At 43.7% G+C, this 57,671-nt stretch carries 50 protein-coding genes (2 of these 50 only partly in view); 37 read left to right on the top strand and 13 right to left on the bottom strand.

The window, feature by feature from the left end; translation table 11 throughout:
* Positions 1-1,189: the start of a glycoside hydrolase family 2 TIM barrel-domain containing protein gene (locus tag MHB56_RS25190; RefSeq protein ID WP_341144145.1), read on the bottom strand. Its footprint begins 1,922 nt before the window's first position; 1,189 of the gene's 3,111 nt are visible here — the first part of the coding sequence; its start codon is at positions 1,187-1,189; its stop codon lies beyond the left edge, outside the window.
* 120 nt (positions 1,190-1,309) lie between these two features.
* Here MHB56_RS25190 and MHB56_RS25195 point away from each other — a divergent pair, with 120 nt between their 5' ends.
* Together MHB56_RS25195 and MHB56_RS25200 are read left to right on the top strand one after the other, a co-directional pair.
* Positions 1,310-2,134: an AraC family transcriptional regulator gene (locus MHB56_RS25195; protein WP_076143215.1), complete on the top strand. Its 825-nt coding sequence runs from the start codon at positions 1,310-1,312 to the stop codon at positions 2,132-2,134.
* 167 nt (positions 2,135-2,301) lie between these two features.
* Positions 2,302-3,207, top strand: a complete 906-nt coding sequence (locus MHB56_RS25200; protein WP_076133480.1) for a hypothetical protein — start codon at positions 2,302-2,304, stop codon at positions 3,205-3,207.
* A gap of 47 nt (positions 3,208-3,254) precedes the next feature.
* Here MHB56_RS25200 and MHB56_RS25205 read toward each other — a convergent pair whose 3' ends face one another.
* Positions 3,255-4,124 carry an AraC family transcriptional regulator gene (locus MHB56_RS25205; protein WP_341144146.1) on the bottom strand — a complete coding sequence of 290 codons (870 nt, stop codon included), beginning with the start codon at positions 4,122-4,124 and terminating at the stop codon, positions 3,255-3,257.
* A gap of 137 nt (positions 4,125-4,261) precedes the next feature.
* Between MHB56_RS25205 and MHB56_RS25210 the strand changes: the two genes are divergently transcribed.
* A complete protein-coding gene (locus tag MHB56_RS25210) occupies positions 4,262-6,928 on the top strand; it encodes a family 78 glycoside hydrolase catalytic domain (protein WP_341144147.1) in 2,667 nt (888 codons plus the stop codon).
* A 172-nt stretch (positions 6,929-7,100) separates the two neighbouring features.
* Entirely contained in the window at positions 7,101-9,482 is a 2,382-nt protein-coding gene (locus tag MHB56_RS25215) for an alpha-L-arabinofuranosidase C-terminal domain-containing protein (protein WP_341144148.1), read from the top strand.
* A gap of 72 nt (positions 9,483-9,554) precedes the next feature.
* Here MHB56_RS25215 and arfA read toward each other — a convergent pair whose 3' ends face one another.
* The gene (arfA, locus tag MHB56_RS25220; RefSeq protein WP_339173253.1) at positions 9,555-11,060 is read right to left on the bottom strand and encodes an arabinosylfuranosidase ArfA; all 1,506 of its coding nucleotides are present in this window, start codon (positions 11,058-11,060) and stop codon (positions 9,555-9,557) included.
* A 150-nt stretch (positions 11,061-11,210) separates the two neighbouring features.
* Here arfA and MHB56_RS25225 point away from each other — a divergent pair, with 150 nt between their 5' ends.
* The 6 genes from MHB56_RS25225 to MHB56_RS25250 all read left to right on the top strand — a co-directional run bounded on the left by MHB56_RS25225 (position 11,211) and on the right by MHB56_RS25250 (position 18,414).
* The gene (locus MHB56_RS25225; protein WP_248547998.1) at positions 11,211-12,113 is read left to right on the top strand and encodes an ArsR/SmtB family transcription factor; all 903 of its coding nucleotides are present in this window, start codon (positions 11,211-11,213) and stop codon (positions 12,111-12,113) included.
* Between the two features lie 171 nt (positions 12,114-12,284).
* On the top strand, positions 12,285-13,292 hold the full coding sequence (locus MHB56_RS25230; protein ID WP_036689737.1) for a LacI family DNA-binding transcriptional regulator: 1,008 nt from the start codon (positions 12,285-12,287) through the stop codon (positions 13,290-13,292).
* A gap of 178 nt (positions 13,293-13,470) precedes the next feature.
* A complete protein-coding gene (locus MHB56_RS25235; protein WP_341144390.1) occupies positions 13,471-14,412 on the top strand; it encodes an ABC transporter permease in 942 nt (313 codons plus the stop codon).
* A 14-nt stretch (positions 14,413-14,426) separates the two neighbouring features.
* Positions 14,427-15,314 (top strand): carbohydrate ABC transporter permease, encoded by an 888-nt coding sequence (locus tag MHB56_RS25240; protein ID WP_036689738.1) that lies wholly within the window; start codon positions 14,427-14,429, stop codon positions 15,312-15,314.
* A gap of 55 nt (positions 15,315-15,369) precedes the next feature.
* Positions 15,370-17,007: a sugar ABC transporter substrate-binding protein gene (locus MHB56_RS25245; protein WP_038569996.1), complete on the top strand. Its 1,638-nt coding sequence runs from the start codon at positions 15,370-15,372 to the stop codon at positions 17,005-17,007.
* A 63-nt stretch (positions 17,008-17,070) separates the two neighbouring features.
* Positions 17,071-18,414 (top strand): glycoside hydrolase family 30 protein, encoded by a 1,344-nt coding sequence (locus MHB56_RS25250; protein WP_036689741.1) that lies wholly within the window; start codon positions 17,071-17,073, stop codon positions 18,412-18,414.
* A gap of 200 nt (positions 18,415-18,614) precedes the next feature.
* Here the strand turns inward: MHB56_RS25250 and thiD are convergent, their stop codons facing one another.
* Positions 18,615-19,427, bottom strand: a complete 813-nt coding sequence (gene thiD, locus MHB56_RS25255; protein WP_038570000.1) for a bifunctional hydroxymethylpyrimidine kinase/phosphomethylpyrimidine kinase — start codon at positions 19,425-19,427, stop codon at positions 18,615-18,617.
* A 131-nt stretch (positions 19,428-19,558) separates the two neighbouring features.
* The gene (locus tag MHB56_RS25260) at positions 19,559-20,440 is read right to left on the bottom strand and encodes a DUF4850 domain-containing protein (protein ID WP_341144149.1); all 882 of its coding nucleotides are present in this window, start codon (positions 20,438-20,440) and stop codon (positions 19,559-19,561) included.
* Between the two features lie 181 nt (positions 20,441-20,621).
* On the opposite strand from MHB56_RS25260, the gene MHB56_RS25265 reads away from it, so the two are divergent.
* Positions 20,622-21,716 carry a glycosyltransferase family 2 protein gene (locus MHB56_RS25265; RefSeq protein ID WP_341144150.1) on the top strand — a complete coding sequence of 365 codons (1,095 nt, stop codon included), beginning with the start codon at positions 20,622-20,624 and terminating at the stop codon, positions 21,714-21,716.
* A 1,537-nt stretch (positions 21,717-23,253) separates the two neighbouring features.
* On the opposite strand, the gene MHB56_RS25270 is transcribed toward MHB56_RS25265, so the two are convergent.
* Entirely contained in the window at positions 23,254-24,864 is a 1,611-nt protein-coding gene (locus MHB56_RS25270) for a response regulator transcription factor (protein ID WP_341144151.1), read from the bottom strand.
* A gap of 14 nt (positions 24,865-24,878) precedes the next feature.
* Positions 24,879-26,603, bottom strand: coding sequence for a cache domain-containing sensor histidine kinase (locus MHB56_RS25275; RefSeq protein ID WP_340394004.1), 1,725 nt, complete (start codon positions 26,601-26,603; stop codon positions 24,879-24,881).
* 256 nt (positions 26,604-26,859) lie between these two features.
* Between MHB56_RS25275 and MHB56_RS25280 the strand changes: the two genes are divergently transcribed.
* From MHB56_RS25280 to MHB56_RS25300, 5 genes are all read left to right on the top strand, one after another.
* A complete protein-coding gene (locus tag MHB56_RS25280; RefSeq protein WP_076130367.1) occupies positions 26,860-28,464 on the top strand; it encodes an extracellular solute-binding protein in 1,605 nt (534 codons plus the stop codon).
* A gap of 82 nt (positions 28,465-28,546) precedes the next feature.
* Positions 28,547-29,470, top strand: coding sequence for an ABC transporter permease (locus tag MHB56_RS25285; protein WP_076130366.1), 924 nt, complete (start codon positions 28,547-28,549; stop codon positions 29,468-29,470).
* A gap of 17 nt (positions 29,471-29,487) precedes the next feature.
* Entirely contained in the window at positions 29,488-30,411 is a 924-nt protein-coding gene (locus tag MHB56_RS25290; RefSeq protein WP_076130365.1) for a carbohydrate ABC transporter permease, read from the top strand.
* A gap of 48 nt (positions 30,412-30,459) precedes the next feature.
* On the top strand, positions 30,460-32,064 hold the full coding sequence (locus tag MHB56_RS25295; RefSeq protein ID WP_076303044.1) for an extracellular solute-binding protein: 1,605 nt from the start codon (positions 30,460-30,462) through the stop codon (positions 32,062-32,064).
* A 22-nt stretch (positions 32,065-32,086) separates the two neighbouring features.
* Positions 32,087-34,504: a glycoside hydrolase family 31 protein gene (locus tag MHB56_RS25300; protein ID WP_256717237.1), complete on the top strand. Its 2,418-nt coding sequence runs from the start codon at positions 32,087-32,089 to the stop codon at positions 34,502-34,504.
* 89 nt (positions 34,505-34,593) lie between these two features.
* On the opposite strand, the gene MHB56_RS25305 is transcribed toward MHB56_RS25300, so the two are convergent.
* Positions 34,594-35,937, bottom strand: coding sequence for a glycoside hydrolase family 30 protein (locus MHB56_RS25305; RefSeq protein ID WP_076130363.1), 1,344 nt, complete (start codon positions 35,935-35,937; stop codon positions 34,594-34,596).
* A 133-nt stretch (positions 35,938-36,070) separates the two neighbouring features.
* Here MHB56_RS25305 and MHB56_RS25310 point away from each other — a divergent pair, with 133 nt between their 5' ends.
* Positions 36,071-36,865 carry an AraC family transcriptional regulator gene (locus MHB56_RS25310; protein ID WP_076130362.1) on the top strand — a complete coding sequence of 265 codons (795 nt, stop codon included), beginning with the start codon at positions 36,071-36,073 and terminating at the stop codon, positions 36,863-36,865.
* 73 nt (positions 36,866-36,938) lie between these two features.
* Here MHB56_RS25310 and MHB56_RS25315 read toward each other — a convergent pair whose 3' ends face one another.
* Both MHB56_RS25315 and MHB56_RS25320 read right to left on the bottom strand, forming a co-directional pair.
* A complete protein-coding gene (locus MHB56_RS25315) occupies positions 36,939-37,907 on the bottom strand; it encodes a glycoside hydrolase family 43 protein (protein ID WP_076130361.1) in 969 nt (322 codons plus the stop codon).
* Positions 37,908-38,064: 157 nt separating this feature from the next.
* Positions 38,065-39,093, bottom strand: coding sequence for a glycosyltransferase family 4 protein (locus MHB56_RS25320; protein ID WP_076280900.1), 1,029 nt, complete (start codon positions 39,091-39,093; stop codon positions 38,065-38,067).
* 141 nt (positions 39,094-39,234) lie between these two features.
* Between MHB56_RS25320 and MHB56_RS25325 the strand changes: the two genes are divergently transcribed.
* Positions 39,235-39,471, top strand: a complete 237-nt coding sequence (locus MHB56_RS25325) for a DUF1572 family protein (protein ID WP_076303043.1) — start codon at positions 39,235-39,237, stop codon at positions 39,469-39,471.
* 63 nt (positions 39,472-39,534) lie between these two features.
* On the opposite strand, the gene MHB56_RS25330 is transcribed toward MHB56_RS25325, so the two are convergent.
* Both MHB56_RS25330 and MHB56_RS25335 read right to left on the bottom strand, forming a co-directional pair.
* Complete coding sequence (locus tag MHB56_RS25330; protein ID WP_076280898.1) at positions 39,535-40,398, bottom strand: sugar phosphate isomerase/epimerase family protein; 864 nt, start codon at positions 40,396-40,398, stop codon at positions 39,535-39,537.
* Between the two features lie 29 nt (positions 40,399-40,427).
* A complete protein-coding gene (locus tag MHB56_RS25335; RefSeq protein ID WP_076309909.1) occupies positions 40,428-41,336 on the bottom strand; it encodes an alpha/beta fold hydrolase in 909 nt (302 codons plus the stop codon).
* A 381-nt stretch (positions 41,337-41,717) separates the two neighbouring features.
* Between MHB56_RS25335 and MHB56_RS25340 the strand changes: the two genes are divergently transcribed.
* The 10 genes from MHB56_RS25340 (at position 41,718) to MHB56_RS25385 (ending at position 52,652) form a co-directional block, all read left to right on the top strand.
* The gene (locus MHB56_RS25340; RefSeq protein ID WP_076130357.1) at positions 41,718-42,218 is read left to right on the top strand and encodes a GNAT family N-acetyltransferase; all 501 of its coding nucleotides are present in this window, start codon (positions 41,718-41,720) and stop codon (positions 42,216-42,218) included.
* 216 nt (positions 42,219-42,434) lie between these two features.
* Positions 42,435-44,504: a bifunctional aldolase/short-chain dehydrogenase gene (locus MHB56_RS25345; protein WP_280752757.1), complete on the top strand. Its 2,070-nt coding sequence runs from the start codon at positions 42,435-42,437 to the stop codon at positions 44,502-44,504.
* A gap of 40 nt (positions 44,505-44,544) precedes the next feature.
* Positions 44,545-45,303 carry a DeoR/GlpR family DNA-binding transcription regulator gene (locus tag MHB56_RS25350; protein WP_036689767.1) on the top strand — a complete coding sequence of 253 codons (759 nt, stop codon included), beginning with the start codon at positions 44,545-44,547 and terminating at the stop codon, positions 45,301-45,303.
* A 26-nt stretch (positions 45,304-45,329) separates the two neighbouring features.
* A complete protein-coding gene (locus MHB56_RS25355; RefSeq protein WP_036689769.1) occupies positions 45,330-46,058 on the top strand; it encodes a (Fe-S)-binding protein in 729 nt (242 codons plus the stop codon).
* Positions 46,055-47,608 carry a LutB/LldF family L-lactate oxidation iron-sulfur protein gene (locus tag MHB56_RS25360; protein ID WP_341144152.1) on the top strand — a complete coding sequence of 518 codons (1,554 nt, stop codon included), beginning with the start codon at positions 46,055-46,057 and terminating at the stop codon, positions 47,606-47,608. The genes MHB56_RS25355 and MHB56_RS25360 overlap by 4 nt, the downstream gene beginning before the upstream one ends.
* On the top strand, positions 47,601-48,329 hold the full coding sequence (locus MHB56_RS25365; RefSeq protein ID WP_248548013.1) for a LutC/YkgG family protein: 729 nt from the start codon (positions 47,601-47,603) through the stop codon (positions 48,327-48,329). Before MHB56_RS25360 ends, MHB56_RS25365 begins: the two co-directional genes overlap by 8 nt.
* Before the next feature lie 26 nt (positions 48,330-48,355).
* Complete coding sequence (gene rhaB / locus MHB56_RS25370) at positions 48,356-49,846, top strand: rhamnulokinase (RefSeq protein WP_341144153.1); 1,491 nt, start codon at positions 48,356-48,358, stop codon at positions 49,844-49,846.
* A 239-nt stretch (positions 49,847-50,085) separates the two neighbouring features.
* The gene (gene rhaA / locus MHB56_RS25375; protein WP_312151373.1) at positions 50,086-51,360 is read left to right on the top strand and encodes an L-rhamnose isomerase; all 1,275 of its coding nucleotides are present in this window, start codon (positions 50,086-50,088) and stop codon (positions 51,358-51,360) included.
* A gap of 165 nt (positions 51,361-51,525) precedes the next feature.
* A complete protein-coding gene (locus MHB56_RS25380; protein ID WP_076130349.1) occupies positions 51,526-52,164 on the top strand; it encodes a Vat family streptogramin A O-acetyltransferase in 639 nt (212 codons plus the stop codon).
* Positions 52,165-52,274: 110 nt separating this feature from the next.
* On the top strand, positions 52,275-52,652 hold the full coding sequence (locus tag MHB56_RS25385; RefSeq protein WP_081383451.1) for a YkvA family protein: 378 nt from the start codon (positions 52,275-52,277) through the stop codon (positions 52,650-52,652).
* 16 nt (positions 52,653-52,668) lie between these two features.
* Here the strand turns inward: MHB56_RS25385 and MHB56_RS25390 are convergent, their stop codons facing one another.
* The gene (locus tag MHB56_RS25390; RefSeq protein ID WP_076130348.1) at positions 52,669-53,061 is read right to left on the bottom strand and encodes a winged helix-turn-helix transcriptional regulator; all 393 of its coding nucleotides are present in this window, start codon (positions 53,059-53,061) and stop codon (positions 52,669-52,671) included.
* 150 nt (positions 53,062-53,211) lie between these two features.
* On the opposite strand from MHB56_RS25390, the gene MHB56_RS25395 reads away from it, so the two are divergent.
* From MHB56_RS25395 to MHB56_RS25435, 9 genes are all read left to right on the top strand, one after another.
* The gene (locus MHB56_RS25395; protein ID WP_076130347.1) at positions 53,212-53,886 is read left to right on the top strand and encodes an NAD(P)H-dependent oxidoreductase; all 675 of its coding nucleotides are present in this window, start codon (positions 53,212-53,214) and stop codon (positions 53,884-53,886) included.
* Positions 53,887-54,073: 187 nt separating this feature from the next.
* On the top strand, positions 54,074-54,484 hold the full coding sequence (locus MHB56_RS25400; RefSeq protein ID WP_036689778.1) for a CidA/LrgA family holin-like protein: 411 nt from the start codon (positions 54,074-54,076) through the stop codon (positions 54,482-54,484).
* Complete coding sequence (locus tag MHB56_RS25405) at positions 54,484-55,170, top strand: LrgB family protein (protein ID WP_076130346.1); 687 nt, start codon at positions 54,484-54,486, stop codon at positions 55,168-55,170. Before MHB56_RS25400 ends, MHB56_RS25405 begins: the two co-directional genes overlap by 1 nt.
* 94 nt (positions 55,171-55,264) lie before the next feature.
* Entirely contained in the window at positions 55,265-55,444 is a 180-nt protein-coding gene (locus MHB56_RS25410; protein ID WP_036689781.1) for a hypothetical protein, read from the top strand.
* Between the two features lie 166 nt (positions 55,445-55,610).
* Positions 55,611-55,790 (top strand): hypothetical protein, encoded by a 180-nt coding sequence (locus tag MHB56_RS25415; protein ID WP_038570027.1) that lies wholly within the window; start codon positions 55,611-55,613, stop codon positions 55,788-55,790.
* A 164-nt stretch (positions 55,791-55,954) separates the two neighbouring features.
* Positions 55,955-56,521 (top strand): putative ABC transporter permease, encoded by a 567-nt coding sequence (locus MHB56_RS25420; protein ID WP_036689784.1) that lies wholly within the window; start codon positions 55,955-55,957, stop codon positions 56,519-56,521.
* 146 nt (positions 56,522-56,667) lie between these two features.
* Positions 56,668-57,144, top strand: a complete 477-nt coding sequence (locus tag MHB56_RS25425; RefSeq protein ID WP_341144154.1) for a DUF523 domain-containing protein — start codon at positions 56,668-56,670, stop codon at positions 57,142-57,144.
* A gap of 49 nt (positions 57,145-57,193) precedes the next feature.
* Positions 57,194-57,340, top strand: coding sequence for a hypothetical protein (locus tag MHB56_RS25430; RefSeq protein ID WP_155288116.1), 147 nt, complete (start codon positions 57,194-57,196; stop codon positions 57,338-57,340).
* 168 nt (positions 57,341-57,508) lie between these two features.
* A protein-coding gene (locus MHB56_RS25435) for a DUF4362 domain-containing protein (RefSeq protein WP_076130343.1) crosses the window boundary here: on the top strand, positions 57,509-57,671 show its beginning. 287 nt of this gene lie beyond the right edge of the window; 163 of the gene's 450 nt are visible here — the first part of the coding sequence; its start codon is at positions 57,509-57,511; the stop codon falls past the right edge of the window.

Consider the following 57,671-nt stretch of genomic DNA (forward strand, 5'->3'; position numbering starts at 1 on the left):
CATTAATATTATGTGTTTTCATTAATTGGATGTCGCGCAGCATATCTTCTTTGGCTAAAGCACGACCTGTGTCGCAAGAGAATTCGTGGCGATTGACACCTTTGAGTACGATTCTTTTGCCATTGATCTTCATAAGTCCGTCTTTAATCTCGAACTTGCGGAATCCAACCTTACAGCTGACCGTTTCTTGTGTATGCCCGTTGCTGTCATTTATAGACAGAACTAAGGTATAAAGATAAGGGGTTTCAGCACTCCATTTAAAAGGCTGCTCAACCGGGGCAGAAAGCTTGAGTTGTTGAACGCCTTCTTGCTCAAAGGAACCCGTAGCGGAGATAGGAGTCTCCCAAACAGGCTGGCCCTCTTTATTGTAAAGCTGCATTTGCAGTGTATATGGGCTTTGCTCGTTAAAATAATTTTCCACCTTGATATCTACATTTAAATCCGCATGTACGAAGTTTTCATCCAGATCTGTGTGGACGAAATAATCAGCAATATGAACGGAAGGAGCAGAATAAAGATAGACTTCCCGAAAAATACCGCTCAGGCGCCAGAAATCCTGATCCTCTAGCCAGCTGGCATCACACCAACGATAAACCTCGACAGCTAGTTTGTTGTCCCCTGCCACTAAATATGGGGTGATATCGAATTCTGATGGAGTAAATGTATCTTCACAGTACCCGACAAGTTCACCGTTTACCCAGACGTAGAAAGCGGATTCAACACCCTGAAAGCTTAGGTATACCGGTTGACCGTTCCAAGACTCAGGTACAGTAAAGGTTCGTAGATAAGAGCCTACTGGATTATATTTTGTTGGGGCAAAGGGGGCTTTAAGCTCTGGCTCGGATTCCGCCCAAGGATACCGGAGATTTGTATATTGTGGGTAGTCGTAACCTTGGAACTGCCAGTGGGACGGTACAGGAATTGTATCCCAAGTACTGCAATCAAAATCGGTTTTATAGAAATCCACAATTCGTTGATCCGGTGTTTCGGAAAAAGCGAATTTCCAAAGCCCATTGAGGGTTTGGTAGAAAGGTGAGGTTTCTTTATCGTTAGTTAGCGCTTGGGATAAGCTACGGTAAGGGATCATGGAGGCATGTGCATCCAATCGATTCAATTCAAAAGTCTCTGGGTTGTTATTCCATTCCGGATAACCGTTAGCAGGTGGCTGGTAGACAAACTTTGCTCGCATGAGTTGATCTCCTTTATAATCATTGTAATGTTATTATATTCATATTATAAGTTGAAGTAATGTTAGGATAAATAAAAGAATTTTAGTCCCAGATAACAAAATATGAAACGAGGACTTTTTATGGAGAGCAAAATTATTTTTTGCCAAACAGAAGATGTAATCATGCTGCCGCTTTATGCTACAACCCTTGGATTTTGGGAGCATCAGCCAGAAACTATACGTCCTGCAGGCTTTCCAGACTATCAAATACATCAGATTCACGAAGGTAAGGGAGAGCTTATCATTCATGAGAACCGATATCTCGTGGGTCCAGGTGATGTGTTCTTTTTGTTCCCGGATATTCCTCATTCGTATGCCCCTATCAGTGGGAAGGAATGGAAGGTATCATGGGTCTCGTTCAATGGCAGAGAGGTTGGTCAAATGCTGCTCTATGCGGGCATCCGCGAGTCTGGTCCTGCTAGATTAAAAGAAGATCAATGGCTCAATCCTCTAAAGCAAATCCTTATGCTGCCAGATAGCAATGAGCTGGAGACTAATTTGGCACGATCTAAACATCTTTACGCATTGCTTCTGGATTTAAAAAGAAAGCTAGTATCGCCTCTGAATGAGGCACATGAATTGGAGCGAATCAAACCGGTGCTGCGTTATATAGAGAGCAATCTGCATAGGACGCTTCCTTTAAAGGAGCTGGCGGAGATTATTTCTGTATCGCCACAGTATTTATGCAGGCTTTTTCAAAAAACAATTCATGATCGACCTGTAACCTATATCAATAAGCAACGTATCAATTTGAGTAAACAGCTTATGTTTAATGGACGCGATAAAAAAATGTATGAAATTGCCCAGCTAGTGGGCTTTGATAATGCTAGTTACTTTTGTTTGGTGTTTAAAAGATTGACAGGGATGAGTCCTGAGCAATTTAAGCAGCTGCATGGTTTGGATTAGATAAACGCTTACTTGTTACCGTCTAGCACAACATGATATAGTTTACTTGAGTTCCTGCGATGTTTTTTTTGCGGCTTAGCCCATACTTTTACTGCCACAAGAATTCAATACATAGAACCAAATTAACAATCTGAAATGACGAAAAGCATCAGGAAGGAGACATCATTTTGAATGAGAAGCTAAAGCAAGCCTATGAGCGTTTGAACTTGCCTGAAGACGTTACCCGGGAGGAATTGAACAAAAGGTTAGATATTCATTTGAAACGCCGTCGATCGAATTCTACTGAAGATGAGGTCGCAGCTTATGAAGAGGAATTCCGCGCTTACAAAACCATCCTAGATGGCTTGGATCAGAAGGAGATTCAGGAAGCAGAGGACAAGCGGCTGGAGAAGTGGGGAGCCATGTCCGGCGTAGCACGAAAATCGGAGAATTTCTTTCGACTCTACAAAACGCACACTATTATTTCTATTATCGTGCTGCTGGTAGTTATCTTTGGGGGGAAAGCGCTCTATGATCAATGGCAGGAAAGAAAATATGAAGCTACGCTTCCACCGGTAGATGTTCGAATCATGTTCCTAGGCAACTATGAATCTCAGGACTCGTCAGGTAAGAATGAAGAGCTAAAACAAGAAATTATCAATCGTTACCCGGCTTGGAAGAGAGTGGAGGCAGAAATCGTTTATCTACCCTCAACAGGTGGGACGGACGGTGGAGCCTTGGATATGAGCTATATGCAGCGGGCTATGGCGATGCTGGCAGCCGATCATCCGGATATCCTCATTATGGATGATGCTACTTTTGAATGGATTGGCCAGCAGTCGGGACTGCAAAATCTGGAGTCGTTTATTAAATCCGCAGGACTTCCTCTTGATGATAACCGTTTGAAACGTATGACTAACCCGGAGAGTGGTCAAGAGCTGATTACTGGCATAGATATCACAGATACGGATTTTGCTACAGAACTCCCTATCCATTCAAACCAGATGATCATCGGAACGTTAGGACAAGATGACAGTAAGACTAAATCAACTGATTTTGTTGAGTTTTTACTTAAACAGATCACTAATCAATAAATTAATAGGGCCGATGTTGTATGGATGTTCATACGACATCGGCTTTTTTATGATCTGTAGAGCTTGCGGTACGCGATGGGTGTCTGGCCGACTATTTTTTTGAATACAGCGTTAAAGGAGTCGATGTCACGGTAACCAACTAGCTCGGCAATCATATTAATTTTATGTCCAGAAGTACGCAGCAATTCACAGCTTTTATGCATTCGCAGATTCTTCAAGTAGGTCCCAAAGGACTGGCCAGTATGCTTGTGGAACATGCGCTGAAGATGCCTGCTGCTCCACTGTGAAATACGGGCTAATTCGGCAAGTGTAATCTTCTCCGACAGATTATGCTCTAGGTATTGAATTACTTGCGTGAAGTCTGCCATATCCATCGTAGATTTGTCATCTTCTCCGTATTTTTGCCTGTACACTGCTATGATTAATTGACTCAGCAGGGTGTAAAGCATTGTTTTGGAGCCCATACCGGATACCGACATTTCATGATATAAATTCAGCATTAAGCGCTCAATCGAGCCATCTCGATCTGAGACGGAAAAGTAAGATGAACTGCTACTCCCAAGAGTGGCTAGGTGCTCCCGGATAGATGGCTCTTGAAGGACGATATTTAATTGCTCCACCATTTGCATATCAAAAAGGCAATTATAGACGATCAGGCGATTCCCTAAAGTATCAGAAGATGCTGGACGGAACACATGGGGAGCACCTACAGGAATCACAAACAGCATTCCTTTTCTAACGGGAAAGATCTCATTTTCAAGGTGATGAAAACCTCTTCCTTCAGCTACATAGCAATACTCAATAAATTCATGTGCATGAAAAGGGGCATGGAAGTTCTCTGAATAGCGGTTAACCAGCAGATGCAGATCGTTTTGAAAAAAGACTTCATTTTTGAACAACTCGGTGGTTCGTTGCATATTGAATTCCCCCTTCCAGATTCATGGCATGATTGCAGGGATATGATGTCCTTATTACCGGGTGATGAAAGCGGTAACGCAGCTATAATTATAGGGCAAAGACTAATTTGTCGCTATAGAAGGAGGTTTTTATCTATATGTTCGCAATCACTAAGCTTCGTTGTGAGTACAAAGAAAATCCGCTAGGAATTGATGTGATCGTACCCAGAATCAGTTGGCAGTTAGTTTCAGATGACAGGGATTGCATGCAGTCTGCTTATCAAATTCAAGTGGCTGAGAATATGCTTTTTCAAGGCAAGCTATGGGATACAGAGGAAGTAAAGTCTTCTCAATCGATCCATGTTGAGCTTGAAGGTCTGCTGCTGGAAGCTCGCACGCGTTACTATTATCGGGTTCGGGCATGGAATCAGAATGCAACAGACTCGGGTTGGTCTGAGGTTGCATTTTTTGAAACCGGACTATTAGATGCAGGGAATTGGCAGGCGGAGTGGATCAGCGCTCCTACAGCCTCTTTTTCACAAGATTCTGAGATTTGCCCACAGCTTCGTACATTCGTGGATGTAAAAGGTCCAGTGGAAAGTGCAAGGATTTATGCTACTGCTTTGGGCTTGTATGAACTGCAGCTGAACGGAAGTCGGGTGGGAGATCATTATTTTACTCCAGGCTGGACCAGTTACAGTAAACGGCTGCAATATCAAACTTATGATGTCACAAAGCTTCTGCATGAAGGTGCGAATGCGTTAGGCGCACTGTTGGGCAATGGCTGGTACAGAGGTTTTTTGGGCTGGGATAATCAAAAGGAAATTTATGGATCAAAGACTTCACTTCTGCTGGAGCTTCATATCCGGTACGCAGACGGTTCAAATGAGCTTATTAGCTCAGATCAGAATTGGCAGGCTGCAAAAAGCGCAATTATGATGTCTGAAATTTATAATGGTGAAACCTATGATGCTCGGTTGGAGCTGGATATCACCGATCCTTCATCAGAAGGTTGGCATCCAGTGGAGATTATTAATTATTCCAAAGCGATCATCGTTGCTCAGGAAAATGTGCCAGTGACACAAGTTGAAACCTTGAAGCCGATTGCACTGCTGACTACCCCGCAGGGAGATAGAGTGCTGGACATGGGCCAGAACATGGTAGGGTGGTTAAAATTTAATTTAAAAGGTCAATCTGGTCAGGCGGTAGAACTTCAGCATGCTGAAATATTAGACCGGAACGGAAATTTCTACACGGAGAATATGCGTAAAGCGAAACAGTGCATCCGCTATACTCTGAAAGGTGGGGAGCAAGAGACGTATGAACCACACTTCACTTTCCAAGGTTTTCGGTATGTGAAGCTTAGTGGGTTCTCAGCAGATCTTCAACTAGAGGATTTCACAGGAATTGTGATGCACTCCAATATGGAACGTACGGGTGATTTTCAGTGCTCAGATCCACTTGTGAATCAACTGCATCACAATATCCTGTGGGGGCAAAAAGGGAATTTCCTCGATGTGCCCACTGATTGTCCACAGCGTGATGAGCGGCTCGGCTGGACGGGGGATGCTCAGATGTTTGTCCGCACAGCCTCTTATTTGATGAATACGGCACCATTCTTTACGAAATGGCTGCGGGATTTGAAGGCAGACCAAACCCCTGAGGGCGGCATTCCGTTTTTTATTCCAGAGCTGAGAGCAGCGCCTCCTGGCGACGGAGATACTAACCATTCTTCTGCGGCCTGGGGAGATGCAGCTACGATCTGTCCATGGACAATCTATGAAATGTATGGCGACAAAAGGCTGCTTGCAGAGCAATACGAGAGCATGAAGCAATGGATTTCTTATATTTATGCACAGGGAAGCAATCCTTATCTATGGAATACTGGGTTTCATTTCGGCGATTGGTTGGCGCTTGATTCCAAGCCAGACAGCTATGTAGGAGCTACAGATCGGGATTATGTCGCCACCGCTTTTTATGCCTATTCTGTTTCTCTGACTTTGAAAGCGGCAATAGCCTTAGAAAAATCGGAGGACGTGGACTATTATAGTGAGCTGCACGCCAAAATTATAAAAGCATTCAGTGATGAGTTCATAACACCTGCGGGAAGGTTGTCCGTCTCTACACAGACTGCACAGATATTAGCTTTACGTTTCGATCTTGTAGAAGGGGTCGCCAAAGAACGTGCAATTCAGAAGCTCACTGAGCTGCTTGCTGAAGCTAAGGATCATCTGACTACAGGATTCGTGGGCACACCTTATCTGAATCCTGTGCTCAGCGAGATTGGAAATAATGAACTCGCGTATAAGCTTCTTTTTCAAAAGGATTATCCATCCTGGCTGTATCAGGTGACGAAAGGTGCGACGACGATTTGGGAGCATTGGGATGGGATCAAGGAGGACGGCAGCTTCTGGAGTGCAGATATGAATTCTTTCAATCATTACGCCTATGGCGCAATAGGTGAATGGTTGTATCGTTACGTTGCAGGAATTGGAACAGATGAGTTGGAGCCTGGCTTCAAAATCGTTCATATCAAGCCACAGCCAGGCCCCGGTCTGGATTACGCAGAAGCTAGTCTTGAAACCATGTACGGAAAAGTGGAGTCAGCGTGGCGGCGATCAGAGGATAATGGAATGGTGATCCAAGTTACGATTCCTGCCAATACCAACGGTATTGTCGTTCTGCCTGGAGCCAATCAACTAGGGTTATTAGAAAATGGAGTCCCTGTGAAGCAGTCCAGAGGCGTGCACAGCATCAGCTTGGTCGATAACGGAGTGAGACTCGAAATAGGTTCGGGCAGCTATCAATTTACGTATTCTTTTTAACCTATACTAGGGGGCTTCCTAGTGTGAACTGACATCGAGGGTTATTCGGTGTCAGTTTTTCGTTTTCGAATTGACGAATGTAGAGAGGAGTTATTATAATGATTTATATTGATATGAACTAAGTAATATAAATATAAATTAAATTGGAATTTACAAGGAGGAAGACAAAAGAATGAAGACAGAAGGAAAATTGACGATACATACGCAGCAGCGGGGGGCGGAGTTAGGCGATCTATTCGGTATCTTCTTCGAGGATTTGAATCATGCGGCCGATGGTGGGCTTTACGCTGAGCTAGTTCAGAACCGATCTTTTGAATTCGACCCGATTGACCGGGCAGATTATCATGCGCTGATGGCTTGGGAGCCTGTAGAACGTGGAGATGGAAAGGTAAATATCTCTGTAGAAGACAGCAAGCCCTTAAATGATCGTAACCAACATTATGTTGCCATCGATATTGTGACTGAAGGTGACGGCGTAGGCCTGATGAATCTAGGCTTTAACAGTGGTATTCCGGTAAAAGAAGGCGAGAATTATAACTTCTCGGTGTATGCCCGCCGGGAGACAAGCTTTGATGTACCGCTTACCGTAAACATCGAAAGCACAGACGGCACCATTCTTGGTGAAGTGGAAATAGCCGTAAGCAGCTCTGAATGGACCCGATATGAAGCCGTTATTACAGCTAATAGCACTGACACAAGCAGTCGTCTTGTAATCGTTACCAAAGGTAACGGGAAGGTATATCTGGATATGGTTTCCCTGTTTCCTGAGAAGACCTTTAAGAATAGACCCGGAGGCATGCGTGAAGATATTTCGCTGCTGCTCGCTGATTTAAAACCTAAATTTATGCGGTTCCCAGGAGGATGTCTGGTGCATGACGGTTCCTTGGATCCAGATGACAGAGACTCCATGTACAGATGGAAGAATACGATTGGGGATGTTGCACAAAGACCGGCAAGACGCAATAACTGGTCATATAATCAGACGCTTGGGTTAGGTTATTATGAATATTTTCAGTTCTGTGAGGATATTGGAGCTAAGCCGATCCCCGTTCTTCCGGGCGGCTATGACCCGCATCATAAACGGATGGTACCGCTGGATGAATTAACGCCTTGGATTGAGGATGCTTTGGATTTAATTGAATTCGCCAAGGGGGATTCTTCCACGAAGTGGGGAGGCATTCGTGCAGAACTGGGGCACCCCGAGCCTTTTGGGCTGGAGTATGTCGGCATTGGGAATGAAGAGGTAGGTGCACCCTTTTTCGAGAGATATCCTTACTTTCATCAAGCCATCAAAGCAAAATATCCGGAAATCAAGGTCATTAATTCTAGCGGCCCGTTCTCTGCCGGTCAGGAATATGAACGGGGCTGGACGTCGGCAAAAGAAAACAAGTCGGACCTTGTAGACGAGCATTATTACTGTACACCTGAATGGTTCCTGGCTAATCATCATCGTTATGATGACTTCAAAGCGGATGAACCAAAGGTATTCCTCGGTGAATATGCTTCATGGGGCAATACCTATTACAATGCATTGGTGGAAGCAGCATTTATGACAGGTCTGCAAAATAATGCGCATGCCGTTGGCTTAGCTTGTTATGCTCCAATGCTCTGCAATGTGGATTATATCAACTGGAAGCCGGACCTGATCTGGTTCAATAATCATGAAGTGTACGGAACGGCAAACTATTATGTGCAAAAGTTATTCATGAACCATCAGGGAGATCATTTGCTGAAGATGGAAGCAGATGGCTTCACGGCACCGAAGGAAAGCAGAAAGGAAGCGATCACTGGAGCCGTCAGTTTCGGTGTGGATGCTTCCGCTGCTCGTTTCTCCGAGATCACATTAGTCAACAATCTTACGGGAGAAGTGAAGACGTATTCTGACTTATCAGAGGAGGTTTCAAATCTGCCTGACCCTGCTCAGAACAGAACGGCTAATCGGACACTAGAGCTTGGTGAGACAGAGTGGGAAAACTATACTTTGCATTTTAAGGCTACACGATCTGCAGGAAATAAAGGGTTTATCTTCTATTTTGGTAAAGCGGATGATCAGAATCATTTGTACTGGGAGCTGGGTGGCTGGCAGAATCAGGATTCGATTGTGGCCTCAATTATCAACGGAAGAAATTCTGTTCTGACGCATGCTATGTTTACGGTTGAAACAGATGTAGAATACGATCTTAAGTTAGAAGTAGTGGGCAGACAGATCCGTACTTTTATTAACGGAGAACTGGTGAATGAGACAGAAGATAAACTTCCGGTCATCGAACCGCTGTATTACACGGCAAGTGTGGAAGACTTAACGGGGGATATTATCCTCAAGACAGTAAACGTACAAGAGAATAGTGTTTCTGCTGAGGTTGCACTGGAATCTTTGGCAAAAGAAGCACTGACCATCGAAGTCTATGAAATGTCGGGATACCAGCTTGAGGACGAAAATAACTTCGAGAATAAGCAGCAGGTCTCTCCCAAACAAACCAGCTTTAAGACAGAAGGAAGCAGCTTTAGTTATGAGTTTCCGAAGCAATCCGTGACAATTTTCAGAATAAAATAACGAAGACGCCCCCATGAATCTATGGCTTATTAAAGATTCATGGGGGCATTTCTATGACTATTACAAGTTAACTTAGCCGTTCACCCGCAGACGAATCACATTCCAGGAAGCTTTTGCGAGAAGGGCTTTTACATGTCCACTCTCAACAACGGCTTTGCCTTGGCTAGGCATCACGTTATGAGGAATGGATTTGGTATTTACAGCTTTTATATCTTCATGTTCCAGTACAATATGTTCAATAATGTTTACGGAACTGAAGCTGCGCAGATCCACGTCGAGCTCTAGTCCTTCGGATAAATGGCGGTTTACAGCAAAGACGGTTACTTCATTCAGCTCTTCGTTGTATACACTAATGGCTTCCAAGTAAGGCACATCAGTGAAATCTTTGGAATCGTATTTAGGGCTGGAAATCAGTGGGTGAAGTACGGTTCCACGACCATAAAGGGAAGCATGCAGGTACGGATAATAAGTAGTCTGCAGCCAAAGCGGTCCGCCATTTTCAGTCATAATTGGGGCGATTACATTGATCAGCTGCGCTAAGCAGGCCATTTTCACACGATCAGCATGCTTCAATAATGAAATAAGACAGCAGCCCACAACAAGTGCATCTTCAAGTGTGTACACATCTTCGAATTCTGGCGGTGCGATCTGCCAATTTTGTTCGGCACGGCTGCTGCCTTGTGATTTCCATACATTCCATTCATCGAGCGACAGATTAATTTTCTTCTTGCTCTTTTTCTTCGCTTGAACATAATCACAGGTGGCAGCCACACTGCTGATGAAATGATCCAAATCCATAGAGCGGGCTAGGAAATTAGGTGTGTCGTCATTGTTGTTATTGTAGTACGTATGCAGTGATAAATAATCTACATTATCATAAGAAAGATCAAGCACAGTAGCTTCCCACTCGGCAAAAGTGTCCATGCTGCTGCCGGAGCTGCCACAAGCCACAAGCTCAAGCGTTGGATCGACCCAGCGCATAGCTTTTGCAGTTTCGTTCGCTAACCGGCCATATTCGACCGCGGTTTTAGCGCCAATCTGCCACGGACCATCCATTTCATTTCCGAGACACCAGGTCTTAAAAGCATGAGGCTCTTTATACCCATGAGAGATCCGCAGGTCACTGTAGTAGGAGCCGGAAGGATGATTGCAATACTCTACTAGATTTCTAGCTGCATCGATGCCGCGTGTTCCAAGGTTAACTGCCATCATGACTTCGCTGCCTACGAGCTTAGCCCAATCTGCAAATTCGTTGGTACCCACTTGATTGGTTTCTGTGGTCCACCAAGCTAGTTCAAGAGATTGCTTGCGTTCATGCTTGGGTCCAACCCCATCTTCCCAATTGTAACCGGATACAAAGTTTCCTCCAGGATAACGGATGATAGGAACGTTTAAGGCACGAATAGCTTCGATGGCATCGTTCCGAAAACCATTCTGATCCGCAGTAGGGTGACCCGGGTCATAAATCCCACCGTATACTGCTCTTCCTAAATGTTCGATAAATGAGCCGTAGATCCGCGGGTCTACTTCAGCTAGTCTGAAATCTTTGTCAATAATCATTGTCGATTTAATTGGCATGAGTGTACAGCTCCCTCTAGTTGAATTAATGATTTCACTAATTAAGTAATTGTTTTATGATTACATGATACTGATTTTCGCTTATAATAAGCAATGAATTAATTTAGGATTCGTTAAAATGCTAATTCAATAAGCATAGGAGACGTTGGAATGTACTTAACCACAGATTCTGAATCCTTGCAGGTGTATGAAGCGCTGGCAAGTGAAGTTAGGCTGCGAATTATTGAACTTCTGGACCGCAGAGAGATGCACATCAAAGAGCTGGCAGCGGAGCTCTATCTTAGTAGTGCAATTGTTAGTACTCATGTAGCAAAGCTGCAAAAAGCAGGCCTGATCAGTTCTAAAATGAGACGAGTAAATGGAGGAACCTATAAATATTGTTCTTTGTCTGCGAATTACCTGCAGATTAAATTATCGGGCTCCCGTGGAGTTGCCAGAAAGGTGGTTGAGGTGTCTATCCCTGTAGGGCAATATACCGATATTCAGGCTTTACCTACCTGCGGGATTGCTACTACTGAGAAGCTGATCGGCTATTATGATGATCCGCGTTATTTTCTGGACCCGGAACGGGTGAATGCCGGCATAGTATGGTTTGCGAAAGGTTCTATCGAGTACAAGATTCCAAATTATCTATTTCAAGATCAAGTGGTGCAGGAGATTGAGATTTCGCTGGAAATAGGTTCCGAAGCTCCACATGTAAATGAGAAGTGGCCGTCGGATATTGGATTTATGATGAATGGACAGGATTTAGGGAAATGGACTAGTCCGGGCGACTTTGGCCTTACTAGAGGACGATTAAATCCCATTTGGTGGCGTTCAGATGTTAACCAATATGGTTTGCTGAAGGTTCTGCGGATTAATGCAGGTGGAACCTTTGTGGATGGGCAGCAAATTTCAGATATTACCCTGAAAGATGTACGAGTAGAGCAGGATCAGTGGACCTTTCGTTTAACAGCAGAGAATAGCGGACGGAGAAGAGGCGGACTAACCATATATGGCCGTGGGTTTGGGAATTACGAGCAAGACATTATGTTTAGAGTGTATTACGAATGATTTCGAGTTTGCAGGTAAGGAGTTTTATAAGATTCTGTAGAAAATTTAAGCTTGTGTACCAATTATTACCTCTGATAAAATAAAAATAAAAAATATATTGTAATGAAAACGTTTTTATGTTAATTTAAATCTATAAAAACGTTTTTATTCGTAAAGGAAGATTGAATCATTATGGAAAAGGTAACGATCAAAGATGTTGCCAGAGAGGCTGGAGTCTCCATTTCTACGGTTTCCAACGCGTTAAATGACGTAGATGTATTGAACCCGGAGACGAAATCACATGTTCTTAAGGTTGCGAAGCGATTAAATTATGTTCCTAACCTGAACGGTAAGCTCCTTAGGAACGGGAAAACCAAAATGCTGGGTTTTTTCACAACAAGTGTGTCGGGTCCATACTTCTATAAGCTGGTTGAGTCCATGTCGCGTGAATGTGATCGGCTAGGTTACGGGCTGAATGTATTTGTTACCAAGGATAAACAAGTGATTATGAGCAATATTCTAGGCCGGCGAGTGGATGGTGTCATTATCTACGAAGAGCTGAGAATAGACGAAGAAGAAATTGCCGCAATGGTGAAAGACAAGATCAAGGCTGTATTTCTGGATCGGCCGCTTAAGAACGACACGATGGGAAGCGTGATTTTTGATTCCTTTGAAGCGGGGTTTGAAGCGACCAAATATTTAATCAGTCTAGGGCATAAAAAGATTGCTTACATATCTGGTGTAGATGAGATGTACGACAGTGTTCAGCGGAGAGAAGGATACTTAGCTGCTTTGCGTCAGTATCAGCTACCCACGCATGAAGAGTATATTATACAAGGATATTTTGAAGAAGAAAGCACTTACAACGCTATAAAATCTTTCCTTCACTATAGTCCTGATAAAATACCTGATGCCTTCTTAGCAGGGAACGACTTGAGTGCAATTGGATGTATTCAAGCTTTGAAATCGCATGGATACGAAGTTCCGCTAGATGTTAGCGTTATGGGGTTTGATGATATTGATATTGCGCAGTATTTCTCACCGCCTTTAACTACTGTAAGAAATCAAATTGCTAGACAGGGTATTTTGGCTATTAATCACCTAGTTCGCATGATCCAGAAGAAGGAACAGGGCGAGATGATGAAATTGGCGGGGGAATTAGTTGTAAGAGGTTCTAGTCAAGTAAAGATTGGTCGGTAAGAACACATATATGTAATGGGTTCAAGATTTCACCCGATCATTTTTTATAATTTTGTTGTTTTGGGAGGGTTTTTTTTCAAAAAAATAAAAACGTTTTTATTGTTTGGGGATCATGATTTGGAGGGGAGAAGAAAAAGTGGATAAATTAGCCGTAGTGCCAACAAACGGAAAGAATCCAATGAGCGGGAAAAAGCCTATGGGGCAGAGGGTCAAAGAATTTGTAATTGATTACAAGAGACAATGGGAAATTCAATCCATGGTCATCCCGGGAATTATTTTTATGATTATCTTTTGTTTTATTCCGATTTACGGATTGACGATTGCTTTTAAAAGCTACACCGTAATTGATACGCTCGATTCTGCACCTTGGGTAGGGCTCGATAATTTCAGAATTATTTTATCTGATAAATATTTTTGGGACGCTGTAGTTAATACATTAGGGATCAGCTTTCTGAAATTAGCCATAGGGTTTGTTATTCCTATTATTTTATCCGTTATGATTTACGAATTAAGTGGTGGACGTTTTAAAAAGATAGTGCAAACCATCTCTTATTTACCACACTTTTTGTCCTGGATCGTTCTCGGCGGGATGCTGATTGCCTGGTTTTCCTCATCCGGTATGTTTAATGAGATTATGCTCAGTTTGGGACTGATTTCGAAACCGGTAAATATTTTGCTTGATGCGAATAAATACTGGTGGATTGCAACGTTATCCGATATTTGGAAAGAGGCTGGTTGGGGAACGATTCTCTACTTAGCCATTATGTCGAAAATTGATCCTACTTATTATGAGGCTGCCAAAATAGATGGCGCAAGCCGTGTGAGACAAATTTGGAATATCACACTTCCTAACATGAAACCGATTATCAGTTTAAATCTGATTCTGACTGTAAGCGGTTTATTAGGATCAAATCTGGATCAAACCCTGGTATTGATGAATTCTCAGAACCGCGTTAAGGCGGAGGTCATTAATTCTTATGTGTATCGTATGGGTATGACGCAAGGTGACTTCTCTTATGCTACTGCTGTTGGTTTAGGTGTCTCCATCGTTTCAGTCATCCTACTGATTAGCGCCAACAAAGTATCCAGTAAATTAAATGATAATCAATCAGTTCTGTAGAAGGAGGCATTTCTGTGAATCGTACGGTGGCTAAAGAAGATCTCGATAGTCGAATCTTTAATACCTTAAATATTATCCTGCTCTGTATTTGTACAATCATTATTGTCGTTCCTTTATGGAATGTAGTCATTTCCTCTTTAAGTTCGGGCAAGGCGCTTGCGGAAGGCGGATTCATATTTTGGTCTCCAGAGTTCTCCTTGGAAAATTATCGTGCTGTATTTCAAGATGAGACCATTGGTTTAGCATTCGTAGTATCGCTTGCCAAAACATTCATTGGTGTCATTACCCACGTATTCTTTTGTGCCATGATCGGTTATGGCTTGAGTAAGAAATACATACGTGGACGTAAGCTGTATGTTGCCATGGGTGTAATCACTATGTTTTTCTCTGGTGGAATGATCCCTACGTATTTATTGATTAAATCATTAGGCCTCTTAAACAGCTTCTGGGTTTATATTATCCCGGCCTTGTTCAGTTATTATGATGTAGTTATTCTAATGAACTTCTTCAGAAATGTACCGGATTCACTTGAAGAGTCAGCCAAAATTGATGGTGCAGGTGACTGGCGCATTTTCCTAAAAATCTTTATCCCTCTTTCCATGCCGGCTATGGCCACCATTGCGTTATTTAACGGGGTTGGGCAGTGGAACGACTTTATGACTACCAAGTTATATATTACCGATCAATCGCTCTACCCGCTGCAGATGAAGCTCTATGAAATCATTGTTCAGTCGCAAACACAATCCATGCAAAATGTTGGTGGATCTGCGATTATCGAAACTACGACTAAAGGGGTTCAACTAGCAACAATTGTCATTACAACTTTGCCGATTGTTGTGATGTATCCAATATTACAGAGGTACTTTATCTCAGGCATGATGATGGGGGCGGTGAAGGAATAGTAAGTAAATCTCCAAGTAGTGAATGCTTACAAAACATTTTAGGGGGAAACAAAAGATGAACAAAGCATTTGGGAAAAAAGGACTCAAACTTTGTACGGCACTTATGGCTGTTGTATTAGTATTTACAGGTTGTGGATCGAAAGGTAATTCTGACAGCTCCAGTAAAGAGTTAAGCTCCATTGAAGGCCGTTATACTATAGATCCGGAAACACCGGCATGGAAGCTGGATACAAAAAAAGAAACAACAGATCTGACTTGGTACGTGAATGCAGACTGGTGGAATACTGATTTCGGAAAAGACCTTGTCACCAAGAAAATTAAAGAGGATTTAAACATCAACATTAAATTCATTACAGGCGATGACACTAAGCTAAATACGATTTTTGCCGGCGGTGAAATGCCAGATCTGTTGACTATTTTTGATTCCAACTCTCCAGTCGTACAAAAAGCTGCTACCTGGGCATTGCCTTTAAATGATCTGGCAGATAAATATGATCCGTATTTCAATAAAGTTGCAGAAAAAGATACGATGAACTGGTTCCAGTTAGCAGATGGCAAGACCTATGGATACCCTAACTATTCCAATACGCAAAACGATTATGATAGCGGTAACATCCCTGCTAAAACAGCCTTTGTCATCCGCAAGGATGTTTACGAAGCCATTGGAAAACCAAGCTTTGGAACTCCTGAGGAATTCAAGAGCGTTATGCAACAAATCAAAAAACAATTCCCGGACATGATTCCTTTTGGTTTTAACTCCATTGGTTCAGGCACTGGTTCTTTGGGAGATGTATTGGAGGATTTCATCGGAGTGCCGATGGAAACTGAAAATGGCGAATTCTACAACCGTAATCTGGATGAGGATTACTTGACTTGGTTGAAAACGTTAAATGAAGTCTACAGAAATGGTGACATCAGTGATGACAGTTTTGCTGATGACGGTACTGCCTTTGAAGAAAAAGTGAAATCCGGTAAATATGCAACAATACTTTTGGATGGAACCCCTCAACAAAGTGGTAACCTGCAAATCTTCATGACAGAAAATCCAGGCAAGGAATATATCGCTATTGATGGCCCACAAAGTACTGTTGGACATGAACCAACGTTGAATCAATCCGGAATTACAGGTTGGATGATTAGCTATGTTACTAAAAAGGCTAAGGATCCTGCAAAAGCGATTCAAATTTACACTTATTTGCTCAGCGACGAAGGACAAAAGCTCATGAACTACGGTATTGAAGGAGAGACCTATAAAGTTAACGACAGCGGTAAAATTGAATTCTTGCCTGAAATCAAAGACCTGCAATTAAATAATGCCGATAAATTCAAAAAAGATTACCGGATGGGCGAATTTATGTTCTTTGGACATGACCGCGATAAAGCGCTGAGTAATGACGCATTCGCAGATTCCATTAAACAAATGCAAGAGTGGGGCAAAGGAAAGCTAAAACCACACTTTATTCTTGAAAACATTAACCCGGCTCAAGGAACGCCTGAAGCTCGCAGTCTTACTGCAATTGATACTACTTGGAACACTACGCTTGTAAGTATGATCCGCGCTAAAGACGATGCTACATTCGACAGCACCTTAGCTGCTTACAAAACATTTTTAAATGATAACAACTGGGATAAGATTGTAGAAGTTCGTTCTGAAAAAATGAAAAATAACAAAGAAAAATTAGGTCTTAAATAAGTTAGATAATAGAATGTGGCCCCTTCACTGGGGCCTCTTCATAGAAAAATGGAGGGAAACAACATGCCAGAGCTTAAAATATATCAATCCACCGGGGAGAATACATTGTTTGTAGAGCAAAGTCTGCAACAATTAACTCCAATTGCTGACGCAGAGGCGACCACTACTGTAACTATTGACGAGAATCAAACCTTTCAGGAAATGGATGGCTTTGGAGCATCCTTTACGGATTCATCCGCTTATTTGATTAATCAAGTCCTGGACAACGAACAGAAAAAGGAAGTCATGAGCAAGCTTTTTGACGCACAAGATGGAATTGGTTTGTCCGTATTAAGAAATCCAATGGGGGCATCGGATTATGCTAGAGATATTTATAGCTATGACGATAGACCTGCACAGGAAACGGATACGGAATTAACCCACTTCTCTATCGCACATGATGAAGCAGACATTATCCCTTTGTTGCAACAAGCTCTGGAAATTAACCCTGAGATCAAACTGATGGCTTCTCCATGGAGTGCACCAGGTTGGATGAAGACTAGCGGATCGATGATTGCTGGAGAACTTAAACAAGAATATTATCAGGCTTATGCCGATTATTTTGTTCGATATATTCAAGCTTTTGAAGGGCACGGATTGCCAACTTATGCTGTAACACCACAGAACGAGCCTTTATTTGAACCCAAACACTACCCTAGTATGTTAATGTTGCCTGAGGCGCAAAAAGATTTCATTAAAAACTACCTGAAGCCGAGCTTTGTTAAGCATAACATCGCTACAAAAATTCTCTGCTACGACCACAACTGGGATCGTCCAGATTATCCGTTAACCGTGCTCGATTATGCAAAAGATGAAGTGGATGGTGTAGCTTGGCACTGGTATGGTGGCAATGCGTCAGCGCAATCAGAGGTTCTGAAAGCTTTTGCTGATAAAGAAGTGCATTTTACAGAAGGTTCTGGTGGAGAATGGATTCCTCCGTTTGAACAAGCCTTCTCCAATGTAATGAGAACAGGGATTGATATTCTTAGAAATCATAGTAAATCCTTTGTGTTATGGAATATGGCCTTAGATGAAAAGAACGGCCCAACCGTACCGGGTTTTGGCAAAAGTACTTGTCGTGGTGTTGTGACAGTCAACCAAGAGACCAAGGAGCTTACGTATACACTCGACTATTATGCGCTGGCCCATTTCAGTAAATTTATTCGTCCGAAGGCTGTGCGCATTGACGCCTCCACCAATCAAGAAGTGATTCGTTCCGTAGCTTTTAAGAATACAGATAACTCTATTGCAGTTGTTCTGTTCAACGATAGTGAAAAGGCTGAGAATGTGGCTTTGAACTTGCCGGGAGCGGATGAATTATCTTTCCGTTTGGCGTCAAAAAGTGCTTTATCCATTTTGATAAAATAATTAGAGGACGTAGCTCAGAAGCACTCGAATCTTGATTCGGGTGCTTTTTTTATGAAAATAATCGTATAAAAAATCTATGTTCGGTAAGCTTAGTTTTGAATTTACGGATTTTCAATAATAGTAAATAAAAATGGCAGTCCAAAGCTGAAGTTCAGCGTCTGGACTGCCATTTATTTTTTTGTGTAATTGGATTGCGAGTTCTAACGTTCTAAACGGTAACCACCGTGAAATACAGGACCCACATATTCATTAAACGCAAATCCATTACGAATGGCTGCGGAGACAAAATCTTTAGCTTTTGCAACAGCTTCATGAACCGTTAAGCCATTAGCTAGACCGCCTGTAATTGCTGCGGCAAAAGTACATCCAGCTCCATGATTGTGAGCGGGTTCGATTTTGGCTGTTTGGAATACAGTGTACTCAGAACCGTCGAAGAAGATATCAATCGCTTGATCGCCGCCGAGTGCTTTGCCGCCTTTAACCACGACATTACGTGCACCGAGCTTATGAATCAGACGGGCAGCTTCTTTCATTTCCTCAAGGGTAGTAAGTTTGCCAAGACCTGAAAGAACACCTGCTTCAAACAAGTTTGGGGTGACCACAGTTGCTAGTGGTAGCAATAAGTCACGAATAGCCTCAGCGCTGTCAGGGTTCAAGACTTCATCTTCACCCTTGCACACCATAACTGGATCAATAACTACATTAGTCTGAAGATTTTCTTTGATCGCTTGCTCTGCAACGCGCACAATTTCAACACTTCCAAGCATACCTGTCTTCATGGCATTAACCGGGCCACCAGCGAAAATAGTTTTTAACTGCTCAGCAACAATGGAGGCATCAATTGGATAAACATTATGGTGCCAGCCGTTGTCCGGGTCCATAGTAACGATAGTGGTCAAGGCACTAAAGCCGTAGGTACCATACTCTTCAAATGTTTTTAGATCCGCTTGGATGCCTGCGCCACCACTGGAGTCGCTGCCTGCAATAGTTAGAGTTTTAATAATTTGAGTCATGGTTACGTCCCCTTTATATATGTCTGAATTCATAAACAACGCATTGCATTGATTATAACAAAAAATAGCACCTACGTCTTTCTAAAAGCAAGAGCAAGGTTGAAAATACCTTTCTCTAAAAATTCCCACCCTTAGTCCAGCTTCTCTGCGTTTGGGTCAGCAATGAAGAGCGGTCCATGATTATCTGTAAAGAACTTCATGAGGGTCTCCACTACTTCCTGCTGTGGGGATGTTTGAGCTTGATGTATTCCGATACTGCGGAATAAATAACCCCATTCTCCCTTATCGTAATAGGCAGCACCCTCATCCTGAAAGCCATTCGCGTCTGCTTGAAGCGTATATCTGACCGTTCTTGCTTCAGCTCCTGCAGTACCTAAAATATGCTGCTCGCTAAACTTAAGCGGATTATTAATGGTAAATCCCAGCGCTTCAGCCCATTCGGCTTTTTCCGGGAAATAAGCTCCGATTGCAGTAATGGCACAGCCTATACAAGTCCAAGCCGTATCTGAATAGTTCATGTTTTGTTCCGGATGGTTCGGATCCTGAAAGGTAACTCCATAAGAACCGTTAGCGCCGACAACCGCGGTAGCCTGCCATCCGGCAGGAGCGAGTAGAAGATAACCTCCACCGATATCAGGACGGTAGACCAGCGTTGCTTCTACTTGGTTTTTCATGTCTTGAGATAAAGCAAAGGTCATTTCAGGTATGGGGGGGATTTCTGTATTTACATATTCGCTGCCACTATCAATATTTAGCTGCGCGAGCGTAGTGTGCAGTGGAATGATGACCTGCCCATTATCGGGATCACTGCTAGGAAATTCGAGCATTTTTTGAGTGGGGCTGGGTTTGTTATCTGCTTCATTATTAGTTTGTGCGTTGGTGGACGGGGGTGGAGTGGTAGGTGTTTCCCAGTTGAGCCCTTTATATCCAATCAGCAGCACTAGTACAATTACGACGCACAATATTGAAGTTAAGATCCAGCCGTTTCTAACGCTTTTTCGTTTGGATTTCATATATTCTGTACCTCCTTTGATCTTACTTATATAGACCTAAGAATGGAGTGGAAAGTTTCTTACATAACCTTTATATTTCTGAAGTTCTTCATGATCGGGCGGGATAGAGAGGGAGTCCGTTTCTTAAACCCTGCATATCAATATAGAAAGAATTTCAAACAAAGCGTGTAGGAGGGCGAGTATGGTTACGATTAGTTTATGTATGATAGTACGAAATGAAGAAAAAAGCTTGCACAGATGTTTGTCTACCATTGCAAGTCTCGTAGATGAAATTGTTATCGTGGATACAGGCTCGACGGATAAAACAAAAGAGATTGCGTTGTCCTTCGGAGCTGTAATTTATGATTTTGAATGGATTGATAATTTTAGTGCCGCACGTAATTTTGCCTTTAGCAAAGCTACTCAGGAGTACATTTTGTGGCTTGATGCGGATGATTATATAAAGGAAGAGGATCAGATTCTTTTTAAAAAACTAAAAGAAATCCTGCCCGGACATATTCACAGTGTGAACATGCAATATAATCTGGCTTTTGACGAAGCGGGAAATGTCACAGCTAGTTTACGCCGCAACAGGCTGGTTCGGCGCAGCTGCAACTTTCAATGGATCGGGCCTGTTCATGAGTATTTAGAGGTAAGTGGTCCTTCTTTTAGTAGTGATGTCTGCATCACACATGAGAAAGATAAGGAATACACAGATCGTAATTTGCGGATTTATCAAAAACGTGTTGCACAGGGTGAAGTATTTTCGCCGAGAGACCAGTATTATTATGCGAATGAATTAAGGGATCATGCTATAAATGAAGAGGCTTGCAAATACTATGAGATTTTCTTAGCGGGTGGGCAGGGCTGGATTGAAGATAATTTTCAGGCTTGCCTAAAGCTTGCCGAATGCCGGGAACGGCTGGGGGATAAAGAAGGTGCATTTGAAGCGTTATGTAAAACCTTGCAGTATGATAAACCACGTTCAGAGTTCTGTTGCCGACTGGGGGCACTTCTGCTGGAAAAAGGCCAGTTGCATCCAGCCGCATACTGGTATGAGCTAGCGATTCAGCTACCGCGGGATAACGATTCGATGGGTATGAAGAATGGAATCTTTTATACCTGGCTGCCGCATCTTCAATTGGCACTTTGTTATGATCGTCTCGGCCAACACGAGAAGGCGAATCATCACAATGAAACGGCGTTGAGTTTTTATCCATCCCATCCTAGTATGTTATACAATCGCACCTATTTTAAAAATCTGCTTGGCGATAAATATGTAGCGCTTCAGGCTTAATTTAGTAAAAGAGATGCCCCAGCCGTTCTGATTATGACTGCTGGGGCATTTATGTGTTTTTTGGAGCTTGAAGATTACTGGCAGTGGGGAAGCTTCACGTGATCCCCGGCAATCTTCGCGGATTGGCTCCAGATTTCAGCGTAGGAAGTAGCTATCGGACTCAGCCGACCTTAAACGCTGCTTTATGGCACATTTGGAATTCTAACGGACCGCATAGTCGCTATTGACCAGAAACACACTCGATTTGGAGCAATATCTCAGGAATAGTTGCACTGGAGTCCGAAACTGTGCTCAAAAGGCTATAAATGAGCAAATAGCGTCATCTGGGTCCGGAAGCATCAGAGGCGAGAGTGGGGCGGGTGGTTACTGGCGGAGTTGCGCTGTCCCCTTGATCCCCGTCAAGCTTCGCTGATTGGCTCCAGATTTCCGCGTACGAAGTAGCTATCGGACCCAGCTGACCTTAAACGCTGCTATATGGCACATTTGGAATTCTAACGGACCGCATAGTCGCTATTGACCTGAAACACACTCGATTTGGAGCAATATCTCAGGAATAGTTGCACTGGAGTCCGAAACTGTGCTCAAAAGGCGATAAATGGGCAAATAGCGTCATCTGGGTCCGGAAGCAGGGGCGAGAGTGGGGCGGATAGTTACTGGTGGTCTTGGGATTTTCTATGATCCCCGGCAAGCTTCGCTAATTAGCTCCAGATTTCCGCGTAGGAAGTAGCTATCGGACCCAGCTGACCTTAAACGCTGCTATATGGCACATTTGGAATTCTAACGGACCGCATAGTCGCTATTGACCAGAAACACACTCGGTTTGGAGCAATATCTCAGGAATAGCTGCACTGGAGTCCGAAACTGTGCTCAAAAGGCGATAAATGGGCAAATAGCGTCATCTGGGTCCGGAAGCACCTGAGGCGAGAGTGGGCCGGGTGGTTACTGGTTGTAAGAGTAAGCTCGGCGTAAATGACTCCGGTAGTGTAGGAGAAAAGGCGTGGCGGATGATTACCGGGTGTAAGAGTAAGGTAAGAGGTGTAAGATTCCCGGTAGCGTAGGAGTATAGGCGTGGCGGATGATTACTGTGTGTAAGAGTGAGGCGCATAGTTATTGGCGATGTTGAGCTGTTCCCTTGATCCCACGGCATGTTTCGCTAATTAGCTCCAGATTTCCGCGTACGAAGTAGCTATCGGACCCAGCTGACCTTAAACGTTGCTTTATGGTACATTTGGAATTCTAACGGACCGCATAGTCGCTATTGACCTGAAACACACTCGATTTGGAGCAATATCTCAGGAATAGTTGCACTGGAGTCCGAAACTGTGCTCAAAAGGCGATAAATGAGCAAATAGCGTCATCTGGGTCCGGAAGCATCAGAGGGGAGAGGGTGGGGCGGGGGTTACTGGATGTAAGAGTAATGTTCGGCGTAAATGATTCCCGGCAGCGTAGGAGTAAAGGTAGACAGTAATTAATATTCAGAAGATATCCCAAAGAGGGTAACCCAGCATCCATGAACTAGATGCTTGGTTACCCTCTTTTAGTAAGCTGGATTGTATTGTTGTTCCTTTTTATAATCGTTTGGAGGGAGACCTACTTCTTGTTTGAAAAGCTTGGAGAAATAGGAGTAGTTGCTATAGCCGACTTTGTTCGCGACGGTATATACAGACATATTTGTGGTTTCTAATAGATGTTTCGCAGCAGCGATTCGGACGTGGATGACGTAACTGCCTAATGAAACCCCAGTTTCTCGTTTGAATATCCTCGCCAGGTAATCAGGATTGAGATAAACAATTTCAGCCAAATCATTTCGGGTCAGATCATCGCCGTAATGTGAATGAATGTATTGTTTGATTTCTTCTGCGACGGACTTAGGCTGGGCAGCAAAGTCACGATATTTCATGGCTGTAGTGACAAGGTATTTAAGATATTCTTCCATATCCTCGATTGAATCCAAAGAGTGCATAGATAATTTATCATTAGTTTTGCCAGAGTATAATTTGTGCGATCGTATCCCTTTCAGATTGAGAAATGAATAGACTAGCTGAACTACATCTAAACGGAACAAGCTAAGGACAGAGGTATCAAGTGTTCTATTGTTAAGCATGACCTTTAAATATTGTGTAACTTCTTCAAGAAAAGCAGTGAATTTATTCTGGTTCAGCAGCTCTTCCAAATAGGCAAGATCCGGTGGTGTATAGCCCGGTTTATTTTGCTGCAGATAAGCCTCCACCAAAAAGGTCTGATTTCTGCATCTCGTAATTTCTTCATCCATAGTCAGGGATTGTTTTAGAACATTCCCTACATTACTCAGTTTATCGTATAAGCCAATATTGCAGCAGACATCACATTTTAAATAAGGATTCGCCTTTTGAATAAAAGAAGAACATAATGCTTCAAGCCGTTGCGTGTCTGGTGCCTGGTTCCATTTTAAAATGGCGATCCAGTTATAATCTTTATATTCCAGAATGCTTTCGATGGTAAAACAAGGGCGTTGAAACAATTCGTACAATACATTTAGCAGGGCAAAATCAAACAGATCCTTTTCTTCTTTTCCCATGCTGCCATTGTAAGGGAATAAGTTAAATATCAAAGGCTGTAGAGTATCGCTCATTTGATAGGAGAGGTTTTGTTCTTCAATGGCATGTGTGATGTCTGCCAACTTAATCGGAAATGATGTACTGCCACTGACCAGCTTCCGCCAAAAATGCTCAAGAATCTTCGCCTGATTTTTTTGCCAAAAGTAACCGCCCTGAATGGCTTTTTCGTTTTTTTGCTGCTCTTTTGCTTGGGTGACCGCCTTTTGGATGATCAACATCAGCTTGTCAAATTCAATGGGCTTGAGGAAATATTCAAAGCTCTGCAATTCGATTGCTTTCTGCGCATAGTTGAAATCTGCATAATTGGTAAGAAGAATAGTCTGAATACTATAATTTCCCTCGCGAATCCATGCTAGTAATTCAAGTCCGCTGCCCTGCGGCATTTCAATATCTGAAATCAGAATTTGAACAGAATGCTTTTCTATTATTTCACGTGCTTGAGCGACATTATTAGCCGTATAAACAGTATCAATGTGGAGTGATTCCCAATCTATTTTCTTTTGCAATGCGGCAATAACATAAAAGTCATCATCAACAAGCAGTACATTCATAGTTTGCTCTCCATTCATTTAGATTTATTAGGAAGCTTCGGAAGATATAAGATTACACTAGCACCGCCGCCCTCCAAATTGGAGAAGGTGACGGTTGCTCTTTTTAAATATAGGTACTCTAGTCTTTTAAGCGTATTCATAATGCCGATTTGCGTACCTTTACTTTGATCCAAGGGCTCTCCAAGATTAAGTTTCTCTAACACCTGAGGTGGAAAACCGGGACCGGTGTCGGTGAGCTGGATAACGAGCATTTCTTCTTCCTGCTCCATCTGTAATCGTTGTACTGTAAGTCTGATCTCGGCTTCATGTTCGCGTGAAATCGCATATTTAATTGAATTTTCGATAAAGGTTTGCAGCACTAACGGTGGAATTTCCACACTGCCTGCCTGATCCTCTTGTTCGATGTAATAAATAAATGCGTCCTGATAACGTTGCTTTTGAATCTCCAAGTAGGTTCGGACATGCTCGATTTCATCCTCTAACCGGACAAAATTCTCGCCATTCTGAAAAATGTAACGGAAATACTTAGAGGTAGACAACGTCATATTTTCAATTTCTTTATACATATGAATTTGCGCCATGCTATAGATGCTAGTCAGACAGTTTAAGAAAAAGTGTGGTTTAATCTGTAGCTTCATATAGTCCAGCTGTATTCTTTGTTTCTCCAGTTCCTGCTCGTACATAGTGATTTTAAAGGTTTTGATTTGTTCAACCAAGCCTTTAAACTGAGTGTTTGCTTGTTCCAGCTCTATAATCTCACTGCTTTTGAAATCTGCGGGTTGCCCAGACTCATTAATGAAAGCAAGGTTATCGGAGAAGCTTTGAATCGGACCTAACACTCTTTTTTTGAAAAAGAGCAGAACAATGCATAACGTGGAGGTCACAATGAAGAACAATAACATAATAAGCAGCTGGGCAATCATGATTTTTTCGAATATGCCATATTTAATGACCATTTTGGTGCTGAAGGTGGTGTCTGAGAATGCGCTGTTGATGGTTGTACGCGATTGCAAAAGATTAGCGAATCCCCCATTTTCCGTTATTAACGTTCCGCTATTGGAGATCGGACTGGTTAAAGGCTGTTCATTCTCATCTACTAGAGAAACATAACCATTGGCGCCAAGATTAATTTGGCGTAGCGGCCGGATCAGATTATCTGCGGAGATCAGTCCAATTAAATAGCGATTGTAATAGGGCACGATATTAATTACATAATAATGGTTGTTCACAAGAATAGGCGTCCATTTGGAATAAAACTTCTCATACATCTCCTTATCATCAATATAAGAAATAATCTTCTTTTTCAGCTCCCTGTAATCCGTATAGGTTACGCTGATCGGTGCACAATTCAAAAAATAGGTCTCATTTTTCAAATAGTAGAAGAAGTTATACTCATGCCCGTAGTTTTTTTGCAGCTCGGTAAAGCGTTTGAACAGATTATCATTTGCTTTTAAGAACTCGATACTGTTGACCCCGTAAGTATTCATCGTTAGTAAGCTCTCATCGTTCCCAAGCGTCCAGCCCATATAGTGATTAATGTAGGCAAAATCATGATTAATACGATTGATGTAAAGTGCCGCAGTATCCTGCAAATTTCGAGTGGACTGCTGCTTAACGATGGAAATGGAAGCGATGCTGATTCCTAAATCCAGAATAAGGACTGTGAATGAAACCAACATCATGACTTTTATATAATGGCGAATGGGGTAGGTTTTATGTTTCGCTGTTTTTTTGATCATAAAGTCATTATAAAACCTCTGCGTGAAAAAAACATAAGAACTCGCTAGTGATTTCCCTCAAAGTCCGGATAGCACATACAGAAGTCGGGATACTGTTATTAAATCTCCCCAAGTAGAGCATTTAGCTTTTGTATTTTTTGTAAGCGAATTCAAAGGTCTGGATAACCGTCTTAATGTGTCCGGAATACGAAAAAATAAGAAGTTATTATAAAGCTATTCAGATGCATTTTGATAAATTGAAATGGGGGATTAAGAGATGAGTCAACACAGTAAGAAAAAAACTGCAAAGAAATGGACTGTGGGTCTGCTGGCGGCTGCGATGGTATTTGGAATTGCTGGCTGCGGCGGTAACAACGGGAATAATGCAGCGACAAATGAAACGAGCAGCTATAACAAAGAAGGTCTGCCGATTGTGAATGAGCCTGTGACACTTAAAGTGCTGACTGTCCGTTGGGGGAGTATGGGGGACACCTTTACGCAAAACCAATGGCTGAAGGATCTGGAGAAAAATACGAATGTCAAAATCGATTGGCAAGTAATGTCCTCCAATGACTGGGGTGAGCAGAAGTCGATTATGCTGGCAAGTGGCACGCTTCCGGATATCGTTTTGGGAGATCAAACCTTTGGGGATGCCGATATCGTAAATAATCTGAGCTTTTTCCGGCCGCTTGATGATTATATCGAGCAAAATATGCCTAATCTCAAAGCAGCTATGGAAGAAACCCCAGAAATGAAAAAAATCAGCACATTTCCTGACGGGAAAATCTACTCCCTGCCAACAAGACTTCCTGCACGTCCAAAAAGCTCACGTCAGCCTGTGATTAACAAGACCTGGCTGGACAAATTGGGCTTGAAGGTGCCTGAAACGATTGATGAGCTTTATAACGTGCTCAAAGCTTTTAAAGAACAAGATCCGAATGGGAATGGAAAACAAGATGAGATTCCTTTTATTGAAATTGGTAATGACTTGATTAGTCCTTTCGGAATTGCCGATTTAAATAACAATAATATGATCATCAAGGACGGAAAAGCGATATATTTCCCTATTTCGGAGGAGTTCAAAGAAGGTCTCAAATGGGAAAATAAATTGTATGCGGAAGGCTTGCTAGATAAAGAGGTATTCACTCAGGACGATACGATGAGATCGGCTAAGTTCCAGAATCCGGATGCTCCAATCGTAGGCTTTACGTACCAATGGACTCCAGACGCCGTGTTTGGGAAATGGAGCGATCAATATGTGACGATTCCACCGATTGCCGGACCAGATGGTAAACGTTATACGATCGGGAATCCGATTGGGATGAATCTTAACCGTAATGAGCTGCTGATCACCACGTCCTGCAAATATCCTGAGGTTGCCGCACGTTGGGCAGATCAGTTCTATACTGACGAAGCGAGCATTCAGAATTTCTGGGGTGCGATTGGAACGGTTATTAAGAAAAACGATGATAGCACTTATACATTGATGGATCCACCAGCTGGAACCAGCGCAGATGCTTGGTATTGGGATCAATCGCTACGTGATTTTGGACCGAAATATGTGAGCCCATCCTTTGAATCGAAAATTGTCCTGAACCCTGAAAGTGGAGATGGACTGAAGCTGCAGCTGGATAAGCTGGGCAGTGAATATGTAACCACACCTTTCCCTAACGTAATGTACACTTCTGAGGAGTTCGAGGAGCTGCCAACCTTGACTACGGATATCGACAGCTATGTGAATACTATGCGGGCGCAATTTATTAGCAAAGGCGGAATTGACGAGGGCTGGGATGCTTATGTGAGCAAGCTTAATAAAATGGGACTTGAAAAGTTAGTTAAGATTCGCACGGATGCTTACAGCCGTTATATGAACGTGAAATAACCTATTCGTCTTTCGAAAAAGGTGCTGCCCTGCAGGATAGCTGTGGGGTAGCATTCTCTATTTTAAATAAGGAGGGGATGTCATGAAATCTAGTCCACTTCATTTCGGGCGGAAATTCGGACAAATCAAACAAAATTGGGGTCTCTATCTATTGCTTTTTCCTGCTGTAGTTCTGACGTTATTATTCGCGTACAAGCCAATGTACGGGGTGCTGATTGCTTTCAAGGATTATAGCCCGGCGTTGGGAATTGGAGGCAGCCCTTGGGCTGGATTCAAGTACTTCGAGAAATTTTTTCATTCCTATCAATTTTCATCAACGATTAAAAACACATTGATCATCAGTGTGTACAGTCTGATTACCTTTCCGATTCCAATTATACTGGCGCTGATGGTTAACCAGATGAGACCTAACCGGTTCAGACGTTTTTTCCAGACGGTGTCCTATATGCCGCACTTTATCTCCACAGTAGTAATGGTGGGTTTAATGATGATTTTGTTCTCACCTAGCACCGGACTGCTGGGCAATATATATAGTCTTTTTGGAAAAGAGGCTCCTGATCTGATTGGCTCCGCTGGATTATTCAGCAGTGTATATGTTTGGTCGGATGTGTGGCAGCATGTCGGCTGGGACAGCATTATCTTTATCGCTGCGCTCTCCGCAGTTGATCCTAGCTTGTACGAGGCGGCAACCGTAGACGGAGCAAGCCGGATGCATAAAATTCGTTATATCGATATTCCGATGCTGATGCCAACAGCGATAACCTTGCTTATTTTGCGGGTCGGTGGATTGCTTGGGGTTGGGTTTGAAAAAGTGTACTTAATGCAAAATGACTTGAACATCACTTCAAGCGAAATTCTTTCTACTTATGTCTACAAAATTGGCTTGCTCAGCAGTCAATACAGCTTTTCCTCGGCGATCAACCTGTTTAACACCGTTATTAATTTTATTTTATTGATCATGGTCAATCAGATTTCTAAAAAACTAAGCGAAAATAGCTTGTGGTAGAAGGGAGGAGAATTGAAATGGGAGGTTTAGAGACAGTTACTAAAGGGAATGTGGGGAAAATAAAGAAGAATCGTTCTTCGGATACTATAATGGAAATAGTGATGTATGTTATATCAGCAATTTTTCTAGTTATCTTAATCTATCCGCTGTATTTTATCGTCATTGCTTCGTTCAGTGATCCTTCCGCGGTGGCGGGGGGGCAGGTTTGGTTATTTCCTAAAGGGTTCACCTTCGATGGTTACAAAGAGCTGCTGCGTCATGAAAATATTTGGATCGGTTACTGGAATACCATCATGTATACGGTGGTAGGGACCGCAATCGGTTTAATTGTAAATATTTCTGCGGCCTATGCGTTGTCCAGAAAGGATCTTGTGGGGCGAAAATATCTTTCCCTGTTTTTCATCTTTACGATGTTTTTTAATGGGGGGTTAATTCCGACTTTTCTAACGATCCGTGATTTCCATCTGTACGACACATTTCTGGTGATGGTACTGCCTTTCTCCGTTGGGGTGTTTAACATTATCGTTGCCCGCACCTTTTTTCAGTCGAGTATTCCGGGAGATTTATGGGAAGCTGCACAGATCGATGGTTGTGGAAATCTTCGATATTTTGTACAGATCGTTTTGCCACTATCGAAGGCGATTATTGCCGTGCTGGGTCTATGGATCGCCGTTGGTTACTGGAATTCATATTTTAATGCCTTGATCTATTTGAAAAATCCTAATATGTATCCTTTGCAGCTGATTCTGCGAAATATTCTGATCACCAATCAGATGCAATCGGGGATGGGAACCGGGGAAGCTGCGCAAATCGCACTACGACTCGCCAATATGATGCGGTATTCTGTTATTATCGTGGCAACGGTTCCGATCATGTGTGTGTACCCCTTTGTACAAAAATACTTTAACCAAGGGGTAATGATCGGCGCAGTGAAGGAATAGTACATTCGGCTATTCTACTAACATTCATTCGTAAGGAGCAAGAACGTTATGAAAAAGCAACAAAAAAACAGGATATATAGAACAATCACCGTCATTCTTTTAGTGACAACGTTGCTTGCTAGCCTTACTGCCTGTAAAGGGAGCAATAGGGTTAATTCTGTTGAACCTGAGACGGGCGAATTTAACAAAGAAGGATTGCCGATAGTGGATAAGCCTGTGACGCTGAAAGTACTCACTGTCCGGTGGGTAAGCATGGGAGATTCTTTTACCGAGAATCAATGGCTCAAGGATTTGGAGAAGAACACGAATGTCAAAATCGAGTGGCAGGTGATGTCCTCCAATGATTGGAGTGAACGGAAGTCTATTATGCTGGCCAGCGGCACACTACCAGATATCATTTTAGGGAGTCAGACCTTTGGAGATGCGGATATCGTCAATAATTTAAGCTTATTTCGGCCGTTAGATGATTATATTGAGCAAAACATGCCTAATCTCAAAGCAGCTATGGAAGAAACACCGGAAATGAAAAAAATCAGCACCTTTCCTGACGGGAAAATCTACTCGCTGCCTGCAAGATTACCCTCACGTCCTAAAAGCTCACGTCAGCCTGTGATTAATAAAACCTGGCTGGACAAATTGGGTTTGAAGGTACCGGATACGATAGACGATCTTTATAACGTGCTAAAAGCATTCAAAGAACAAGATCCGAATGGAAACGGAAAACAGGATGAGATTCCTTTTATCGAATTAAGTAATGATCTAATCAGTCCCTTCGGAATTGCAGATTTGAATAATAACTTCATGGTGGTCAAGGACGGAAATGCGGTTTATTACCCGATTTCAGAGGAATACAAAGAAGGGCTCAAATGGGAGAGCAAATTGTTTAAAGACGGATTACTTGATAAAGAAGTATTCACTCAAGACGAAACGATGAGATCGGCAAAGTTTCTAAATCCGGATGCCCCAATCGTAGGCTTCTCTTATCAGTGGACGCCAGACGCTATGTTTGGCAAATGGAGTGATCAATATGTGACCATTCCGCCAATTGCTGGACCAGACGGGAAGCGCTACACCGTTGGGAACCCGTATGGGATGAATCTGGAACGCAACGAGCTGTTGATCACCACATCCTGCAAGTATCCAGAAATTGCAGCACGCTGGGCGGATCAGTTCTATACCAATGAAGCCAGCATTCAGAATTTCTGGGGTGCCATTGGAACGGTGATTAAGAAAAATGACAACGGTACGTATACATTGATGGACCCTCCAACCGGCACCAGTGCGGATGCTTGGTATTGGGAACAGTCACTCCGGGATTTTGGGCCGAAATATGTAAGCCCAGCTTTTGAAAAGACCATCTTTCTAAATCCTAAAACCGGAGATGGACTGAAGCTACAACTCGATAAGCTGGGAAGTGACTACACAACACCACCTTTCCCCAACGTAATGTACACTGCAGAAGAGTTTCAGGAGCTGCCGACCTTGACCACCGATATTGATAGTTACGTCAATACAATGCGTGCTCAATTTATAATCTCAGGTGTTATTGACGAGCAGTGGGATGACTATGTGAAGCAGCTACGGGGGATGGGCCTCGAAAAGATGGTGAAAATTCGGACAGATGCTTTCAGCCGTTATATGGGCGTTGAATAACAAGAAATGAGGTTTTTACTTGATGGGAAATATAATGAAAGAGCCAACCCCTTTGGCGGCCCAATTAAAGCTGCATTCTGAACCAGGCAGTAATGCTGACGCGATTATTCAGGGGGAGTGCTATCGGTTCACTGTCTTAACTCCGGAGCTTATCCGGATGGAATATAGTGAGGAAGGTTTTTTCGAAGATCGGGCGTCGCAGACCGTTGTGAATCGCAATTTCCCGGTTCCAGAGTTCCGCGTAATGGATCTGGGGAATAAACTTGAGTTGATTACGGAGCGCCTGCATTTAACTTATGACAAGCAGCCTTTCTCCCGGCATGGTCTCAATGTTCGGGTGAGAAACGAAGCGGGTCACCTAATGAGTGTCTGGAATTATGGAGATACAGTCCAAGATTTGGGAGGGACTGCACGTACCCTGGATAATGCAGATGGTGCCATTTCGCTGGAGCACGGACTACTTTCACGTGCGGGGTATACGTTAATTGATGATAGCACCTCCCTAGTACTGGAAGAGGATGGACGGGTCGAGCTACGGGCGTTGGCTGGCCTCGATGTTTATTTTTTTGGATACGGTCATGATTATTTGCACTGCTTGAAGGATTTCTATCACCTTTGCGGTCGTACGCCCCTATTGCCACGTTATGCCCTTGGCAACTGGTGGAGCCGTTATTACCGATATTCAGAAGAAGAATACAAAGCGTTAATGGAGCGGTTTGAGCTCGAGCGAATTCCGTTCTCCGTCGCTGTTATAGATATGGATTGGCATCTCGTCGATATTGATCCGCAGTACGGCAGTGGCTGGACGGGTTATACCTGGAACCGGGAACTGTTTCCGGAGCCTCAAAGATTTTTGGCATGGCTGCATGAAAAAGGCCTTCGAGTAACGCTCAACGTACATCCAGCAGACGGTGTACGGGCGTTTGAAGATCCTTATCTGGCCATTGCTGCAGAGATGGGGATGGACCCGGAAAAAGGGGATGCTGTGGAATTTGATATCACGGATCCGAATTTTTTGCGGGCATACTTTAAGTTTCTGCATCATCCGCTAGAGGATGAAGGTGTGGACTTCTGGTGGATTGATTGGCAGCAGGGTGGAGTGACTAAAGTACCGGGACTAGATCCGCTTTGGATGCTGAACCATTATCACTATCTGGATAGCGGCCGGCGCGGCAACCGGCAGATTACTTTTTCCCGTTATGCAGGTCTTGGCAGCCATCGTTATCCTGTGGGCTTCTCTGGAGATACCATTGTCACTTGGGAGTCGCTGGATTTCCAGCCATACTTCACAGCCAACGCCGCCAACGTGGGATATGGTTGGTGGAGCCATGATATCGGGGGCCATATGAATGGTTATTTAGACGATGAGTTGGCAATGCGCTGGGTGCAATTCGGTGTGTTTTCACCTATTCTGCGGTTACATAGTTCTGCTAGTGCCTTTAACAGCAAGGAGCCATGGCGATTCAATAAGATTGCGGAAGATGTGATGAAGGATTGCCTGCGCTTGCGGCATAGTTTACTTCCCTATCTGTACACTATGAATCGCTACGCCAGCCGCGATAGTCTTCCGTTAATCCGACCGATGTATTATCATCATGCGTTGTCGAATGAAGCCTATGAAGTGCCCAATGAATATTATTTCGGAACGGAACTTATTGCCTGTCCGATTACACAGCCGGTCAACCCAAAGGTAGGCGTTGCCGAATTTAAGGCTTGGTTACCTGAAGGGATTTGGATAGATTTTTTTAACGGAAGAGTGTACGACGGTGGCAGAAAGCTTTCTCTTTATCGCAATCTTGAGAATATCCCTGTATTAGCTAAAGCGGGTGCTATTGTGCCCATGGCAGATCTGACGCAATTTACCTCTTCAGTGGATAATCCGAGGCATATGGAGGTCCGTGTATTTGCGGGAGGAAGGGGTCATTTTCATCTCTGGGAGGATGAGGGCGATACTGCGGAGGATCAGGACGATCAATGGTGTGATACAGAAATGATCCTGGAAATGGGGGATAGAGCGAGCTTCAAGATCCTCTCTGCTAAGGGAAATACAAAGGTTGTGCCTGAGCGGAGATCGTGGAAGCTGTCCTTTGTTGGTTTTGCTGATACGAAGGTACAGGTATTCGCTGGCGGCACAGAAATCGAAGCAAACATGGACTATGATGAGGCTACACATACGCTTACGATCATGATTTCGGATCAAGCGGTAGAGCATTCATTGGAGGTAACGTTCACAGATGCCCGGATTGCGGTGAATTCGGTAGATGATGAGGTGTTCAGCCTTCTGAACCGTGCGCAAATTCTTTTCCAATTGAAAGAACAAATTTACCATGTAGTCAAAGCAGCAGTAACGCCGATGGCAGCCCTGGCTTCTCTTGCCTCGTTGGATCTTGAACATACACTGTATGGAGCGTTATGCGAAATACTGTCGGCAAGACTTTAAGCACTATTTCATTGAATTTAATAAAAAAGGAGGTTCTCTCTGTGCGCTGGCATAAAGAGAACCTTTTTTTTATTAGGAATGAACCGCTGCTACTTAATTAGCAGGGTTTGAATGGCATGAGCCGGAATCATGTTCTCAGCCAGTTCGTCATGGAAGCGCAGGGTGAATGGAAGCTCTTGCTCTGTGCGATTCATAACGATAACAGCAATAGTGCCATCAGGGTTGCGGAAAGCTGTTGTTTCAAGCTTATCTGTATATTTGGAGAAACCAATGCGTTTAGCACCCGGACGAATATATTTACTGAAGTGCCCGATGTAATAGAAAGAGCTCTCAAAAGTAATTTCATCGTTTTTGGTATCTCCGATAATTGGAGCGTCACAGTAATTTCCTACATGATTAGGTCCACCTTGCTCATCCAAGACAATGTTCCAGTCTGTCCAGCTCGACATCCAGTTGTTCAGATTGCCAATGATATCATGTCCGTAACGTTCACCGGTGTTCCATGAGCCGAGATGAACGCCACCTTCTTGGCAGCCTTCGCTGAAGAACAGCTTTTTATCTGGGAAACGATCATGTACAGCAGAGAGGGCTTCGAAGTGATCACCGGAATACCAATGGAAGCAGATTCCCCATATGTATTTGGACGCTGCTTGATCTTCAAAAGCAACCTTAGCACGGTCATATACCCGTTCTTTGTTATGATCCCAGATCATAACTTTTACATGGCCCAAGCCCGCTTGTTCCAGAGCAGGTCCCAAGTAGTCACGCACAAAATCCTTTTCTTCTTCAGCGGTATACAGGCAGGAATCCCATCTTTGTACAGCTTTGGCTTCATTCTGAACACTGACAGCCCAGATATCAATCCCTTCTGCAGCGTACGCCTCAATATATTTAACGAACATGTTAGCCCAAGCCTCACGATATTCAGGCTTAAGAGCTCCGCCTCCGTTCATTTGCCCGTTTGTCTTCATGAACGCTGGAGGACTCCATGGGGAAGAGAACAGACGAAAATCTTCACCTACTGCTGCGGCAGCATTTTTTATGAGGGGGATAATTGATTCGTGATCTCTGGAAATATCGAATGAACGTAGCTCCGCATCGCCTTCCTCTACATAAGCATAGTTGCCCAGTGAGAAGTCGCAGCTTTGGATGTGTGAGCGGCAAAGGGTGTATCCGATGCCGTGCTCAGGATGAAAATAAGCGTCAATGATTTCTTTTTGTTTAGCTTCACTAAGTTTAGCGATAGTAACGGCAGAGGACTCCGTAAGGGCTCCACCAAAGCCTTCAATTTCTTGATACTCCAGATCATCATAGATATTGATTAGCTCTGATTCGACTCCTGACGTATCGGGAAGGAAAATCAGAGGGTCCTTTTCTGTTAAACGATCCGTGGTTTCTTTAGCGGTTTGAATGACGCGAATAGTTTTACTCATAATGGTTGATAACCTCCTACATATGAATTCTGTCTTTATTATAGAAGGAGATTCACTGCACTTTGAAGAAACTATATGGCTAAGAACCTCAACAATCTGGTCATTGATTACTATAGAAAGAGGAGCAAATGCGATGGAAACAAACAGCGTTCAAATTAGTTTGTGTGGATTTATCCGCCATACTCAGCCTTTTCGGCAACTATATCGCAGTGGGTTGGATACCTATATCATCAGGCTGCAAGCCGAAGGGGAATGTGAAGTCCTCATTGATGGAGAAATGACTACCGTAGTACCTGGGGATCTACTATTATTTAAGCCCTATGATATATATGATCTGAGAATCGGTGAAAAGAAAAGTCCTCTGGGACATAGTGTGGACTATTTTGTAATGTGTACAGGGGAATGGGTGGACCACTGGTGGAACCTGCGTGAGCGACCCAAAAAGGTAAGAATTGCGGATGATGGTAAGCTGCAAAGTATATGGCAACAGCTTGATCTGGAGAATAGAAGACTAGACGGGGGTAGCCCTGAAATACTAGAAGCGCTATTTAAAGCTTTATGTTTGCTGTTAGATCGGGCTATGGAAGAGGCACCTGCATCATCTTCGGCTTCACTTCTACACGGACTTAAGATGAAGAGTTATGTGGAGGAGCATGCTACTTCAGAGATCAGACTAAAGGACGTAGCCGCTCATGCTGGAATTAGTGTGACAAGGGCCGTGCATGTATTCAAAATCCAATTCGGTTATTCTATTATGCAATATGCGGGGCAAATCCGGCTTGCGATGGCACTGAGATTAATGGACAATACCAATTACACCTTAGAGCGTATAGCAGAGGAGACGGGGTTTGGAAGTTATACCTATTTTCACAGGGTGTTTCGGGAGCGTTATGGTGTCTCGCCAGGTATTTATCGAAAGAGAGAGTAGAAGGTTTAGCAGTAAAAAGAAGCTGCCCCATAAATCACAGAATAGGGCTTAGGGGCAACTCCTCGATTAGACGTTAATTATAGTAAGGCCAGCCAGCAGAATCCCATTCGAGATCACTGATTAACAATTTGGGTGCGCCATTCTCAGCGACACTGTAAGCATGGCGGACGATAACGTTGGTTCCGTATATATCTTGTCCACCAGGACCCGCCCAAAAACTGTTGCCGCTATCGATGACCGTAGCCCCGCCATTTTTCATATCGGTACCGTCCTTTGCATAGAAAGGCCCCAGTACGCTGGTTGAGCGTCCCACTGCAATTTTATAGGTGCTGTTTACGCCTGAGCAGCATTGGCCAATGGATACGAATAGATAATAATATCCAGTATTTGGATTGTAAACCATGCTGGAACCTTCAATCCCCCCGGATTTAGTGGCAATGCGATACGAGTTGCCCGTTGGCTTCATGGTTGTTTTGTTGATGGAGGTAATGTAAATCCCGTTGCTCCAGGAACCGAAGGTCATCCATAGGTTTCCGTTAGCATCTGCCGTAATGTTAGGATCAATGGCGTTATAATTGGAGGCGTCATTTGATGAGATAACGACACCTTGGTCCGTCCATTTTCCCCCGGAGATCGATTTAGTAGTTACTAAACCAATAGCAGACACTCTTGAGCCGAATGTGGAGATAGAATAATAGAGGTAATAGGTACCGTTATAGTAGAAAATTTCTGGAGCCCATACATCTAGCCCTTCTTGATTGGGAACGTAAGAGCTCCACCAGGAGGGTTTCGAGTTATAAATCGGAAGGGAGCGAATATAGTTCGTTCCATCGTTTGAAAACATCACTTGGAGACCTGATCCCGTGCTGAATACCCAATGTGTGTTTCCCTCTTTGATATATGAAGGGTCGTGTACATTGGTATCTCCAGTCAGATTCCAGGTTGCTGCATAAGCTTGCGATCCTGCTGAAAAAACAGTTGTAAAAAGCATTAAAAAAGACAACAATAACAACCGATAACCTTGCCTACCTTTTTTCGCCATATTCCTTCTCCTTTTAGTTTAGATTTCCCTAAAGTGTTTCATTATTTTGCAATTGATAACGCTTACATAATATCTTGTATTATTTCTCTAGTCAATGATTCTTTTGGATCAATAAAAAAGCAAATCTCGGCCACCGGAGACTTGCTTTTTTATATTTTTATAATAAATCTGTGATCGCTTGTTCAAATAATCTGACACTATTTTCCCAAGTCCATTTGCGCGAATATCTTTCCCCCTGCTCCGCTAATTTAGTTCTTAAGTTGGGATCACGTATTAAGCGGATGACATCTTCACCGAGCCGGTTCTCATATCGATAAGAGAGCAAACAGTTTTTCTTGTGATGGGCGTATTCCATATTCCCGCCCGAATATACACAGACTAACGCTGCTCCACAACGCATGGCCTCAAGTCCCGGTAAAGAGCCTGTATCAAAAATACTTGAGCTAACAAAAATATCCGCACCGTTATAGTGATAGCAGAGCTCCTCATCATTTGCTGGCGTAAAGAACCGATATTTGCCAGTAGCTTTCATTCTTTGGAGAATTTCTGAGGTGTTGAACTCGTCAGGCGGACTGATGAAGTTAATATTTACATCGGGATATTGGCTTTTTACGTAATCCAGCTGTTCTATAAGATAATCTTGCTCACGGTGCCAGGAGAAACCTCGTTCTGTTTTTCTTAATATAGCTGTTATGTTTAAAGGCTCTTGAAGACTGTGACGGATATTCATATTTTTAAAAGAGGAGCTAATGCCAATGGGCACGATACTGCCGGTGATGCCATGATTTAAACGGATCAGCTCCTGTTGCCAACGTGATAAAACGATTAGATGCTCAGTGATGTGATAGGAGGGGAAGGAGCGTCCGTTATCCGGTAAAAAAGGTGGCTCATAACATAAAGATAAACGTACATGAACCCCTTTTCCTTGTTGGCTTGCTGCTTGGGCGATGGGGACAGTTGTAAAATAATTAGAAACAATGACGTCTCCGGGAGGAAAGTCATGCTCGTGAATATTCATATGTGAGGAGCGGATTACGTTTGCGCGCACATCATAAGAAATAGCGCCATCCACAGGCAAAAGGAGATTGACCTGATGACCCAAGTCTGTCAGCCCATTGGTGAGCTCTACTAGCATACGTTGTGCTCCGCCATGAGATAAGGTCAGAATAGGGAATGTGAATCGCATTGATAATCCCGTCCCTTCCAAGTTAGAGCTATAATATGAAAAAATATGATTCAATCGTTCCTTTTTTTATTTTATTCAGCTCCTATAGAAAAGTACCATTTATCAAGTTTATAAACAAAAGGAGAAGGAAGAGGGGGGAGTATGAGGGAAGAAAGCCGTTCGGTGGTGGGCAATTTGACGAAGGCTGATCTAGAACGGGAGGTCACCATTAGTTTCCCTGAGGGGGCTGGAATGGAGAATTATACTTGGAGTATTCAAAAGATTATGATCGGAGCGGCAGAGCATTATTCCTATCATACAGGTCAAATCGTATATGCCTCTAAATTGCTGCAGAAAGAGGATGATCATCTGCTCAATAACTGGAAGCATTATTTTTGAGCATAGATAAAGCTGGGGATAGATGCGCAGCTGCTGCTAACACCTATCCTCAGAAATGGATTTTTATTGTGTTATAGGTGCAAGCTTCTTCAGTAAAGCAACGGTTTCATTAACCTCCAGATCCTTGATATCTTCTAATGACACATCGATCATTGGCTTATATTCTTGGAGTTTGCGCAGGAAAGCCTCGGTATGGAATACTCCGCTGCCTGCTTTTCCGTGGTATGCTTTTTCACCATCTTGATAGATATCTTTTAAATGCGCCAGAATGATACGGTCGCCGAATAATCTAAAGGAATCATCGACAATTTGATCCTGCAAATGCGCAGCCGTGCCAATAAAATTACAAGGGTCCAATACAACACCTATACAGCTTGATGGGACTTCATCTAAGATGCGGCGCATCTTGTCTGGTGTAGAAAGTGTATGTGTGCAGACCCCTTCTAGTCCTAGAAAAACGCCCCATTTTTCGGCTTCCTCTGCAAGTTCTTCTACAGTTGCCCTTAACGTATCCCAGCCGATAGCTTCGTAATGGATCGGATCTTGTGCTTGAAAAGTAGTCAGCGCACCTGTTTCTGTTGCCACCATAGGTGCGCCGAATTGGCGGGCATAACGAAGATGCTCTTTAAAACGATTGATCTCAGCTCTCCGGATGACAGGATCCGGATGAACAGGGTTGATGTAACAGCCCAAAACACCGATACGTATTCCTGCTTTGTCAAATTGTTCGCCAATATAGCTGGCAAGACCTGGACTTAGTTTACCGGTAGAAGTGTCGATGTCCTGAATGGCTTTGGATAATGCAAGCTGAACAAAATCGATATCATAATTCTGAAGGGTTGCAGTTAACGACTTGAGCGGCAGGCAGCCAAATGTGTGGGCTAGAGTTCCGTATCTGATGAGTAACCTCTCCTTTAATAGAGTAATGAGTAATAACCTTCATAATAGTAACGCTTTCATAAGGATGCAAGTGATTTATCATTATCGCGGGTCAGGAAATTGATGATTTCAGTGTTGACTCTATCCGGTTGCTCATGATTAATGCCGTGTCCCGCACGGGGAATCACTTGGTAATGAAACTTTCCATCCTCTAAAATATCTATGAAATCCTTTGATTGTTTTAACGCGTGTTCTCCTACTAAAAAATAAAGCTTATCTCTGACGGCAACTGCGGCGTTTTTATCATATTTTTGAAGCTTATGAACAAACATAGCTTGCTGATTATGAGCTCGCATTAAAAGAATTAGATGAGCAGCTACTTCTGGGTGATTGTTAAATAAAGGGGAGTCAGGCGCACTTAACTTCTTCAGCACTTTCAGTAAATTGCGATCCGTGGGAATCAGAATCTCTGGGAACATCATCATTAGCGTTTGCAGCATGGCTTTGATGGGTGTGGTGACCATTCCGCCTTCCAAACAAATCACACGGTTCACTTTGTCCGGTTGCTTGGTTGCATAATTAAAAGCAATATAGGCTCCATTTGACACCCCTGCAATATTAAAGATGTCTATGCTCAGATGTTTGGCTATTTCATTAATCCATTCCACCTGCTCAAACTTTTGTTTATTAAAGTGCGCATTAGGAATGCTTTTTCCGGGTCCGCCCAGAGTATCAATAGCAACGCAGTAAAAATGCCGCGATAATTCCTCGATGTTAAGGAGCCACATGACCGCCGAGTTATCACCAACGCCATGAAACAGAAATAAAGGGGGATTACTCTTTTGCCCGGTAAGGATACAATGCGTCAGCCCATATGTGGTTGGGAGATCGAGCTCTTCAAGAGGAATAGGCCACTGATCAACTAGCTGTTGGTAGGATTGCCACACTCGTTCTTGCACCTTGGCATTCTTAAAGCTATTTACCATCACAAACCTCCTTAGTGAAAATACAACATCTGTATCTTATTCCAATAAGTATACTACGAGAGTGCGGAAGGAGGAGCGCGCAATAGGAACATTCCTGTGAAAAGAGGGGTGCAGACCAGATAAGTGTATTTCATACAACTAAATTGCTACTTTACTCTCACTACGGTGAAATAGATGTACTTCGTACAACTATTTCTCTCGTATTTAGCTGATTCAGCTAAATTGGGCGAAGTTAATTGCACAAAGTACACTTAACACATTAGGCGTGAGCATTGAAGATCATTTTAGTTGTAGAATGTGCAATTAAATAATGCATGCCGGTCTCTTTTGCGGTAAATTTTGATAGGGAAGTTATTAATAACGTTCTAGGTGGGGATGATTATGCTCGTTGAGCTAAAGGAAGCTAGTGTTTCAGATGGACGCGATATTTTTGAGCTGATTGTGGAGATAGGTCCGGGGGAAAATGGATTCGTCAATAACGGATTTGATCTGGCTTACAGTCAATTTCCTGATTTCATCCGGGATCGGATAGCACTTTCACAAGGTGATAATCTTCCGCCACAGTATGTAGCACAAACCAACTACTGGCTACTGATTGACGCTTATCCTGTTGGTGTCGGAAAACTAAGACATTCCTTAAATGATCAATTGAGGAAGTCCGGTGGACACATCGGTTATAGTATCAGACCCAGTGAAAGAGGAAAGGGTTATGGCACGATTTTTTTGGCAGAGCTGTTAAAAAAAGCTGCGGACATGGGGATTGATAAGGTCATGCTGACTTGTGAGCCGGATAATATATCTTCGAGAAAGGTTATTGAAGCGAACAAAGGAATACTACATGGCATTGAGAATGAAAAATGTAACTACTGGATCACCCTTTAAGCTGGTGTGAAAAATAGGGGAGGAGTTGCCAAGAGGCAGCTCTTTTTTGTTATTCGCGATGTTATTGTAGTTCATCCAATGGAGATTCGTCTAAAATGTGAAAAAAATTTAAAATTTTGTTGAAAGCGCTCTATTCAAACACAAACAAATAGTTTAAAATCAAAACAAACAAAAATAAACAAAAAAACAAACATTCAAAAACGGAGGTATTCACAAATGGTACAAAACTTATGGGATTCATCTCGGAAAACGAAATTAAACGGGGGATTGGATGCATTAGTGTTCCGCTCTAATCTGCTGGGCGAAGATCGCAGAGTCTGTAACTTTGGCGGAGGGAATACATCCAGCAAAACGATAGAATTGGATTTTCGCGGGCGTGAGGTAGAAGTAATGTGGGTGAAGGGCAGCGGCTCTGACCTTGCTACGATGAAAGCAGGCAACTTTACCGGACTAAGGCTTCAGGATATTGCCCCGTTATTTGAACGTGATGAAATGCCAGATGAAGAGATGGTAGCTTATCTCGCAAATTGTATGATTGATCCTAAACATCCGCGTGCTTCTATCGAAACGTTACTGCATGCATTTTTACCTTTCAAGCATGTGGATCATACGCATCCAGATGCCATTATCAGTTTATGCTGCGCTCATAACGGTAAGGAAATTGCCCGTGAGATTTATGGGGATCGTTTCGTATGGGTGCCATACATCCGTCCAGGCTTCACTTTATCCAAAATGATTGCCGAAGGTGTGCTCGCAAACCCGAAAGCTGAATTAGTGCTGATGGAGAAACACGGTCTCGTGACTTGGGGGGATACACCTGAATCTTGTTATGCCAAAACAATCTCCATAATTAACGAAGCGGAAAGTTATATTGAAGAAAGAATTGAAGATCAGAACCTATTTGGCGGCCGCAAATCAGAAGCACTTCCAGAAGCAGAGCGGCGGGCTGTAGCGGCGGCAGTGATGCCACTGATCAGAGGCGCGGTCAGCGATGAGCGTAAAATGATTTTGACCTTCGACGATGCGGAGGATGTGCTGCGTTTTGTAGGAGGGGCTGACTCGGAGAAGTTATCCGGTGTAGGCGCAGCTTGTCCAGATCATTTGGTACATACCAAAATGAAGCCGCTTTTTGTTGCGTGGGAGCCAAATACCAATGATATCGATGGCTTGAAGGCGAAGCTGAGCGAAGCGATTAGCGATTATAAGGAGCAGTACAAAGCGTACTTCGACCGTAATAAACATGAAGGCGATGTAATGTTCGAGGCTGCGCCACGTGTGATCCTGATCCCTGGCGTGGGCATGATCAACACAGGTAAAAGCTGGAGCAATTCTAAGATCAGCGGAGCCTTGTATCACCGGGCGATTGCTGTTATGCGCGGAGCTACTGCGCTGGGAGATTTCGTCTCTCTAAGTGAGAATGAATCGTACAATGTGGAATATTGGCCCCTGGAATTATATAAATTATCATTGGCTCCGGCAGAAGCGGAGTTCTCCCGTAAAGTTGCCTTTATTACAGGTGGTGCCGGGGGAATTGGGAGTGAGACGGCTCGTCGTTTAGTATCAGAAGGAGCGCATGTTGTATTGGCAGATCTCAATCTGGAGGGTGCACAAAAAGTAGCGGAAGAGATTAACGCTAAGTTTGGTGAAAATCGTGCATTCGCCGTTAAAATGGACGTAACTCAGGAAGAGCAGGTAACCGCAGCTTATGCGGAGACAGCCCTTTTTTATGGCGGGGTCGATATTATTGTTAATAATGCTGGGCTTGCAACCTCCAGTCCGTTTGATGAGACTTCATTGAAAGAGTGGAATTTGAATATTTCTGTGCTGGGCACAGGATATTTTCTCGTTGCACGCGAAGCTTTTAAAGTGATGAAGGAGCAAAAAATCGGAGGCAGCATGGTATTCATCGGCTCCAAAAATTCTATTTTTGCAGGTAAAAGCGTCTCGGCTTACAGTTCTGCCAAGGCGCTCGAAGCCCATCTGGCCCGCTGCATAGCAGCTGAAGGTGGAGAGTTTGGCATCCGTGCCAATACGATTCTGCCCGATGCAATTCTACAAGGATCAGCTATCTGGAATTCGAACTGGCGTAATGAACGGGCGGCTGCTTACGGGATTGAGCCGGATCAATTAGAGGAGCATTACCGTAAACGCACGACGCTGCTAGTTAATATTTATCCACGTGATATTGCCGAAGGCGTTGCTTTTTTTGCTTCTTCCAAGTCAGAGAAAACTACGGGTTGTATGCTGACAATCGATGGTGGAGTGCCAGCAGCTTTTACTAGATAAGAGGTAGCTTGAATATAGATAGGGATAACGGAGGGAAATCATGCTGATTGCAGACAGATATGAACGAATCGTAGAACTAGTGAATGAACGCGGCAGTATCCGTGTCTCAGAATTGAGTACATTATGCCAAGTGACGGAAGAAACCATTCGCCGCGATCTGGATCGATTGGAAAAAGCGGGGCGGCTGCTGCGTTCGCATGGCGGAGCAGTTAGCCTGCGTGACCGGCAACCGGAGACCCCTTATGCTGAACGAGAAATCATGAATGCAGCGGAGAAACAGCGGATTGCCCGTGAGGCGGTAATGATGATTAAGCCGGGCGATCGGATTCTACTGGATGCCAGTACAACGGCTTGGTATATGGCTTCGCATTTGCCGGATATGCCGCTCACTGTGTTGACCAATTCTACTAGAGTGGCAGCAGAGTTAAGCGGGAAGGAGCGGATCGAGGTCTTTTCTACAGGCGGGCAACTGAGCCGCAGATCAATGTCCTATGTTGGTCATTTAGCAGAACGTTCGCTTGAATTGTATCACGTGGATAAAATGTTTTTTTCCTGCAAAGGATTTCATCTCGAACGTGGCGCTAGTGAATCAAATGAGCTGCAAGCTATGGTGAAACGAAAGATGATTTCTATTGCGGAGCAAGTGATCTTATTATGCGATTCCAGTAAATTCGGAATTCAAGCGTTCACACATTTTGCGGCTCCTAGTGATGTGGATGTTCTAATAACGGATTACAGCCCTGTTGAAGAACAAATGAAGCAGTTGCAGAAGCTGAACATCGCAATAACGACGGTGTAGTAAATAGTTGTGCAGGAGGTGAAGGCATGAAGGTATCGATGTTTATAACTTGCGTCAGCGATGCCGTGTTCCCGAAGGTCGGGGAAGCCATGGCTCGTCTGCTGGCCAGATATGGCGTACAGCTGGAGTTCCCGGAGGTGCAGACCTGCTGCGGACAGCCTGCGTACAACAGTGGATATTGGAATGAAGCGCGGCAAGCTGCACTTACGATTCTGCAGGCCTTCGATGACAGTGATTTTGTCATTGCACCTTCCGGATCCTGTACGGGGATGCTTCATCATTACCCTAAGCTGTTTCAGGATGATCCGGTTAATCTGGTCAAGGCGCAGAATTTGCAACGTAAATCCTATGAATTCAGCCAGTTTATGGTGCAGGTGCTTGGCGTAACTGATCTAGGAGCAGTGTTTCCGCATAAGGTTACCTATCATCCTTCCTGTCATGGCACAAGGATTCTAGGGATTCGCGACGAACCTATGCAGCTTATGCAAAATGTGAAGGCGATGGAGCTGGTACCACTGCCTTTTGCTGAGGACTGCTGTGGGTTTGGTGGAACCTTTGCCGTGAAAATGTCTGATATCTCCGGGGCGATGGTCACTGAGAAATCAGATCATGTGCTGGAGACGGAAGCAGAAATCCTAACGGGTCTGGATATGGGTTGTCTGATGAATATTGCCGGGAATCTGCGTTACCGCCGCGAACCCGTTCGAGTTATGCATTTAGCAGAACTACTGTATGAGGGGGTGACTGATAAATGAGTCAAACCACCACCAATCTAACGGCGAAATCAGAGAACGGGAAGCCAGCAACAGTAAAAGAGCGTGCAGACTTGGCACTGAATAATGACTTTTTACGCAAGGCTGTTCGTTTTACCACGGAGAGGCTGCGTGATGGAAAACAAAAAGCGGCTAACGATCACGGTCACTGGGAAGAGTGGCGTGAACGTGGGCGGCAAATCCGTCTACACACGATCGCCCATCTTGATTACTATTTGAATCTTTTTGCAGACAAGGCAAGAGCAAACGGCACACATATTCATTTTGCAGCAACGGGTGAAGAGGCTGTGAAGATTGCCGTTGAAATCGCGCAGCGAAAACAGGCAGCTTCTGTGGTCAAATCCAAATCAATGGTTACTGAGGAGCTGCATTTAAATAAGGCGCTGGAATCCATTGGTGTGGAGACCATAGAGACGGATCTGGGGGAGTATATTATCCAGCTTGCCGGGGAAACCCCGTCACATATCATTATTCCGGCGATTCATAAGAACCGCTACCAGATTGCCGAGCTGTTGTCCAAAGAGGCAGGGGAGGAGCTTTTGCCTGAAACTACTATTCTTGCTGGATTTGTACGGCGAAAGCTGAGAGAGAAGTTCCTTGATGCGGATATCGGAATGACTGGCTGTAACTTTGCTATTGCAGAGACGGGTTCGATGGTGCTGTTCGAGAATGAAGGCAACGCTCGTATGGTCACCACTTTACCGAAAACACAAATTACCCTGATGGGGATGGAGCGGATTATTCCTTCGTGGAGTGATCTTGAAGTGATGGCTACATTATTGCCTCGTTCGGCAACAGGGCAGAAGTTAACGGTATATATGTCGGGGATTTCGGGTCCCCGCAGAACCAACGATGGTGATGGGCCGGAAGAGCAGCATATTATTATTCTTGATAATGGCCGATCTGAGCAGCTAGGCGATCCTGAGTTTCAGGAGCTGCTGAATTGCATCCGCTGTGGAGCTTGTCTGAATGCTTGTCCTGTCTACCGTCATATTGGCGGTCATGCATATGGGGGAACGTATAGCGGACCTATAGGAGCGGTGTTGACCCCGGCGTTGAATAAAAATGTAGATCAATGGGATGACATCGCCTCAGCCTCTAGCCTATGCGGAGCATGTTATGAAGCCTGTCCGGTCAAAATTCCTCTGCATGATATGCTCATCTATTTACGGCGGCGGAAGGTTGAACGTGGTTATGGGGATAAGGCAGAAGGTCTCGGCATGAAGGGTTTTGGGGCGATTATGGCGAAGTCACAGCGATTTAGTAATGTGATGAAGGTAGGTAGAATCGGGCAAAAGCTGCTCGTGCGAGACGGAGGAATTCCGTCGAAACTGGGGCCGCTGAAAGGCTGGAACAATTATCGGATCGCCCCGAAGCTGGCAGATCAATCCTTCCGTGAGAGCTGGAAGGGGCTGCAACAGGAGCTAGACAAGAACAGTCGCGAAATGGACCCGGCGATACAGAAGCGAATGGAAGATTTACTAGCGAAGCGGAAGCGGGAAGAGCTGGAAGGAGGGGCTGGACATGACTGAAGAGACGCACAGTAACTGGTTGGAACGTATGGAGCAGGATTCACGTGAAAAGCAGCAGACATTCATGAATGATATCGCTCGCCGCCTGAAGCGGCCGAGAATTACTGAAGCTCCTGCACATCCTTTTCGCGGCGCACCGCAGTATTGGCAGCAATTCCAGTGGAGTCCGGAGGAAAGGATTGAACAATTTACGGCGAATTTTCAAAGCGCCGGTGGTCATGTATTTCGTGTGAAGGATATGGATGAAGCCAAAGCTTTCATCGTCAGCAAAGTCAATGAGATGCTCGCACGGTATATTCTCCGGCAAAATGTCACCGAGCTAGCAGCACTTCGACTAGAGGAGGAACTCACTGATACACGGGTGTCTGTCTGGAATACAGATGATCAGGAGGCATGGAAAGCTAGGGCGGCCGAGGCTGATATTGGAATTGTGATTGCGGATTATGCAGTTGCCTATACAGGCTCCATTACTGTGCTGTCCTCTGAGAATAAAGGCCGTTCAGTCAGCTTATTACCTACCGCATTAGTTGCCATCGTTCCATTGGAGCGGCTGAAGACTCGTCTCGGTGAGGTGCTTATTGATTTTGATGAAGCTGGGCCATCGGGGCTGCCGGCGGGCATCCATTTTATCTCCGGACCTAGCCGTTCAGCGGATATTGAGAATGATCTGACGATAGGCGTGCATGGTCCAGGAATCGTATTCGCTTTGCTAGTAGGCTGATAGGAGATAAGGAGTGTTGTATAGGGATGAATACACAAGCTCATAATCAAATTCAGAATCATATTGCTGTTGATATCGGAGCCTCTAGTGGGAGAGTGGTCTGTGGAACCTTGCAGCAGCCGGGAAGAACCCTGTCTATAGAAGAAATTCATCGCTTCAGTAATGGATTCGCTGAACAAAATGGTAATCTATATTGGGATATAGATTATTTAGTTGCTGAAATCGTCAAGGGCTTACAGCAGGCCAAGGCTAGAGGGATCGAGCGCTGCACCGTGGGCATCGATACTTGGGGTGTCGATTATGTACTTCTCGATCAGGAGGGAGCGCGGATCCATGAGGTTTTTTCTTATCGTGACTCCCGAACGGATGGAGCGATAGAGAGGCTGCATCGTAACATCTCAACTGAAAGCGTTTACGGAAAAGTGGGGATACAATATCTCCCGATAAATACGTTGTATCAACTGTTTGTGCATGATCAGGCGGAGCTGGAAGCAGCACATTCCATCCTGCTGGTCCCTGATTATCTTTATTATCGGCTTACGGGTCGCAAGATTAGTGAAGTGACGATAGGTTCCACCTCTGGGATGCTGAATCTTCACACTCGTGATTACGATGAGGATCTTCTGTCGGTGCTTGGTATTTCAAAAGAGCAATTCCCTCCCTTAACAGAACCTGGGGAACCCGTTGGGAGGTTGACGGAGGACTTGGCGGCTCGCGGTGATCTTCCAGATTGCGAGTTCATAGCAGTAGCCTCTCATGATACAGCATCAGCTGTATTAGGGGTTCCGGCAAACAGCGAGAAATGGGGATTTCTCAGTAGTGGTACTTGGTCACTCATCGGGGTGGAACGGGGTTCAGCCATCACAAGTCCAGAGGCTATGTTACGCAACTATACGAATGAATGGGGAGCCTACGGCTCATTCCGGTTTCTTAAAAACATTATGGGCATGTGGTTGATTCAAAAGGTTCGTGAGGAGTACGGCGGACAATACAGCTTCGGCGAGCTGGTAGAGCTGGCAGCACAAGAAATCCCCTTTAGATCGATCATTTATTGCAATGATGAACGATTTATGAATCCACAGAGCATGATTGACGAGATCCGCAGCTATTGTGTGGAAGCAGGACAGCTGGTCCCTCAAACGCCTGGGGAAATAGCTCGATGTGTTTTTGATAGTCTTGCTTTATCTTATTATTTCTACATTCAGGATCTCCAGCAATTGACGGGTGACAACTTAGAGAGGTTGCATATCGTTGGCGGAGGTGCGAATAACGGTCTGTTGTGCCAGATTACGGCAGATCTGCTGGAGATGGAAATTCACGCCGGACCAACAGAATCTACGGCTTTAGGCAATCTGGTTGTGCAGATGATCAGCACGGGTGCTGTAACTGATCTTCAAGAGGCGAGAGAAATTATAAGTCGTTCATTCCAAGTAACATCTTATATACCGAAGGGGATGGACCCCACGACCAAAGAAGCGGCTTTGGCACAGTTCGCCCGGCTACAGGTCGTTAATTAGTAGCTAAGTTTAGTGGAAAACGAGCGAAAGAGAGGCAAAAGTGCCTCTCATCGAGCGCAATACGCGGAACACGAGCTAAAGAGAGGCAAAAGTGCCTCTCATCGTGCGGCGTATGCGGAAAGTGAGCTAAAGAGAGGCAAAAGTGCCTCACATCGAGCGCGATACGCGGAAAACGAGCCAAAGAGAGGCAGAAATGCCTCACCTAAAACACACTAAGCTAAAAATCAGGAGGCTCAAACATGGAGCAGAGTAAAGAGAGCTTACAGAGCATTCAGAACAGCTACAATGAAGCGAAAAAGCTTTACGCACAGCATGGGATCGACGTAGATAAAGTGTTGGAGCAGCTAGCGGAAATTAAGATTTCTTTGCATTGTTGGCAAGGTGATGATGTGAAGGGTTTTTTGAATAAGGAAAAAGAACTGAGCGGCGGGATCGCAGTCACCGGAAGTTACCCGGGGCGGGCCGGGAATCCGGAGGAGCTGCGCCGGGATTTGGAACAGGCCCTTGCACTCATCCCAGGGCAACATAAAATAAATTTACATGCTATTTATGCGGATACAGAAGAGACTGTAGATCTCGACGCGTTAGAGCCTAAGCATTTTGAGCGATGGGTGAGCTGGGCCAAAGAGCAGGGACTCGGATTGGATTTCAATCCTACCTGTTTTTCTCATGAAAAAGCAAACGATGGCTTCACACTGAGTCACCCAGATCCTGAAATCCGCAACTTCTGGATCGCTCATTGCAAGGCCTCACGTCGAATCGCCGAGTCCTTTGGCCAAGTATTAGGTCAGCCTTGTGTCACTAATTTTTGGGTTCCAGATGGTTATAAAGATACGCCGATCGACCGCTTGTCACCAAGGGTACGGCTTCAGCAGTCACTCGATGAAATCTTCAGCGAGGAAATCGATCAGCAATATAACATTGATGCTGTAGAAAGTAAGCTGTTTGGTATTGGTTCGGAAAGTTACGTGGTTGGCTCACATGAATTCTATATGGGTTATGCGCTAAGCCGGGGCAAGGCGGTGTGCTTCGATGCTGGGCATTTCCATCCAACCGAGACGATTTCGAATAAGCTGTCTTCCTGGCTGCTGTTTGGGGATCAATTACTGCTGCATGTTAGCCGTCCAGTACGCTGGGATAGTGATCATGTGGTAACTATGGACGATGAGCTGCTCGAGATTGCCCGTGAACTGGTTCGTGGTCAGTTTCTGGACAGAACGCATATTGGATTAGATTTTTTTGATGGAAGTATCAATCATGTTGCTGCTTGGGTGATCGGAACACGAAATACATTAAAAGCTTTGCTTCGTGCCATGCTGGAGCCAATCGAGCAATTGAAGCAAATTGAGCTGGATGGAGATTACACTTCAAGGCTTGCCTTGGTCGAGGAATTTAAATCGTATCCGTTTGGAGCCATTTGGGATTATTATTGTGCGAAGAATGGCGTACCGGTCCGGGAAAGCTGGCTAAATGAAGTGAAACAGTATGAGGCTGAGGTTTTATCGAAAAGATAGAGGTAGAAGTAGAAGTGAAGTAGAACGAACTTTAACAATATAAGTAGATAAAAGATAGGCGGTTACCGGCAGGTAGCCGCTTTTTTATGTTTATGAATCGTACATGATTTGAATTCAGCTCTGATCTCTGCTATGTTTTATCCAAAAGAGAGCGAGGCGCAAACTATGAAACAATATGGACCGAACCCGAATACGCTCTATCCCAATGAACAAATTAAAAGTATCTGCTATATAAAAAATGCGATTACAAGAGACAATATCATTGTTGGCGATTATACCTATTATGATGATATAAACGGTGCAGAGAAGTTTGAGGAACGTGTGACTCATCATTATGATTTTATTGGCGATAAGCTTATTATTGGAAAATTCTGCGCGATTGCCAAAGGCATTGAATTTGTCATGAATGGTGCCAACCACCGGATGAATTCGGTTTCGACCTATCCGTTTAATATCATGGCCCATGGCTGGGAACAGGCGGTCCCGGATTTAAAAGATCTGCCGCTAAAAGGTGATACAGTCATCGGAAACGATGTTTGGATTGGACAAAATGTTACGGTTATGCCAGGTGTGCATATTGGAAACGGAGCAGTTATCGCAGCCAATTCTACAGTTGTAAAGGATATTCCGGCGTATAGTGTAGCTGGAGGAAATCCCTGCAAAGTGATCAGACAACGTTTTGATGATGAAATGATCGAATATCTTGAAGCGCTGAAGTGGTGGGATTGGGATGCTGAGCGAATCTTTAAGAATCTTGAAGTGTTATGCAGCAGCGATTTAACGAAAATCAAAGCGATCAATTAATCGTAAGTAGGTTCAGGATACGGACTTTAGTTTATCTTAAAGATATAAACCTCAATTGAGGGAATACTTTAGGTATGTACGTCATATGAACCTTTCGGAGGGAACCGGCAATGAAGAAGGATAAGGTCAAGAATAGCATGGAGCTCACTGCAGAGGAATTTCCATATAGCAAAGAAAATGAGGAAATGGTAACGCAAAATTTTTGGACGAAAACTAAAAAGTTCGCAGGCAAAATTCCATTTACTAAAGATGCTATCGCAATGTATTATTGTGCCGTCGACGCTAAAACACCTTTATGGGCGAAAGGAATTGCTTTCGGTGCATTGGCTTATTTTATTTCTCCTATAGATGCTATACCCGATGCGATTCTAGGCCTTGGATTTACAGATGATGCAGCGATTATCGCAGCAGGCATTAAAGCGATATCCGGTCAGGTAACCAACGAACATAAGGAAAAAGCTGCAGCGTTTTTTAATGGGGAAAAATAAAAGGTGCAGCATTGAGCTACACCGTAATATCTGTACCTTCAGGACAGCTTTCTGCGGAAAGCTGTTTTGTTTTGTACACCTCGCCCCAATCTTTCATGAGTTTAATAATAGGAATCAGTGTCTTGCCGAATTCAGTTAAAGAGTATTCGACTTTTGGGGGAACCTGATGGTAGACCTCACGGTGTACAACCCCATCCTCTTCCAACTCTCTTAGTTGCAGGGTCAGCATACGTTGGGTAATGCCCGGGCAGATCCGGCGGAATTCGTTAAAACGTTTCGTGCCATCAATCAAGTGATAGATGAGAATTCCTTTCCATTTGCCTCCTATAACGTCCAGTGTGAATTCTACAGGGCAAGCTTCTTTGTTGCTTTCCGGGAAATTTCCGAAGCCACCTTTTCGGTCACGCATAGCTGTTCAACTCCCATGGTATCATTTTGTATACTACATAACATTATTGTGCGTACTTTTAAAGAAGTGATATATACACTAATATTAAGCATGTGATCGGCAAACAGTCAAATGCTCGTCGATGCTAATCAAGTAAAGGGAGTGTTACTCATGGATACTTTATCGTTAAACAAGAATGAAATCCTGTCTGCATATCAGTTCAGACATGCAACTAAAGAATTCGATAGCCATAAAAAAATTAGTGAATCGGACTTTCAATTTATTCTGGAAACTGGACGATTGTCACCAAGTTCATTCGGATTCGAGCCTTGGCGTTTTGTGGTAGTACAAAGTCCGGAAGTACGTGAAAAATTACGTCCTTATGCCTGGGGCGCACAAAAGCAATTGGCAACCGCAAGCCATTTTGTGCTTATTCTCTCACGTCTTCCTAAAGATATGGCTGCTGACTCCGATTATATTAAAGGGATCATGGAGAATGTGCAGGAGTTGCCTCCGCAAGGAATGGAAGGAAAACGTAAAGTTTTTGATAAGTTTTTGAAGGTTGATTTCGGACTGATGGAGAATGAGCGGGCAATGTTCGAATGGAGCTGCCGGCAGACTTATCTGGCGCTTGGGAATATGCTGACTTCAGCTGCGTTAATCGGGATCGACTCCTGCCCAATGGAAGGTTTTGATAAAGCTAAGGTTGAGCAGATTCTGGAAGAAGAAGGGATTTTGGACGCTGAGCATTTTGGAATCTCCTGTATGGCAGCTTTTGGATATCGCCTGAATGAACCACGTGGTAAGACGCGTCAAGGTGCAGAGCAAGTAATTCAGTGGGTTTAACGAAATTGAATCTTAATCTTTGAGCCTGTAAAGTCTCTGTATTCTGGGGATTTTGCAGGTTTTTTTGCGATATTTCTTATAAGATTCAAAAATTAATTGAAAGTTTCATGAAAACTCTGATACCCTTATGAAGGTGACTCCATATTAGCGCTATCGCTTTAACTTAATAATGAAGGGATCCTGCATCATGAAAATCATTCGCATTATTATCCAAGTGTTCCTGCTATATTTGTTCTACTTGGCTGGGGACTATCTGCAAAAGCAACTGCATCTCCCCGTTTCCGGGAGTATCGTAGGATTACTGTTACTTTTTGTTCTATTGTTATTCAGGGTCGTGCCTGTGAAGTGGATTGAAGAGGGTGCTACAACGATATTAGCTTATCTTCCGTTATTTTTTATTCCAGCGACAGCTGGGATCGTGAATCATATGGATATCTTTAGTGGTAGAGGTTTACTATTAATCCTAATCCTTATCGTTAGCAGTGTTCTCACGATTGCCGCAGCTGCACATTCTAGCCAATGGCTTACTAGCGTAAACAACAAGCTGAAAGCGGGATGGAGCGGCAAGAGACTAAGCGAAAAGGGGAAGGAAATATAATGTTTTTTATCGCAACAGGTATTGTACTGCTTAACGTAGCTATTTATTTGATGATGTCAGTAGTATATAGACGATTTCGTATTCCTGTACTTATTCCCGCGCTTACAGCAACAGTGATTGTTGTAACTTTACTACTATATTTTCATATTCCGTATGATACATATATGATAGGCGGCAAATGGATTAATCAGCTGCTCGGTCCTGCTGTAGTATCGTTAGCCTACCCATTATATAAACAACGTAATGTGTTGATTGAGAATCTCCCGGCAATTCTGGGCGGAGCCATTGTAGGTCTGCTTATAGGGATGTTTAGTGGACTGCTTTTGGCGGCAGGTCTAGGCTTCTCTAAATTATATGTTTTATCTTTATTACCTAAATCGATCACTACACCTGTAGCGATACAGATCTCGAACAGCTTAGGTGGGGACTCTTCTTTAACCTCTGTATTTGTTATGATTGCTGGATTTACAGGTGCGATTGGCGGACCTTTTATCATCAAACTGTTTAGAATTCGTAGTGAGGTTGGAATCGGAATTGGTCTAGGAACCGCTTCACATGCTCTAGGAACAGCAAAGGCCTTGGAATATGGTGAACAATCCGTTTCGATGAGCTCGGTTGCGATGACTGTTTGCGCCGTAGTTGGCTCTTGTATCGGCCCACTTGTAGCGTGGATGATGTACCCTTAAATTATTCTTTTAATTGGACTATGTTTGCAAAACACTCCATCGGGTAACTATAACTAAGGAACAAAAAAAGCAAAGCACCTGAGGAGGATTTCACATGTCCGATCACACACAAGATGAAGCGGAAATCCGCAACAAGGAAAATAAAGAAGGCGATTCATTAGCTGAAATTAAGAAGATGGAGAACGGTGTAGACATCGAGCCAGAGGCAGATGAGTGGGTAGCCAAACCTGCTGAATCCTCACACCCAGATCCGCTTCCGGATAATTTGGAGTAAATGATTCGGAAGACAGGCTGTCCTTTAGGGGACAGTCTGTTTTTGTTGATGATTATAGTAAGTATTGTATAATAAATAAAAGTACAACCTCATCAGAGTGTTTTCTCCAAGTTCGTCTTAGCTTTTCGCAAATTTCACAGATCTTTGCCAACAGGGAGGAAATGGAATGCGTAGTCGGAATGAGAACAGCCGTTACCGGCAAAAACGTGGTGAGGCTCTCGCAGGAAACTTTGAGAAAAAGTACGGTTCAAACTTTGGCGTACGCAGTGAGCTTAAGATGGATGCACTGAAGAAACAAAACGACGATCAGTTGCTGACGACACCTCATGAAGAAGAGCATAAATAATTAGAGGTAACAAGTGGGAGACTTTTACTCCTGGAATTCTGGAATGGAGGCATAACCTTTTGGGTTATGTCTTTTTTTGTGCGCATATTTCCAGAACGATCAAGACATAATAGGGCCGGATGGACAACTAAGAAAATAATGACAACGGGAGGCGAGATTAGGTCATGATTATTCCTATATTTTCGTTAAGTGGAGATATAGCAGTTACTGTGGTGGGCCAATACTTTTTTTATTTTATGGTCTATTCCTTTTTAGGTTGGGTATTGGAAGGGACCTATAATCTATACAGTAATGGAAGCTTTCGCAAAGAAGGATTTCTAAAAGGTCCATTTAAGCCGATGTACGGCTTTGCTCCACTATTGCTATTGATTGCTAGAGATTTGACGCTGCCACTTCCGCTTTTCCTATTTCTTGCGCTAATCATTCCTTCTGCTGTGGAATTTATAAGCGGTTGGCTGTTAAAAACGGTATTCCATAAGCAATGGTGGGATTACTCAGGAATGTCTTATCAACTGCAAGGGCATATTTGCCTGCGTTTTTCTCTATATTGGTGGGGGCTTTCAGTAGCTAGTGTGTATGTAATTCAGCCGCTTATGGAGCTTTTATATTCGGGTGTTCAGCCTATTTGGAAATTCGTGCTTCCGATCGTGGGGTTCTACTTTATGGCGGATTTATTATGGACCTGCTGGAGCCGGTATCGGATGGAGAAAACCCCTCAATATCAGAAATAATGGTTTTCTATATGTGTACTACGAGTCTTCTTTTGTGTATCAAGCACAAACATTTCGTGGACAGGCATTTCGATATTGCATATCCGTTTCTAGTCATAAATAATATAGCAATATATTAAATACTAGACGGACTGGTGGCGATAACGATGACAGGGAAGATTCTAGTGAGCGCATGTCTGTTAGGGCATAAAGTACGTTATGATAATGGCGATGTTCCGTGTCTCGATGCCCGATTCCTAAAGTGGTATGAGGAAGGGCGTTTTGTCCATATTTGTCCAGAGGTAGTGGGAGGTTTGCCAACCCCTCGTCCTGACGCACAGCGGCAAGGAGATCGGGTAGTGACGGGGGCAGGCGTCGATGTTACGGAGCCATTTATGAAGGGGGCTCAAGCCACACTAAAGCTGGCTAGGGAACATCAGGTTGCATTAGTTATTTTAAAACAAGACAGTCCTTCATGCGGAAGCCTGTATATTTATGATGGAACCTTTAAGGATACGAAAGCAACGGGAGAGGGCACCACTACGGAGCTGTTGAGGAAAAATGGGTTTAAAGTATTTGGCGAAGATCAGCTGGATGAAGTCGAGCAGGAACTCGCACGTATGGACGGGCAGGGCATTCTTTAAGTAATAAATAGGCAGCAGGATACATAGTGTGTATAAGGGGAACGAAGCAGTGTCCTTGGGAGAGGAAATGCCGTCCGATGAGCCATCCTTCATTTGGGATAGGAGGCGGACGCAGATGAGTATTGATCAGCTCATTGCTTTGCTCGTTCTTGTCATTATGATCGTACAGCTTGCTGGCACAAAAGGTAAACACTAAGACTCACCTCATTGTAACTGCTTCCGGAGCTCAGCATTTTTTGAGTTCGGAAGCTTTTTTTGTCCACGGCTATGCATATTGTGAAATCTAAAGGATTCCTTCATAGTGATGTCTAATATACATATAGTGGGTTTTTGGGAAGTCCAAGGAAAGAATTTAGGGGGAACTATGAAATTTAGAACATGGATAATCATTGTGCAGTTATTTATGATTGCTGTGCTTGTAGGCGTGTTGGCGGCCGATCTAGGTGAGACAGGCTCAGATGAGTCTAAACATGATGATATTTTAATACATTTTGATCAAAAAGATTTAAACAGGATGAAAGAAACCG

The sequence above is a fragment of the Paenibacillus sp. FSL H8-0315 genome (assembly GCF_038005365.1).
Taxonomy (GTDB): domain Bacteria; phylum Bacillota; class Bacilli; order Paenibacillales; family Paenibacillaceae; genus Paenibacillus_AQ; species Paenibacillus_AQ odorifer.

Coding starts and splice junctions, on each gene's coding strand:
- MHB56_RS25400 (WP_036689778.1), top strand. CDS start 54,074: ATGAAAATCATTCGCATTATTATCCAAGTGTTCCTGCTATATTTGTTC.
- MHB56_RS25345 (WP_280752757.1), top strand. CDS start 42,435: ATGGTACAAAACTTATGGGATTCATCTCGGAAAACGAAATTAAACGGG.
- MHB56_RS25270 (WP_341144151.1), bottom strand. CDS start 24,864: ATGAATGTACTGCTTGTTGATGATGACTTTTATGTTATTGCCGCATTG.
- rhaB (WP_341144153.1), top strand. CDS start 48,356: ATGAATACACAAGCTCATAATCAAATTCAGAATCATATTGCTGTTGAT.
- MHB56_RS25410 (WP_036689781.1), top strand. CDS start 55,265: ATGTCCGATCACACACAAGATGAAGCGGAAATCCGCAACAAGGAAAAT.
- MHB56_RS25295 (WP_076303044.1), top strand. CDS start 30,460: ATGAAAAAGCAACAAAAAAACAGGATATATAGAACAATCACCGTCATT.
- MHB56_RS25320 (WP_076280900.1), bottom strand. CDS start 39,093: ATGCGATTCACATTCCCTATTCTGACCTTATCTCATGGCGGAGCACAA.
- MHB56_RS25275 (WP_340394004.1), bottom strand. CDS start 26,603: ATGATCAAAAAAACAGCGAAACATAAAACCTACCCCATTCGCCATTAT.
- MHB56_RS25355 (WP_036689769.1), top strand. CDS start 45,330: ATGAAGGTATCGATGTTTATAACTTGCGTCAGCGATGCCGTGTTCCCG.
- MHB56_RS25310 (WP_076130362.1), top strand. CDS start 36,071: ATGGAAACAAACAGCGTTCAAATTAGTTTGTGTGGATTTATCCGCCAT.
- MHB56_RS25280 (WP_076130367.1), top strand. CDS start 26,860: ATGAGTCAACACAGTAAGAAAAAAACTGCAAAGAAATGGACTGTGGGT.
- MHB56_RS25325 (WP_076303043.1), top strand. CDS start 39,235: ATGAGGGAAGAAAGCCGTTCGGTGGTGGGCAATTTGACGAAGGCTGAT.
- MHB56_RS25245 (WP_038569996.1), top strand. CDS start 15,370: ATGAACAAAGCATTTGGGAAAAAAGGACTCAAACTTTGTACGGCACTT.
- MHB56_RS25425 (WP_341144154.1), top strand. CDS start 56,668: ATGACAGGGAAGATTCTAGTGAGCGCATGTCTGTTAGGGCATAAAGTA.
- MHB56_RS25300 (WP_256717237.1), top strand. CDS start 32,087: ATGGGAAATATAATGAAAGAGCCAACCCCTTTGGCGGCCCAATTAAAG.
- MHB56_RS25290 (WP_076130365.1), top strand. CDS start 29,488: ATGGGAGGTTTAGAGACAGTTACTAAAGGGAATGTGGGGAAAATAAAG.
- MHB56_RS25315 (WP_076130361.1), bottom strand. CDS start 37,907: ATGGCGAAAAAAGGTAGGCAAGGTTATCGGTTGTTATTGTTGTCTTTT.
- MHB56_RS25340 (WP_076130357.1), top strand. CDS start 41,718: ATGCTCGTTGAGCTAAAGGAAGCTAGTGTTTCAGATGGACGCGATATT.
- thiD (WP_038570000.1), bottom strand. CDS start 19,427: ATGACTCAAATTATTAAAACTCTAACTATTGCAGGCAGCGACTCCAGT.
- MHB56_RS25380 (WP_076130349.1), top strand. CDS start 51,526: ATGAAACAATATGGACCGAACCCGAATACGCTCTATCCCAATGAACAA.
- MHB56_RS25265 (WP_341144150.1), top strand. CDS start 20,622: ATGGTTACGATTAGTTTATGTATGATAGTACGAAATGAAGAAAAAAGC.
- MHB56_RS25350 (WP_036689767.1), top strand. CDS start 44,545: ATGCTGATTGCAGACAGATATGAACGAATCGTAGAACTAGTGAATGAA.
- MHB56_RS25285 (WP_076130366.1), top strand. CDS start 28,547: ATGAAATCTAGTCCACTTCATTTCGGGCGGAAATTCGGACAAATCAAA.
- MHB56_RS25395 (WP_076130347.1), top strand. CDS start 53,212: ATGGATACTTTATCGTTAAACAAGAATGAAATCCTGTCTGCATATCAG.
- arfA (WP_339173253.1), bottom strand. CDS start 11,060: ATGCCAATTAAATCGACAATGATTATTGACAAAGATTTCAGACTAGCT.
- MHB56_RS25365 (WP_248548013.1), top strand. CDS start 47,601: ATGACTGAAGAGACGCACAGTAACTGGTTGGAACGTATGGAGCAGGAT.
- MHB56_RS25205 (WP_341144146.1), bottom strand. CDS start 4,124: ATGCAACGAACCACCGAGTTGTTCAAAAATGAAGTCTTTTTTCAAAAC.
- MHB56_RS25390 (WP_076130348.1), bottom strand. CDS start 53,061: ATGCGTGACCGAAAAGGTGGCTTCGGAAATTTCCCGGAAAGCAACAAA.
- MHB56_RS25230 (WP_036689737.1), top strand. CDS start 12,285: ATGGAAAAGGTAACGATCAAAGATGTTGCCAGAGAGGCTGGAGTCTCC.
- MHB56_RS25250 (WP_036689741.1), top strand. CDS start 17,071: ATGCCAGAGCTTAAAATATATCAATCCACCGGGGAGAATACATTGTTT.
- MHB56_RS25195 (WP_076143215.1), top strand. CDS start 1,310: ATGGAGAGCAAAATTATTTTTTGCCAAACAGAAGATGTAATCATGCTG.
- rhaA (WP_312151373.1), top strand. CDS start 50,086: ATGGAGCAGAGTAAAGAGAGCTTACAGAGCATTCAGAACAGCTACAAT.
- MHB56_RS25405 (WP_076130346.1), top strand. CDS start 54,484: ATGTTTTTTATCGCAACAGGTATTGTACTGCTTAACGTAGCTATTTAT.
- MHB56_RS25215 (WP_341144148.1), top strand. CDS start 7,101: ATGAAGACAGAAGGAAAATTGACGATACATACGCAGCAGCGGGGGGCG.
- MHB56_RS25360 (WP_341144152.1), top strand. CDS start 46,055: ATGAGTCAAACCACCACCAATCTAACGGCGAAATCAGAGAACGGGAAG.
- MHB56_RS25210 (WP_341144147.1), top strand. CDS start 4,262: ATGTTCGCAATCACTAAGCTTCGTTGTGAGTACAAAGAAAATCCGCTA.
- MHB56_RS25420 (WP_036689784.1), top strand. CDS start 55,955: ATGATTATTCCTATATTTTCGTTAAGTGGAGATATAGCAGTTACTGTG.
- MHB56_RS25335 (WP_076309909.1), bottom strand. CDS start 41,336: ATGGTAAATAGCTTTAAGAATGCCAAGGTGCAAGAACGAGTGTGGCAA.
- MHB56_RS25260 (WP_341144149.1), bottom strand. CDS start 20,440: ATGAAATCCAAACGAAAAAGCGTTAGAAACGGCTGGATCTTAACTTCA.
- MHB56_RS25305 (WP_076130363.1), bottom strand. CDS start 35,937: ATGAGTAAAACTATTCGCGTCATTCAAACCGCTAAAGAAACCACGGAT.
- MHB56_RS25235 (WP_341144390.1), top strand. CDS start 13,471: ATGAGCGGGAAAAAGCCTATGGGGCAGAGGGTCAAAGAATTTGTAATT.
- MHB56_RS25385 (WP_081383451.1), top strand. CDS start 52,275: ATGAAGAAGGATAAGGTCAAGAATAGCATGGAGCTCACTGCAGAGGAA.
- MHB56_RS25415 (WP_038570027.1), top strand. CDS start 55,611: ATGCGTAGTCGGAATGAGAACAGCCGTTACCGGCAAAAACGTGGTGAG.
- MHB56_RS25225 (WP_248547998.1), top strand. CDS start 11,211: ATGTACTTAACCACAGATTCTGAATCCTTGCAGGTGTATGAAGCGCTG.